Annotated in this window: 43 protein-coding genes (1 of these 43 running past the window's edge); 29 read left to right on the top strand and 14 right to left on the bottom strand. The window is 64.9% G+C overall.

Annotation, left to right across the window (positions count from 1 at the left end; genetic code table 11):
* The 12 genes from VFW04_00825 to VFW04_00770 form a co-directional block, all read left to right on the top strand.
* Window positions 1–754, top strand: the 3' portion of a protein-coding gene (locus VFW04_00825) for an alpha/beta fold hydrolase (protein ID HEX5177845.1). Its footprint begins 323 nt before the window's first position; 754 of the gene's 1,077 nt are visible here — the last part of the coding sequence; its start codon lies beyond the left edge, outside the window; it ends in the stop codon at window positions 752–754.
* 11 nt (window positions 755–765) lie between these two features.
* Window positions 766–1,137 (top strand): hypothetical protein, encoded by a 372-nt coding sequence (locus tag VFW04_00820; protein ID HEX5177844.1) that lies wholly within the window; start codon window positions 766–768, stop codon window positions 1,135–1,137.
* Between the two features lie 87 nt (window positions 1,138–1,224).
* Complete coding sequence (locus VFW04_00815) at window positions 1,225–1,506, top strand: hypothetical protein (GenBank protein HEX5177843.1); 282 nt, start codon at window positions 1,225–1,227, stop codon at window positions 1,504–1,506.
* A complete protein-coding gene (locus VFW04_00810; GenBank protein HEX5177842.1) occupies window positions 1,503–1,832 on the top strand; it encodes a hypothetical protein in 330 nt (109 codons plus the stop codon). Before VFW04_00815 ends, VFW04_00810 begins: the two co-directional genes overlap by 4 nt.
* Before the next feature lie 13 nt (window positions 1,833–1,845).
* Window positions 1,846–2,811 carry a histone deacetylase gene (locus VFW04_00805; protein HEX5177841.1) on the top strand — a complete coding sequence of 322 codons (966 nt, stop codon included), beginning with the start codon at window positions 1,846–1,848 and terminating at the stop codon, window positions 2,809–2,811.
* Between the two features lie 259 nt (window positions 2,812–3,070).
* A complete protein-coding gene (locus VFW04_00800) occupies window positions 3,071–3,706 on the top strand; it encodes a GvpL/GvpF family gas vesicle protein (protein HEX5177840.1) in 636 nt (211 codons plus the stop codon).
* A gap of 45 nt (window positions 3,707–3,751) precedes the next feature.
* A complete protein-coding gene (locus VFW04_00795; protein HEX5177839.1) occupies window positions 3,752–4,717 on the top strand; it encodes a serine/threonine-protein kinase in 966 nt (321 codons plus the stop codon).
* Window positions 4,714–5,739 carry a dipeptide epimerase gene (locus tag VFW04_00790; protein ID HEX5177838.1) on the top strand — a complete coding sequence of 342 codons (1,026 nt, stop codon included), beginning with the start codon at window positions 4,714–4,716 and terminating at the stop codon, window positions 5,737–5,739. Before VFW04_00795 ends, VFW04_00790 begins: the two co-directional genes overlap by 4 nt.
* Window positions 5,740–5,760: 21 nt before the next feature.
* Window positions 5,761–8,055 (top strand): primosomal protein N', encoded by a 2,295-nt coding sequence (gene priA, locus VFW04_00785; protein ID HEX5177837.1) that lies wholly within the window; start codon window positions 5,761–5,763, stop codon window positions 8,053–8,055.
* An 82-nt stretch (window positions 8,056–8,137) separates the two neighbouring features.
* Window positions 8,138–9,265: a hypothetical protein gene (locus VFW04_00780; protein ID HEX5177836.1), complete on the top strand. Its 1,128-nt coding sequence runs from the start codon at window positions 8,138–8,140 to the stop codon at window positions 9,263–9,265.
* Window positions 9,262–9,729: a hypothetical protein gene (locus VFW04_00775; GenBank protein HEX5177835.1), complete on the top strand. Its 468-nt coding sequence runs from the start codon at window positions 9,262–9,264 to the stop codon at window positions 9,727–9,729. Before VFW04_00780 ends, VFW04_00775 begins: the two co-directional genes overlap by 4 nt.
* A 33-nt stretch (window positions 9,730–9,762) precedes the next feature.
* Complete coding sequence (locus VFW04_00770) at window positions 9,763–10,491, top strand: cytochrome c biogenesis protein CcdA (protein ID HEX5177834.1); 729 nt, start codon at window positions 9,763–9,765, stop codon at window positions 10,489–10,491.
* Window positions 10,492–10,600: 109 nt separating this feature from the next.
* Here VFW04_00770 and VFW04_00765 read toward each other — a convergent pair whose 3' ends face one another.
* Both VFW04_00765 and VFW04_00760 read right to left on the bottom strand, forming a co-directional pair.
* Entirely contained in the window at window positions 10,601–10,981 is a 381-nt protein-coding gene (locus tag VFW04_00765) for a response regulator (protein ID HEX5177833.1), read from the bottom strand.
* Window positions 10,982–10,983: 2 nt separating this feature from the next.
* Window positions 10,984–11,799 carry a HAMP domain-containing sensor histidine kinase gene (locus tag VFW04_00760; protein ID HEX5177832.1) on the bottom strand — a complete coding sequence of 272 codons (816 nt, stop codon included), beginning with the start codon at window positions 11,797–11,799 and terminating at the stop codon, window positions 10,984–10,986.
* A gap of 269 nt (window positions 11,800–12,068) precedes the next feature.
* Here VFW04_00760 and VFW04_00755 point away from each other — a divergent pair, with 269 nt between their 5' ends.
* Window positions 12,069–12,971 (top strand): glycine zipper 2TM domain-containing protein, encoded by a 903-nt coding sequence (locus VFW04_00755; protein HEX5177831.1) that lies wholly within the window; start codon window positions 12,069–12,071, stop codon window positions 12,969–12,971.
* A gap of 163 nt (window positions 12,972–13,134) precedes the next feature.
* Here VFW04_00755 and ggt read toward each other — a convergent pair whose 3' ends face one another.
* Window positions 13,135–14,922 (bottom strand): gamma-glutamyltransferase, encoded by a 1,788-nt coding sequence (ggt, locus tag VFW04_00750; protein ID HEX5177830.1) that lies wholly within the window; start codon window positions 14,920–14,922, stop codon window positions 13,135–13,137.
* Between the two features lie 99 nt (window positions 14,923–15,021).
* Here ggt and murQ point away from each other — a divergent pair, with 99 nt between their 5' ends.
* From murQ to VFW04_00735, 3 genes are read left to right on the top strand one after another with little or no spacing between them, the layout of a single operon-like run.
* On the top strand, window positions 15,022–15,942 hold the full coding sequence (gene murQ, locus VFW04_00745; protein HEX5177829.1) for an N-acetylmuramic acid 6-phosphate etherase: 921 nt from the start codon (window positions 15,022–15,024) through the stop codon (window positions 15,940–15,942).
* Window positions 15,939–17,096: an anhydro-N-acetylmuramic acid kinase gene (locus VFW04_00740; protein ID HEX5177828.1), complete on the top strand. Its 1,158-nt coding sequence runs from the start codon at window positions 15,939–15,941 to the stop codon at window positions 17,094–17,096. The genes murQ and VFW04_00740 overlap by 4 nt, the downstream gene beginning before the upstream one ends.
* The gene (locus VFW04_00735; GenBank protein ID HEX5177827.1) at window positions 17,093–18,535 is read left to right on the top strand and encodes a glycoside hydrolase family 3 protein; all 1,443 of its coding nucleotides are present in this window, start codon (window positions 17,093–17,095) and stop codon (window positions 18,533–18,535) included. The genes VFW04_00740 and VFW04_00735 overlap by 4 nt, the downstream gene beginning before the upstream one ends.
* Before the next feature lie 32 nt (window positions 18,536–18,567).
* Here the strand turns inward: VFW04_00735 and VFW04_00730 are convergent, their stop codons facing one another.
* The 4 genes from VFW04_00730 to VFW04_00715 are packed head-to-tail and all read right to left on the bottom strand — an operon-like array spanning window position 18,568 to window position 23,939.
* Complete coding sequence (locus VFW04_00730) at window positions 18,568–19,977, bottom strand: trypsin-like peptidase domain-containing protein (GenBank protein HEX5177826.1); 1,410 nt, start codon at window positions 19,975–19,977, stop codon at window positions 18,568–18,570.
* A complete protein-coding gene (locus VFW04_00725; GenBank protein HEX5177825.1) occupies window positions 19,974–21,146 on the bottom strand; it encodes a Stp1/IreP family PP2C-type Ser/Thr phosphatase in 1,173 nt (390 codons plus the stop codon). Before VFW04_00725 ends, VFW04_00730 begins: the two co-directional genes overlap by 4 nt.
* A gap of 28 nt (window positions 21,147–21,174) precedes the next feature.
* Window positions 21,175–23,139 carry a protein kinase gene (locus tag VFW04_00720; protein ID HEX5177824.1) on the bottom strand — a complete coding sequence of 655 codons (1,965 nt, stop codon included), beginning with the start codon at window positions 23,137–23,139 and terminating at the stop codon, window positions 21,175–21,177.
* Complete coding sequence (locus VFW04_00715) at window positions 23,136–23,939, bottom strand: FHA domain-containing protein (GenBank protein ID HEX5177823.1); 804 nt, start codon at window positions 23,937–23,939, stop codon at window positions 23,136–23,138. The genes VFW04_00720 and VFW04_00715 overlap by 4 nt, the downstream gene beginning before the upstream one ends.
* Before the next feature lie 79 nt (window positions 23,940–24,018).
* On the opposite strand from VFW04_00715, the gene VFW04_00710 reads away from it, so the two are divergent.
* From VFW04_00710 to VFW04_00685, 6 genes are all read left to right on the top strand, one after another.
* Entirely contained in the window at window positions 24,019–24,300 is a 282-nt protein-coding gene (locus tag VFW04_00710) for a hypothetical protein (protein ID HEX5177822.1), read from the top strand.
* 140 nt (window positions 24,301–24,440) lie between these two features.
* Window positions 24,441–26,339 carry an N-acetylmuramoyl-L-alanine amidase gene (locus VFW04_00705; GenBank protein ID HEX5177821.1) on the top strand — a complete coding sequence of 633 codons (1,899 nt, stop codon included), beginning with the start codon at window positions 24,441–24,443 and terminating at the stop codon, window positions 26,337–26,339.
* Window positions 26,336–29,218, top strand: coding sequence for a hypothetical protein (locus tag VFW04_00700; GenBank protein HEX5177820.1), 2,883 nt, complete (start codon window positions 26,336–26,338; stop codon window positions 29,216–29,218). The genes VFW04_00705 and VFW04_00700 overlap by 4 nt, the downstream gene beginning before the upstream one ends.
* A gap of 97 nt (window positions 29,219–29,315) precedes the next feature.
* Window positions 29,316–29,816 (top strand): gamma carbonic anhydrase family protein, encoded by a 501-nt coding sequence (locus tag VFW04_00695; GenBank protein HEX5177819.1) that lies wholly within the window; start codon window positions 29,316–29,318, stop codon window positions 29,814–29,816.
* A gap of 94 nt (window positions 29,817–29,910) precedes the next feature.
* Window positions 29,911–31,269, top strand: a complete 1,359-nt coding sequence (locus tag VFW04_00690; protein ID HEX5177818.1) for an aminotransferase class V-fold PLP-dependent enzyme — start codon at window positions 29,911–29,913, stop codon at window positions 31,267–31,269.
* Between the two features lie 34 nt (window positions 31,270–31,303).
* Window positions 31,304–31,774, top strand: coding sequence for an isoprenylcysteine carboxylmethyltransferase family protein (locus VFW04_00685; GenBank protein HEX5177817.1), 471 nt, complete (start codon window positions 31,304–31,306; stop codon window positions 31,772–31,774).
* Window positions 31,775–31,896: 122 nt separating this feature from the next.
* Here the strand turns inward: VFW04_00685 and VFW04_00680 are convergent, their stop codons facing one another.
* From VFW04_00680 to VFW04_00665, 4 genes are all read right to left on the bottom strand, one after another.
* Window positions 31,897–32,103, bottom strand: a complete 207-nt coding sequence (locus VFW04_00680; GenBank protein HEX5177816.1) for a hypothetical protein — start codon at window positions 32,101–32,103, stop codon at window positions 31,897–31,899.
* 22 nt (window positions 32,104–32,125) lie between these two features.
* The gene (locus VFW04_00675) at window positions 32,126–32,341 is read right to left on the bottom strand and encodes a hypothetical protein (GenBank protein HEX5177815.1); all 216 of its coding nucleotides are present in this window, start codon (window positions 32,339–32,341) and stop codon (window positions 32,126–32,128) included.
* Window positions 32,325–32,549 carry a helix-turn-helix transcriptional regulator gene (locus VFW04_00670; protein HEX5177814.1) on the bottom strand — a complete coding sequence of 75 codons (225 nt, stop codon included), beginning with the start codon at window positions 32,547–32,549 and terminating at the stop codon, window positions 32,325–32,327. Before VFW04_00670 ends, VFW04_00675 begins: the two co-directional genes overlap by 17 nt.
* Before the next feature lie 343 nt (window positions 32,550–32,892).
* Window positions 32,893–33,396: a hypothetical protein gene (locus VFW04_00665; protein HEX5177813.1), complete on the bottom strand. Its 504-nt coding sequence runs from the start codon at window positions 33,394–33,396 to the stop codon at window positions 32,893–32,895.
* Between the two features lie 606 nt (window positions 33,397–34,002).
* On the opposite strand from VFW04_00665, the gene VFW04_00660 reads away from it, so the two are divergent.
* Window positions 34,003–39,009 carry an LAGLIDADG family homing endonuclease gene (locus VFW04_00660; GenBank protein ID HEX5177812.1) on the top strand — a complete coding sequence of 1,669 codons (5,007 nt, stop codon included), beginning with the start codon at window positions 34,003–34,005 and terminating at the stop codon, window positions 39,007–39,009.
* A gap of 533 nt (window positions 39,010–39,542) precedes the next feature.
* Here the strand turns inward: VFW04_00660 and VFW04_00655 are convergent.
* A complete protein-coding gene (locus VFW04_00655) occupies window positions 39,543–40,079 on the bottom strand; it encodes an ATP-binding protein (protein ID HEX5177811.1) in 537 nt (178 codons plus the stop codon).
* 177 nt (window positions 40,080–40,256) lie between these two features.
* Between VFW04_00655 and VFW04_00650 the strand changes: the two genes are divergently transcribed.
* From VFW04_00650 to VFW04_00640, 3 genes are all read left to right on the top strand, one after another.
* Window positions 40,257–41,441 carry a 2'-deoxycytidine 5'-triphosphate deaminase gene (locus tag VFW04_00650; protein ID HEX5177810.1) on the top strand — a complete coding sequence of 395 codons (1,185 nt, stop codon included), beginning with the start codon at window positions 40,257–40,259 and terminating at the stop codon, window positions 41,439–41,441.
* Window positions 41,442–43,505: 2,064 nt separating this feature from the next.
* Complete coding sequence (locus VFW04_00645; GenBank protein HEX5177809.1) at window positions 43,506–45,752, top strand: DUF3578 domain-containing protein; 2,247 nt, start codon at window positions 43,506–43,508, stop codon at window positions 45,750–45,752.
* On the top strand, window positions 45,749–48,085 hold the full coding sequence (locus VFW04_00640) for a DUF2357 domain-containing protein (GenBank protein ID HEX5177808.1): 2,337 nt from the start codon (window positions 45,749–45,751) through the stop codon (window positions 48,083–48,085). The genes VFW04_00645 and VFW04_00640 overlap by 4 nt, the downstream gene beginning before the upstream one ends.
* Here the strand turns inward: VFW04_00640 and VFW04_00635 are convergent.
* Together VFW04_00635 and VFW04_00630 are read right to left on the bottom strand one after the other, a co-directional pair.
* Complete coding sequence (locus tag VFW04_00635; protein ID HEX5177807.1) at window positions 48,066–53,120, bottom strand: hypothetical protein; 5,055 nt, start codon at window positions 53,118–53,120, stop codon at window positions 48,066–48,068. The two genes, VFW04_00640 and VFW04_00635, sit on opposite strands and share 20 nt — an antisense overlap.
* A gap of 105 nt (window positions 53,121–53,225) precedes the next feature.
* Window positions 53,226–53,951, bottom strand: coding sequence for a hypothetical protein (locus VFW04_00630; GenBank protein ID HEX5177806.1), 726 nt, complete (start codon window positions 53,949–53,951; stop codon window positions 53,226–53,228).
* 1,034 nt (window positions 53,952–54,985) lie between these two features.
* On the opposite strand from VFW04_00630, the gene VFW04_00625 reads away from it, so the two are divergent.
* From VFW04_00625 to VFW04_00615, 3 genes are all read left to right on the top strand, one after another.
* On the top strand, window positions 54,986–55,927 hold the full coding sequence (locus VFW04_00625) for a DUF488 family protein (GenBank protein ID HEX5177805.1): 942 nt from the start codon (window positions 54,986–54,988) through the stop codon (window positions 55,925–55,927).
* Between the two features lie 6 nt (window positions 55,928–55,933).
* On the top strand, window positions 55,934–56,755 hold the full coding sequence (locus VFW04_00620) for a hypothetical protein (GenBank protein HEX5177804.1): 822 nt from the start codon (window positions 55,934–55,936) through the stop codon (window positions 56,753–56,755).
* 226 nt (window positions 56,756–56,981) lie between these two features.
* Window positions 56,982–57,671: TM0106 family RecB-like putative nuclease (locus VFW04_00615; protein HEX5177803.1), on the top strand; the 690-nt coding region annotated here is incomplete at its 3' end.

Raw genomic sequence — 57,671 nt, 5'->3', positions numbered from 1 at the left:
CATCGGCCACGGCAAATCGAGCAAGCCGAGCGATGGGATGCACGCGCACTTTCCGAAATACGACTATGCCGACATGATCCGCGCCCAATACGAGATGCTCACCAAGGGACTCAAGGTGAACCATCTGCTCATCGTCATGGGCACGTCCATGGGCGGTATGCACACCTGGATGTGGGGCGAGATGTATCCGGATTTCATGGACGGGCTCATGCCGCTGGCGAGTCTGCCGACCGCGATGTCGGGCCGCAACCGGATGATGCGGCACATGATGGTCGAGGACATCACTGACGATCCCGGCTACCACGGCGGCGATTACACGACGCAGCCGCGCGGCCTGCGCGCGGCGCTGCAGCTGCTGTTCATGATGACGAGCTCGCCGCGCCAACTACAGAAGGACTACCCGACCACCGCATCGGCCGACGCGTACATCGACTCGTGGATGGAGCGCGTGATGGCGCACGAAGACGCCAACGACTACATCTACGCGTTCGAGGCGTCGCGCGATTATAACCCGGAGCCCGAGCTGGGCGACATCAAGGCGCCGCTCATTGCCGTCAACTCCGAGGACGACCAGGTGAATCCGCCCAAGTTAGGCGTCATGGAACGAGACATGCCCAAGGTACCGCACGGACAGTACGTGCTCATCCCGACCAGCGACAAGACGCGCGGCCACGGCACGCACACCCTGGCGGCCATCTGGCAGAGCCACCTGGCGGACCTGCTCGGCGAGATCAAGCACAACACCGGCCGGTAGCCCGTCGACCCATGCGCCCGGTTCTGTTAGTCATTTCCGATCTGTTGTTTCGCTCGCGCATCGACGATGCCGCGCGCCACGCGTCCGTCCCGCTGCGCGTCGCAAAATCGATGGATCAGCTCGAGCGGCACTTGGGCAAGGAGACGCCATCGATGGCGATCGTGGACCTCGAAACCGACACGATCGATGCGTCGGCCGCCATCCGCCGGCTGCGCGCCACACCGCATGGCGAATCGCTGCCCATTCTTGCCTACGCCGGCCACACCAATATCGACGCGATCAAGGCCGGCCGCGAGGCCGGCGCGGGCGTCGTGCTCGCGCGATCGGCGTTCGCCGCGCAATTGCCGGCGATTCTTGCGCGCGCTGCCGCCTCCCCTGAATAGCCGCGTCCCTGCCGATGGCCGACGCGGCACAATAGATTCATTTTGTAGTCGAGACAGCCGTCCAGCGACCACCCAGGATCCGGCCACATGATTCAGGACGTCACGACCGCCCTTGCCCCCGACGTGGTGCTCGCCGAGGCCAAGCGGTATTTCCCGTCACGCAATCCGTTGTACGCCGCGTTCATCGAGAAGGAAGGCGCGGGGTACGTCACCTTCCGCGGGCAAGGCGGGGAAGAGCTCGTGATCGGCGTCATGCCGATCGAGGGCGGCACGCGGGTGCGCGGGTCGACGTATCTCTTCGACGCGCAGATCTCCCGCTTCTTCGCGTCGCTCGACCCGCATCCGATGGTCGAGGAGATCACCGGATGACGGCGCCGCCGCCCTTTGCCACGACGCTGCGCGCCCGCCGCGAGACGATCCGGTTGGGCACGCCTAACGGTGCGGCATTCACGCTGCGCGTCGAGCTGCCCGAGCAGTGGGACGTCGTCCGCATCGTCGCCCCGCCCAACGAACGCGTGCTCGCCGTGAAGGTCGCCGCCCTGGCCGTGCTCGACCCGCGCGCCGACGTCCGCGAGTTCGTCGTCAAGATCAACGGGCGTGAAGTGCTGGACGAACAGCGCAGCGTGTCCGACGTCGGCGCGCGCGACGCGTCGATCTTCCTCATCACCCGCCGCCGCCGCCGACCCGTCCGGTGACCCGCCGGGCCTCATGCCTAACGACGCCGCCCGGCGCCAGCGGGCCGTGAGCGTCGCCTTCATTTCGCACGCCGACTGCGGCCGCCACGACACCGGCTGGGGCCACCCCGAACACGTCGGCCGCCTCCGCGCCGTCACCCGCGCGCTCCGCGAACGGCCCGACCTCTTCGGAACCATCGAGCACGTCGAAGGCCGCCACGCCACCGCGCAGGAGCTCGCACTCGCGCACGACCCCATCTACATCCGCGAAGTCGAAGAGATCGCGAGCGCCGGCGGCGGAGCGCTCGATGCCGATACGGTGGCAAGCGAAGGGTCCTGGGCGGCAGCCACCGCGGCCGCGGGCTGCGTCCTCGATGGTGTCGACATGGCCCTCGATGGACGCGCCGTCCGCAGCTTCTGCGCGGTGCGCCCGCCCGGCCACCACGCGCTCCGCGATCGCGCGATGGGATTCTGCCTCTTCGGCAACGTCGCAGTCGCGGCGCACTATGCGCGTCGCACGCGCGGGCTCGACCGCGTGCTCATTGTCGACTGGGACGTGCACCATGGCAACGGCACGCAAGCGCTCGTCGAGAGCGATCAGGGCATCCATTTCGTGTCCATGCACCAGTGGCCCTGGTATCCCGGCAGCGGCGCCGCCGACGATCATGGCAACGGCAACGTGTGGAACGTCCCGCTGCCGGCTGGACTCCCGGCACAGCAGTACGTCGACGCCCTCGAGCAGGCCATCGATCGCGCCACCGACGGATTCACCCCGGATCTGGTGCTCGTCTCAGCCGGCTTCGACTCGCTGCGCGGCGACCCACTCGGCGGCTTCACACTGGAGCTCGAGGACATCACGACGCTCACCCGCTACCTCACCGATCGCGCCGCACAGTGGTGTGGCGGGCGAGTCGTCGGCGCGCTCGAAGGCGGCTATGCGCCCGACCGCGTGGGCGAGGCGTGCGTCACGATGCTCGCCGAGTTGGCGCGGATGCGCTGAGGTGCGCGGCGGGGATGCCGTTCCCTCATGTCTTGTATCTACGCTCATGAAGACGCGGACACGGCACGAACACAGCAGACACGACCCGAGCAACACAACGGCTTTGATTTTTTCTCGGTGCTTTGTCCGTTGTGCGCGTCGGGCGCCCAGGCTGAAGCGGTACCCGCTGCGACGTGCACTCCCACCGCATTCACGTTGCGCATAACTTCAAATGTTATGGCGTTGACTCAGTCGGCACACCCGGTCGGAGCGTGACGCCGTGGCTCGCCACGTAGCCGCAAGCGGCGTGCGATTGTTCGGCGTCATGTCGGTTGCGCGCGACAGCGATGGCGGGCATCCGGGGGAAGCAAGCCTCGTTCGCACGCGCGATCTGGCGGCGCTCGTCAAGCAAGTCCCCGATTCTCGCCGCGATCTGGACGAAGCGGACATCGATCTCCATCAACGCGTCGTCGAGTCGGCGTTCGAGCGCGGCGGCGTGCTGCCGGCGCCCTGCGGCACCGTGTTTCGTAATGCGGAGCAACTGCGACGTTGGATGGAACAGAACTATCTCGCGCTGTCTGAAGGCTTACAGTTCGTCGCCGGTCGTTCGGAGGCGCGCGTCCATATCGCGCGTCGCCCAACCACGGAAGCCGAGCCGTCCACACCCGCCACACCGTCCGTGGTAACAGACTGCTTCAGGACGCTCAGGCGTGTCTCGTCAGCGGCCATGACGCTGCCGCCGGTGCACGATCCCGAGCCGGCCTTGTTCAGCGCCGCATTTCTCCTCGACCGCGAACGCTGGGCAGAGTTCGAGACTACCGTGCGGTCGCTGGCGCACCGCCACGCGGGTCTCATCCTCCGGCAGACGGGCCCGTGGCCGCCGTACGACTTCGTGCGTCTGGATTTCGAGCCATGAGTCATGTTCTGTCCTGAGTGCGGGACCTGGAATCGCGGCACGGCCGTGACCTGCAGCCGGTGTACGTCCGAGCTGCCGGAAGTGCCGGACGCGCCCAACGAACCGCCCGACGAAGAGCTCGACCTGCTGCGCCGGATCACCGGCGGGCGCTATCGCATCTACCGCCGTCTGGCCACGGGCGGCATGGCGAGCGTGTACGCGGCCAAGCACGTTCAGTTAGGCAGACCGGTGGTGATCAAAGTGCTGCTCGCACACCTGGCGCGCGACGAGGAGATGCGCGAGCGGTTCCGGCGCGAAGCGGAGGCGGCTGCCCAACTGCTCCATCCCTACATCTGCCAGATCCTCGACTACGGCCAGCTCGAGTCGACGGTGTACCTCGTGATGCCGTACATGGCCGGCGGCTCGCTCGCCGATCGCATCGTGAAGGGCAGCACCGTTGGGCCGCACCAGACGGCGGTGATCGGATCACAGGTCGCCGTCGGGCTCGACTATGCGCACCGCCACGGCGTGGTGCACCGCGACGTGAAGCCCGACAACATCCTGTTCGACGAGGATGACAACGCGCTCATCACCGATTTCGGCATCGCGACGGCGCGTTTTCACAACCGCCTCACGATGACCGGCCGCGCGATGGGGACGCCGCACTACATGTCGCCCGAGCAGGCCATGGGCAAGCTGGTGGACGGCCGGAGCGACATCTACTCGGTGGGCGTGCTGCTCTACGAGATGATGGTCGGCTTCCCGCCGTTCGACGGCGCCGACTCGTATTCCATCGGCTACAAGCACGTGCACGAGACGGCGGCATCGCCCGAAGTGGTCGACTCGCGTACGCCGCCGGCGCTGGCCACGATCACGATGAAGTGTCTCGCCAAGAATCCCGCCGAGCGGTTTCAGCGCGGCAACGAAGTGGCCGATGCGCTGATCGGCTATCTCGCACAAGCGCCCGGCCCGGACGGTCTGCGCACCGCATGGCTCGCGCGGCGACTCGGCATCACTCCGACATCCCGATGAAACTCGACCACGACGTCCTGCGCGTGCACACGAAGCACGCGTTCACGATCTCGCGCGGCACCGAGCACGAAGTGCGCGTGGTCACCGTGCGCCTCACCGACGCCGACGGCGCCCAGGGCTGGGGCGAGGCGGCGCCGAGCAAATTCTACGGCGAGACCGCCGACACGATCCCGGCGGCGCTGGCGATGTTCGCGCCGGTGCTCGAGCACGCGGACGCCTGGGCGCTGGAGGACATCGAGGCCGAGCTCAATCGCGTGGTGCGCTGGAACGCCGCTGCCAAGTCGGCGGTGAGTGCGGCGCTGCACGATCTGGCGGGCAAGCGGTTAGGCATCCCGGTGTACCGGCTGCTGGGCCTCAATCCGGCGCGGGCGCCGCTCTCGAGCTTCACGATCGCCATCGCCGGCGCCGACGAAATGCGCCGCAAGGTGCGCGAGGCCGCCTCGTATCCGATCCTCAAGATCAAGCTCGGCTCGGACCACGACGAGGAGATCCTGCGGATCATCCGCGAGGAAGCGCCTCACGCGACCGTACGCGTGGATGCCAATGCCGCGTGGACGCCCAAGCACACGTTGCACATGATGGAGTGCCTGGTCGCCCACCGGGTGGAGTTCGTCGAACAACCGTTGCCGCCGCACGATCTGGACGGACTCCGGTTCGTGCGCGAGCGGTCGCCGCTCCCGATCATCGCCGACGAGTCGTGCCTCGTTGCCGCCGACGTCGCGCGGTTGGCCGGCGTCGTGGACGGGATCAACATCAAGCTCGCGAAGTGCGGCGGAGTGCGCGAGGCCATGAAGATGGCCGCGACGGCACGCGCGCACGGCATGCTCGTGATGATGGGCTGCATGATCGAGTCGAGCCTTGCGATCACCGCCGCCGCGCACCTGGCGCCGCTGCTCGACTACGCCGATCTGGATGGCGCCGCGCTCCTGTCCGACGATCCCTATGTTGGCGCGACGATCGACGCCGGGGTCATCAAATTGCCCGACGGGCCCGGGTTAGGCGTGACGCGGGCGGCGCGGTAGCCGGTCCGCCGTGTCCGCTCCATGACGCCCGCCACGCGCCTCATCGAGGTCGCGCTGCCGCTGCCGCTGTTCCAGACGTTCACATACGCGCTTCCTGGGACCAGCGTCGACACACCGGCGCCGGGGTCGCGCGTCGTCGTGCCCGTGCGCGGCTCGCGCGCCGTCGGCATCTGTCTCGGCCCCACCGATGGCGCCGGCGTCAAGTCGCTGCGCGAGGTGCTCGACGTGCCCGATGCGGAGCCGGCGCTCTCGCCGTCGCTGCTCGCGCTGTGCCGGTGGATCGCCGGCTACTACATCGTTCCGTTAGGCGTCGTGGTGCGGGCCGCGCTGCCGGCGCTGCTCACCGGCGCCGCCGCGCCGCGCCCCGCACAGCGGACCGAGCGGATCCTCGTGCTGCGGCGCGACCTGCCGACGCTCCAGGAGCGACACGAGATGTTCGCACGCGCCAAACGACAGCGCGAGCTCTTCGAGGTGCTCGAAAGCCTGGGCGGCCACGCCGCCGTGGCGCACATCACCGGGCAGCTCGGCTTCTCGGCCGCCGTGGTCAAGGCGCTCGTGTCGCGCGAGCTCGCATCCATCGAGTCGACCGTCGTGGCGCGGGATCCGTTCGCGGCGCGCCGCGTGCCCGCGCCGACGCGGCACGCACCCAGCGAGGCGCAGCGCACCGCCATCGACGCCATCGTCGCCGCCCAGCCGGGCGAGACCGTGCTGCTCCACGGCGTCACCGGCAGCGGCAAAACGCTCGTGTACATCGAGCTCCTCCGCGAGGTCGTCGATCGCCGCGGCAAATCGGCCATCGTGCTCGTGCCCGAGATCGCGCTCACGCCGCAAACCGTCGATCGCTTTCGCGCCGTGTTCGGCGACCGCGTGGCCGTCCTGCACTCTGCGTTAGGCGACGGCGAGCGCTACGACGCGTGGCTGGCGCTCAAACGCGGCGAGAAGCGCATCGCCGTCGGCGCGCGCTCGGCCGTGTTCGCGCCGCTCGACGACCTCGGCGCCATCATCGTGGACGAGGAGCACGAAGGCAGCTACAAGAATGGGGAAACGCCGCGCTACCATGCCCGCGAAGTGGCCGTGGTGCGCGCGCGGCTGGCCGGCGCCATCGCCGTGTTAGGCAGCGCGACGCCGAGCCTCGAGAGCTGGCAGAACGCCGCGTCGGGAAAGTACCGGCTGCTCTCGCTCCCCGAACGCGTCGGCGCCGGGCGCCTGCCCGCGGTCGAAGTGGTCGACCTGAGACGCCCCCGCGACGCACGGACCATTGCCGGCGGCGATGCCGCGACTGGCGCGGCCGCGGCGCATGCCGCGTTTCGCCGCGTGTTCAGCGAGCCGCTCGAGGCGGCCATCGGCGAACGATTGCAGCGCGGCGAGCAGAGCATCCTGTTGCTCAACCGGCGCGGCTACGCGTCGTTCCTCCAGTGCGACGCGTGCGGCGACGTGCACGGCTGCCCGAATTGCAGCATCAGCCTCACGTACCACAAGAGCCCCGAGCGGCTCGTGTGCCACTATTGCCTGCACGAAGAAGACGCGCCGCGCGTGTGCCGTAATTGCGGCGGCCCAACGGTGCGCCAGCGAGGGTTAGGCACGCAGCAGGTCGAGCGGCTGTTGCTCGAGCGCTACCCGTACGCGCGCGTCGCCCGCATGGACGTCGACACCACCAGCGGCAAATGGGCGCACGCCGACATCCTCGACCGCGTCGGCCGCGGCGAGATCGAGATCCTGCTCGGCACCCAGATGATCGCCAAAGGACTCGACTTTCCGAACGTCACGCTCGTGGGCGTCATCGATGCCGACGTCGGCATCAACATGCCGGACTTTCGTGCATCGGAGCGCAGCTTCCAGCTGCTGAGCCAGGTGGCGGGACGTGCCGGCCGGGGCCCCAAAGGCGGCGACGTCGTCATTCAAACGCGGGTCCCGGCGCACCACGCCGTGCGCTGCGCCGTGACGCACGACTACCACGCGTTCGTGCGCACCGAGCTGCCCACGCGCGTCAAGCCGCCGTATCCGCCAAACGTGCGGCTCGTGAACATCGTGTGCAGCGGACTCGAGGAGACTGCCACGGCCTCGCTGGCGTTGGACGCGGCAAAGTGGCTCACGCGGTTGATCGATGCGCGCGCCAGAGATCAGGTCACGCTGATCGGGCCGGCCCCGTGCGCGATCGACCGGATCAAGCGCCGGTGGCGCTGGCACGTGCTGCTCAAGAGCGACCAGCCCGCGGCGCTCACGTCGGTGGTGCGGTATTTCGTCCGTCGGTTCGAGGCGCCGCACGCGGCGCAGTTGCGGGTCGCGGTCGACAGGGACCCGGTATCCGTCCTCTGATCCCGGTTCTCGCGCGCCGGCCGCGGGTGAGCGGCGGCCTCGTCCATATGCCGGAAATGTCCTCGTCCTAGTATCTTTCTGCGTGCCCGAGTTCAAACATCCCGATTTCAGCGCCGCGCGCTTCGCCGACTTGCCCGAGGCCCGCTTCGTGGCGGCTCCCGCGGATGGCGTCCTGCCCGAAGGGTTTTTCTCGACCACCAACCTTCCCACTTACGTCCACATCGGCCGCGAGTGGCGCATGCCGCGCGAGCCGCGCATGGATGGCGCGCTAGTGCTCGACGCCGGCGGCACGCTCTGGGTGAAGGAGATGCGCCGCATCGCCAAGGGCGAGCTCGTCGCGGTCGGGATGGCGGAGGACGGCTCCGAAGGGATCTTCGTGTACACCGAGGCTTTCCAGGGCGATGCCGCCGAGGGCGGCGAGTTCAAGTTCATGACCAGCGAAGTGTCGCGGGAGAAGCCGATCGACTACGCGCTCATGGCGCGTCTGTTAGTCGAAGAGCGGGAGCGCGGCGGCTACCCGGTCTGGGTCACCGGTCCGGCGCTCGTGCACTCGCGGGCGCGCACCGACATGACCTGGTTCATCCAGCACGGCTTCGTCGGCGCCCTCCTGGCCGGCAACGCCGTCGCGGTGCACGACATCGAAGCATCGATCTTCGGCACCACGTTAGGAATGACCGGCAGCGGTCGCGCGACGACCGGCGGGCACGGCCTCCACATGCGCGCCATCAACCGTGTGCGCGCGGCCGGATCGATCGAAGCGGCCGTTCGGCAGGGGATCATCACCGACGGCATCATGCACGCGTGCGTGACCAGCGGCGTGCCCTTCGTGCTGTGCGGTTCCATCCGCGACGACGGCCCGTTGCCCAGCGTGATCGCCGATTCGATCGACTGCCAGGACGCGATGAAGGTGCACACCATCAAGGCGACGATGGCCATCCTCATCGCCACCGCGCTGCACGCCATCGCCACCGGCAACATGCTGCCGGCGTTCGTCACCGAGCCCGATGGCTCGCTGCGCGAGCTGCCCACCATCTGCGTCGACTCGTCGGAGTTCGTGGTGAGCAAGCTCAAGGATCGCGGCACGCACCAGGCGTTCGGCGTCGTGACGAACGCACAGGACTTCATGCACATCCTCCGGCTGTACGTGGAGCGCGAGCTGGATGCGCGCGGCATGCAGCGCGCGCGTCCGGCGGAAGTCGCGGCGCGATGACCACCGTCGACACGCGCGAGCGATTTCTCCGCGCCATCGCCGAGCGCCTGAGTCCCGAGCGGGTGGAAGAGCTGCACCTCTTTCCGCCGCTGAGACAAGGCGGCATCGAGAGCGCGGTGGCGGTGATCGCGGCGCGGATCGCCCCGGCGGCGCCGCTCGCCGATGCGCCGCCGCCCGACACCGCCGAGCCCGAGCCGGCCGGACCCGAGCACGTCGAGCCCGGGCACGCCGAGCGCCACCGCCTAACGGTGTACCGTGCGCATTACCGGCTGGTGCTCAAGGGTCCCGAGCGCGGCACCTGGGACGTCGGCCTCATCGAGGAGGCCGATGCGCCGCCGCCCACCGTCGGCGTCGTGGTGCGCGGCGTCCACGAACGCGCGGGCGGCGACGACGAGCCCGAGCGTCTGAGCGGCGACGCCTTTCGCATCGCCGTTTCCGACCGTCCGTGGGCGGCCGCCGGTTAGGCGGATCGCCGCGCGGGCGCCGCGCGGCCTGACGTGGAACAGACGGCGACGCTCGGCGTGGGCCTCGCGTTCATCGCCGGCCTGCTGAGCTTCCTGTCGCCGTGCGTCCTGCCCCTCATCCCGAGCTACGTCACGTTCATCACCGGGATGAGCGTCGACGAGGTCCAGCGGTCGCGCCGCACCGCCCTCGTCCACGCGCTGCTCTTCATCCTCGGCTTCACGCTCATCTTTCTTGCGTTAGGCGCCACGGCCAGCGCGCTGGGGCGGGTGCTGCTCGCCGCGCGCGACTGGGTCGCGCGCGCCGGCGGCATCCTCATCATCGCGTTCGGGCTCTACCTGCTCGGCGTCTTCGACTCGCGCACCCTCGACCGCGAGCGCCGCATCCATTTCGCCGACAAACCGGTCGGCTACCTCGGCACCGTCCTCGTGGGCGTCGCCTTCGGCGCCGGATGGACGCCGTGCATCGGCCCGATCCTCGGCTCCATCCTGGTCTATACCTCGACCGTCGCCGACCTCCAGCGCGGCCTGGTGCTCCTGTTCGCGTATTCGTTAGGCCTCGCCATCCCGTTCCTGCTCGCCGCACTGGCCATCGATCGCTTCCTCGCCACCTTCAAGCGGTTCCAGCGCGCCATGGTCTGGATGAGCCGCGCCGGCGGCGCCCTCCTCGTTGCGATCGGCCTGCTCCTCGTGACGCACTACTTCACGTGGCTGGCGAGCTACCTCCAAGCGCTGACACCGCCCGCGCTGCGCTCGCACATTTGAGTTTAAGATCGGTCGCCTCGTGCAGCGCCGAAACGGCTCGGCGTGTCCATCGCTTCGTGGCGCGTGCTGATCAACGTGAAGCGCAGGGCGTCGTGCCGGCGCGCCGTGCCTAACCAGCGACGTCCGACTCCGACAGCCAGAGCCTGATCATGTCGGGCAGCTTGGTCGCGTTGATCGGCTTCACCAGCACTGCCCGGCACCCGGCGTTCAGGCACCGCTCGCGCACCGACGGCTCGTCGTGGCCGGTCACCGCCACGGCGACGCGCGGCAGCTCGCCCGACATCGCGAGTGCATGCAGCACGCCTAACCCGTCCTCGCGGTCGAGGGTGATGTCGAGCAGAATCACATCCGGTGTGTCCGCCCGGGCCGACGCGACCGCCTCGGCGACCGACGTCGCCGCGCTCACCCGGTGGCCCGTTTCCTCGAGCAGCACGCGCAGCGCGCCGATCACCAGCGCGCTGTCCTCGACGACGAGCACGTGGGGCGTCACGGTCAGGTCGGGCTGCGGACGGGAAGCGTGAAGTGGAACCGGCTCCCCTCGCCTAACTTGCTGTCGATCCAGATCGTCCCGTCGTGCAGCTCGACGAACTTTCGCGCGATCGCCAACCCGAGTCCCGTGCCGTGGTGCGACCGCGACGGCGACGCATCCACCTGCGCGAATTCGCGGAACACGAGCTCGTGGTGCTCGGGCGCGATGCCGATGCCCGTATCGCCCACCTCGATTTCGACCGAGGCGCCCTGCTGCGTCTCGGGGCCCGAGCGCGCCGCGATCCACACCCGTCCGCCCGGCGGCGTGAAATCGATCGCGTTGCCGAGCAGGTTGCCGAGGATGTGCGCGACCTTGTCGCGGTCGGCGTGCAGCGGCGGCAGGCCGGGTTCGATGTCCACCGTCAGCGCGTGGCCTTTCTTCGCCACGAGCGGCTCGCTCCACGCGCACACCTGCTCGATCACGCCTTCGACCGTGAACTCGGAACCCGAGATCGTGAGTTGGTTCGCGTCACCCCGCGCGTAGGTGAGAATCTCGTCCACCATCTCGAGCAGCTTGCGGCTGCCCGTGATGATGCCCGCCACGCTCTCCGCCTGCTTCTCGCTTAACGGGCCGAGAATGCCGTCGCGCAGCATCTCGGCGTGGGTGACGACGGCGGTGAGCGGGGTGCGGAGATCGTGCGAGATGTTGGAGAGGAACTGCGTCTTGAGGGCGTCCTGATTGCGCAGCTCCGCGATGGTGCGGGCCAGCCGTGTGTTCTGCTCTCGCAGGCTCGCGAGTCGTCGCTCGAGCGACGTGGCATCGGTGAACGTGCGCGCCATATCGTTAAGTCTACGATAGCAGGCAAAGCCGTGCCAATGGCCGGCGCGAGCGGGCGCTTCAGCACGGTGACGTGGATCACGCTGAACACGCGCGTATTTCCTGGTGCTCGCCGTGACTGTCAGTATTAGGTTTCCGCTACGCTGCGTGACGGCACTGCTCGGTTCGGGCATGTGGATTGCCACGAGCAATGGTCGCATCGACCGAGCGCCGCGTACGAAATCTTCCTTCTTCACAGCGTCGCATAGCCGACGGTTTTCGGAGGCAGGTCATGACTCGATCCGTTCGACTTCTCGCTCCATTGACGCTCGCGGCCGCCGTGGCCCTGAGCGCGGGAGCATGCAACAAGGACAAGGCCAACTCGGGAGCGCTCGGGCAGGATTCGACGCTCAATCGGGATCTGGCGCTGGCGAACAAGGACAGCGCCGCACAGCCACAGCTCACGGATACCGCTGCGCCCCGGACCACACCCGCGGCAACGCCGGCGCCGGCACAATCGAAGACGCCGGAGCGCGCGCGCACGCGGCATCGTGCGCCATCCTCGTCGTCCGCGCCTGCGGCATCGTCGGCCGGAACTCCGGAGAGCACCACCACGGCCTCCGGCAACAGCGTCGCGGTGACGCCGGCCGGCAGCGAGGTCGCGTTAGGCACGATCCCGTCCGGCACGTCGATCAACTTGACGTCGGATGACAAGGTGTGCACGAACACCAACAAGACGGGCGACAAGTTCAGCGGCACGGTGACCGACGCCGTCGTCGGTTCCAACGGCGCGACCATTCCGGCCGGCTCGAAGGTGGCGATGCAGGTTGCCGACCTGCAGCGCAGCGGCAACGCGACGAAGTCGATTCAGATGACGTTCAGCGTGCTCAATGTGACGGTGGGCAGCACGACGTATCCGTTGAGCGCGCAGATCGACCACGTCGACGTACAGAAACAGCGGAACGCGTCGGTGGGCAGCGACGCCGCGAAGGTTGCCGGCGGAGCGGTGATCGGCGCCATCATCGGCCAGGTGATCGGTCACAACACCAAGGGCACGGTGATCGGTGCCGCGACCGGTGCGGCCGCCGGTACGGCTGTCGCGATGGGTACGGCTGCGTACGAGGGCTGCGTCCCGCAGGGCGGCAAGATCACGATTCACCTGACGGATCCGGCGCAGGTCGCGGCAACGCACTGATTGAAAACAGTACGGGCATATCTGACGTCGCGCGCGCCACTCGATCGCAGCGGCCGTGCCGTGTCCGATGTGCCCGTGCTGTGTCCGCGTCTTCATGAGCGTAGAGACCAGCCACTCGTGCTGGCCTAACTCGTACGCGGTCCAGTGCTGTGACGCGCTTCTCTCAGTAGCCGACCGCTGCTCCGGTCGACCGCGGCTCCGACATCCCCTGCCACGCGTCGCCCACACGCATCACCGCGTTCGCATTCGCCAGCCCGCCCACGGCGCGCAGCCGGTAGCCCATCGCGGTGAGCGAGTCGAGCACGGCCTGCGTCAGGCCGCCACGCTCGTATTCGATGCCGTCCGGCCACGCCTGTTCGTGCATGCGCGGCGCCTTCATCGCGTCCGACAGCGACATCTGTCCGTCGATCACGTTCAGGATGATCTGGGTCGTCGCCGTAATGATCGTTGGGCCGCCGGCGGCGCCGACCACGAGCAGCACGTGGCCGTTCCTGTCCAACACGATCGTCGGCGACATCGCGCTCAGCATGCGCTTGCCCGGCGCGATCGCGTTCGCCTCGCCCTGGACGAGGCCGAACTGGTTAGGCGTGCCGGGCTGCGACGTGAAGTCATCCATCTCGTTGTTCAGGAACATGCCGGCGCCGGCCACGTACACACCCGAGCCATAGAGCGAATTGAGCGTCGTCGTCGTGGACACCGCATCGCCCCGCGAATCGACCACCGAGTAATGCGTGGTGTGCATCCCTTCGCCGCGCGCGGCGGTGAAGGTCGGCGACGGTGTGGCACGGTCGGGGAAAATGGAGTCGCGCATTTCGCGCGCGTACGCCTTGCTCGTCAATTTGTCGATGGGCGCGTGCACGAACGCCGGGTCGCCTAACAGCGTGTTGCGGTCGATGAACGCGCGGCGGAACGCCTCGGCCACATCGTGCACGTACATGGCGCTGCCCGACGGCGGCAAGGTCGGCCACGTCTCGAGGATGTTGAGCGATTCCATCGTGCTCACACCGCCGCTCGACGACGGCGGCATGGCGATGATCGTATCGCCGCGATACGAACCGATGACCGGATCCCGCCACTCGGGCACGTAGCGCGCCAGGTCTTCCTTCGTGATGAGGCCGTGCACGCGCGCCATCTGGGCGGCGATCGTGTCCGCGATCTCGCCCTTGTAGAACGCGTCCGGCCCGTGCTCGGCGATCAGACGCAGCGTGCGCGCGAGCGCGGGCTGCACGAGATGCGCGCCTGCCGCCAGCGGCTCTGCGTTAGGATAGAACGGCGCCGCGCCGCCCTGGCCCAAAATGAGCGCCTTGCCCGCCACCAGCGAGCGCGCGAGCGCGCTGTCCACCGTGAATCCTTCGGAGGCCAATCGAATCGCCGGCTGCATCACGTCGTGCAACGACATCGTGCCGTAGCGGCGCAGCGCCTCCGCCATCCCGGCCACCGATCCCGGTACGCCGATGGCTAACGGACCAACGGTGCTCTGGTCGGTCACGTGCCCGTTCGCATCCACGTACATCGTCCGCGTCGCCGCCAACGGCGCCACTTCCCGGTAGTCGAGCGCCGCCGAGCGACCGTCGGCCATGTGAATCACCATGAACCCGCCGCCGCCGATGTTCCCCGCCGCCGGGAACGTCACCTCGAGCGCAAAGCCCGTCGCCACCGCGGCATCGACGGCGTTGCCGCCCTTCTGGAGAATCTCGACGCCGGCTTCACTCGCCAGACGACTGTTGCTCGCGATCATCGCGTGCTGCGCTTCCGTCGCCCGGCCGCCGGCTTCGAATCGCCATCCGCTCGGGAATGATGCCGCGCGCGTTGGCCGCGGCGCCGCCGGCGGCGCAGCGGTCGGTGCGGGCGCGGGCGCATTCGCCGGCGCCGGATTCGTGTGCGTGCACGACGCGGCGAACGCGCCCAGCACGACGACGACCAATGATCTACGATTCGCGGAGCGACGCATGCTGACCTCGTGTTCGAAATGGCTTGCCAGTGCCTCGCGGCGATGGATAAGTTAGCGGCCGTGACGGCCGTGCGCCGCTCCTTCCTCCTCGTGTCGTCAATGCCAGACCTCGATCCGCGTCTCACCGAGCGCCGCAATCCGCGCACAGCATCGATCGACCTCGCGTCGCCGCTCGAGATCGTGGACCTCATCCAGGCGGAAGACAGAACCGTTCCCGAAGCCGTTGCGAGCCAGCGGGAGGCCATCGCGCGCGCGATTTCCCTCGTCGAGCAGGCGTTCAGAGCAGGGGGACGCCTGTTCTACGTCGGCGCGGGCACGTCCGGACGGTTGGGGGTGCTCGACGCGAGCGAATGTCCGCCCACCTTTGGCACGGACCCCGAGATGGTGCAGGGCATCATCGCCGGCGGCCTCGACGCGCTCGTGCGCTCGCAGGAAGGCGCCGAAGATGTCGCAGCCGATGGTGCAGCGGCCATGGACGCGCGCGGCGTTGGGCGGCACGATGTGGTCATCGGGATCGCCGCGTCCGGCACGACGCCGTACGTGCGCGGCGCATTGGAACGCGCTAAGGAACGAGACGCGTGCACGGTGATCGTATCGTGCTCGCCGCCGCCCGCCGATGTCGTGACGCGCGCGGACGTCGCGATTCTGCCGATCACCGGGCCGGAAGTCGTGACCGGCTCGACCCGCCTCAAGGCCGGCACGGCAACCAAGCTCGTGCTCAACACGATCACCACGGGCGCGATGATCCGGATCGGGAAGACCTACGGCAATCTCATGGTGGACCTGCGCGCGATGAGTCAGAAGCTGGTCGACCGCGGAGAGCGCATCCTGATCGAGGTGACGGGGGTGCCGCGCGAGGAGGCGCGCGCGCTCATCGCCGCCGCCGGAGGCAGCGTCAAGACCGCCATCGTGATGCAACGCCTCGGCCTAACGAAAGAGGAGGCGGAGCGGGAGTTAGGCGAAGCCGGCGGTGTGATCAGACGGCTCGTGCGCGGGTCGCCGCCGGCGCCGGTCGAGTGATCGCGCGCGGTACGCTCGTCGACGCCCGCGACGCGTCGATCCTCGTCGGCCTCATGTCGGGCACCTCCGCGGACGGCATCACCGCCGCCGCCGTGCGCTTCGTGCCCGGCGCCAACGACGCCGTGGCCGCCGAGCTCCTGGCGCACGTGACGCGCGGCTACGACGGCGCCCAACGCGAGCGGCTGCTGGCGGCGGTGGAACGGGGCACGCCCGCCGAGTATTGCCGCCTGGCGTTCGACCTCGGCGCCTGGTTAGGCGACGCCGCGCGCGCGGCCATCGACGCCGCGCACCTGGACCCGGCGCGCGTGCGCGCCATCGCGTCGCACGGCCATACCATCTGGCACCAGCCGCCGCACGCCACCTGGCAGTTAGGCGAAGCCGCCGTCATCGCCGAACGGACGGGCATCGATGTGGTGAGCGACTTCCGCGTGCGCGACGTCGCCGCCGGCGGCCAGGGCGCGCCCCTGGTCTCGATCGCCGACCGCATACTGTTCTCGGCGCCGGACGCCTGGCGCGCCCTCCAGAATCTCGGCGGCATCGGCAACATCTCCATCGTGCCGCCCCTCGGCGCGCAGGGCACGCTGCGCGGCTTCGACACCGGACCGGGCTGCGCCGTGATCGACGGCGTGGCGCGCGCCCTCGAGCCCGGCCTGCCGTACGACGTGGACGGCGCGCTCGCGCGCGCGGGCCGGCCGCTGGCCGCGCTCGTCGATGAGTTGTTAGGCGAACCGTTCTTCGAGCTGCCGCCGCCCAAGGCCACCGGCCGCGAGCTGTTCAGCCGCGCCTACATCGCGCGTGTCATCGATCGCGCGCGCGCCGCGGGCGCATCCACCGCCGACACCGTGGCGACCGCGGTCTCGCTCACCGCGCGCAGCATCGGGCTCGCGCTCCGGCGCTTCGTGCGCGAGCCGGTCGCCGACCTGGTGCTGTCCGGCGGCGGCGCGCGCAACCCCGCGCTCGTCGACGCGATCGCCGCCGAAGTCGCGCCGCTCGCCGTCCGCCGCTTCGATGACGTGTTCTTCCCGGGCGACGCCAAGGAAGCCGTCGCCTTCGCGCTGCTCGGTTGGCTGCACCTCGTGCGGCGCCCCGGCAACGTCGTGTCCGTCACCGGCGCGCGCGGCCCGCGCGTGTTAGGCACGCTCACCCCGGCATGAGCGTCGCCAACCTGCTGGTGCCCGCCATCCGGTGGGACACGGAGCACGGGTGGGACGCCGCGCGGCCGGCCATCGACCAGGCGCTTGCGTTAGGTGTGGGCGGCTTCATCCTCTTCGGCGGCGAGCAGGACGCGGTGCGGCAGCTCACCAAGGAGATGCGCCTCCGGTCGACGGTGCCGCTGCTCATCGCCGCCGACATGGAGCGCGGCGCCGGCCAGCAGTTCGCCGGCGCCACCGGCCTCCCGCCGCTCGCCGCCATCGCCTCCCTCAACGACCCGGACCTCGTCCGCCGCGCCGCCCGCCTCACCGCGCGCGAAGCCCGCACGTTAGGCGTCAACTGGGACTTCGCGCCCGTCTGCGACGTCGATCTCGTGGCCGACAACCCCGTGTTGGGCACCCGCACCTTCGGCGGCGATGCGCACCGCGTCGGCGCCCTCGCCGCGGTCTGGATCAAGGCCTGCCAGGGCGAAGGCGTGCTCGCCTGCGCCAAACACTTTCCCGGACACGGCCGCACCCACGGCGACTCGCACCTCGAGCTCCCGGTGGTCGATGCCCAACGCGCCGACCTCATGGAGACCGACGTGCAGCCGTTTCGCGCGGCGATCGAGGCCGGCGTCTCCTCGATCATGACCGCGCACGTCGCCTATCCGGCGCTCGACCCCACCGGCACGCCGGCCACCACCTCGCGCGAAATCCTGCAGTGGCTCCTCCGCCAACAGCTCCACTTCGACGGCCTGATCGTGAGCGATTCGCTGGTCATGAAAGGCGCGCTCGCGGGACGCGACGAAGGCCAGGCCGCCATCGCCGCGCTCAACGCCGGCTGCGACGTCCTGCTCTACCCGAGCGACGTCGCGACGCTGGTCGCTCGGTTGCATCGCGCGCTCGAGACCCACGAGCTCAGCGCCGAGAACGTGCGCAACGCCGTGAGGCGGCGGCTCAAGTGGGCACAGTGGGCGTCGCCGCCTAACGAATATCGCAAGCCCGCCGTCACCGACATCGCCTGGGGCGAGCAGCTCGCCGAGCGCGTCGTGCGGATGGTGCGCGGCGCGCGCCCGACCCTCGCCTCGCCGATGGATGTGGTCGTCATCGATGATGACCTGGGCGGCCCGGCGCCCGCCACCTCTCGCGCCCCGTTCCTCGACGCGCTCGAGCGCGCCGGCTTCCGCGCCCAACGCGTCCCCGAGCCGTCGAACGATCCCGCGCGCACCACGGTCATCGCGCTCTTCGGCGAAACCCAACCGTGGAAGGGCCGCGCCGGCTACAGCGACGCCGCGCGTTCGGCCGTGGAGCGGACGTGTGCCGTTGCTCCGACCGCGTTGCTCGTGCAGTTCGGCCACCCGCGTCTCATTCGAGAGCTGCCGTCCGCCCGTTCGATCGTCACGGCGTGGAGCGGCGACCCCGCGATGCAGGTGGCGGCGGCCAGATGGATGCGAGGATGACGCGGGTGCGCCGAGCGCGCGATGACGGCGCCCTACTTCCTGCCGACTAACGCTGCCACGTCGTCCACCGGCACCGCGTACACGATTCTCCCCGCGCTCTCGCGCGCGCCGCCGTACACGACGCCGATCACGTCGCCGCTCGTGTTGAACACCGGGCTGCCGCTCGAGCCCTGGCCCGCGTAGGCATCGATCTGCAGCACGTCGGACAGATTCTTGCTCACCGTTCCGGCGACGAGCGTCGATCGCGCGGTGATCTGCGTGCCGCTGCCCTCCATCGGCGTGTCGGTGCCTAACGGATAGCCGATGATCGCCACCGCCTTGCCCACCGGGGTGTCGGCGGCCCGCGGCGCGAGCGACGCGATCGTCGGAAAACGTCCCGGCACATCCACCTGCAGCAGTGCGAGATCCGCCGCCGCGCTCACCCGCACCACATGCGCCGGCAGCCACGCTTTCGTGTCGCTGAAAATCACCGCGATTCGCATTGGCGTCGCGCCGCCGTCGCGCTGCACCAGATGCCGGTTGGTCACGATTTCGCCGCGCGAGGACACATTGAACCCCGACCCGCTGAACGCGCTGCTGTCGGGCCATTGCACGGCGATCATCGCGATCGCGGGCCCGCTGCGCGCGGCGATCGATGAGTAGTCGACCTGTGCCGCGGTGAGCATCGCGTGCCGGCGCGATTCGAGCGCGTGCAGTTCCCGCGACAGCGTGTCGGCGTGCGCACCCGGCCCCGTGCCCGACAGCGCCGTCCGCATGCGCTCGCGCTCCCGCTCCGCCGCCGCGAGCGAGGAATCGAGACCGGCGGCGCGACTCGTGACCGACGCCATGCGATCCGCGTACGTCTGCGCCAGGCTGTCGTTGGCTCGCGTTAGGCGAGCGAGCTCCGCATCCGCCGCGCGGGCGGTGCGGTGGCCCAGCCAGTAGGCGCCGCCCGCCGCCAGCACCACGATCGCCGCCGCCGCGGCCAGGACCGCCGTGCGGCGCGCGTCGCCGGCGGCTACCGGCGCGGCCGCCGCGGGCCGCGTGTCGGTGAAAATGTTTCGCGTCGCCGGCGGAGCGTCTCTCGACGGCCGATCACTGCTTCCTGCGGCGGCGCCTGTCGCTGCGTCCGGGAGCACAGCGCTTTCCGCCCGCGGCGCGATCTCCACGTTGACGCGCGGCCCGAACTCGCCGAACCAGATCTCATCCCCTGATGCGAGCCGCTGCTCGCGAGAGATCCGCGCGCCGTTCACGTACGTGCCGTTGGTGCTCCCGATGTCGACGAGCACGTAGCCGTCGCCCACGGCGCGGAGCTCGGCGTGCCGCGTGGAGACGTCGAGGTCGTGATTGGGATCGAATCGGAAATCGCAGAGCGGGTGCCGCCCGATGGCGACCACGGATTGCGTGAACCGCTCGCGCTGTCCGGCGCGCGAGCCGGTCAGGACGCGAAACTCGACGCTCACGGCGCCGCTTTCATCTCGCCGGACGCCGTGTCGCGCGGCGCGGCGCCGCCGCTCCCATTTCCGTGGGATTTGCCTAACATACCGCGCGCCGCCAGCACCACCGCGCCCAACACGATCAGCGCGACGACCGTGAACAGCCACACGCGCGACGCGGGCCGCTCGCGCGTCTCGCCATCCAGGCGCACGCTCGATGCCGGCGTCGCCGAGGGCGCCGCGGGCGCTGCCGCCTCGTAGCGCGGACGCGGCGTCGGCCCGGTAATCTCCTGGCCCGGCAGCAGGAACACCGAGTGCCCAACGTTGTCGTCGGGCTCGGCGTCCGTCAGCCCGCTGCCCTCGAAGCGCGCCGCGATCACGGTGATGTTGTCCGGCCCGCCGTTCTCGTTCGCGCGGTCGATGAGGTCGCGGCACACCTCCACGAGATCCGTCTGGCTCGCCACCACTTCCGCGATCTCGTCCTTCTTCACGAGGCCGGAGAGACCATCGGTGCACAGGATGAGCGTGTCGCCGCGCCGCAGCTTCTGGTACGTCAGGTCGATCTTGACCGTCGGCTCCGGGCCTAACGCCTGCAGAATGATGTTCCGCCGCTCGCTGCGCTCGGCTTCGTCGGGCGTCAACTCGCCCGCTTCGATCAGCCGCTGCATCAGCGACTGGTCCTTCGTGATCTGCCGCGCCACGCCGTCGCGAATGAGATACGCCCGGCTGTCGCCCACCTGCGCCAGAAACAGCGTGTCGCCCAACAGGCCGGCCACCGTCGCCGTCGTGCCCAACCCGCGATTCTCCGGGTGCTCGAGCGCGTAGGCGAAGATGCGGTTGTTCGCCGTCTCCGCCGACGCCTTGATGGCCGTCGCGAACGCCTCGGCGTCGGTGCGCGGGCCATTCACCCAGCGCGCGCGGATCTCCTCGTACACCGTGGTGATCGCCATCTCGCTCGCGATCTCACCGGCCGCCGCACCACCTAACCCATCGGCCACCATGAACAGCGTGCCGCGAGGCCCCACGACGTGCGTGCGCACCTCCGCCTGCAGCGACGCGTTGTCGGCCGACAGGTCGACCACGATGAAGGCGTCCTCGTTGTGCTCGCGCGTGCGGCCGACGTCGGTGCGGCCGAACACGTGGACAACGACGTCGCCGCGGGCGGCGTCTGGCTGGGAAGGGACGGGAATCGTCACGAGGCGCGGTGCGGGTCTCGGAGCAGGGTCACTTGCAGTATTGATTGAACATGAAGGTAATACTTTCGGCGTAGGTCGTGCCGCGCGCGTTGCGCAAGCTGCCCAATATCGCACACGCGCGCTGCCGGGGCTCGGTGGTGTTGGTCATGTCGGCGCGCTCGAGCAGGGCCTCGCTGACGTGGTAGAACGCGGTCACGCTGTCGTTGCCGGTCGGCAGGGCCTTGAGGGCGCGCGACAGGATGACGAGCGCGCGATCGGGCTCCTTGCTCTTGATCAGATCTGCCGCGCGGTTCACGGCGGCCTTGGCGCGGGCGGCGTTGAGCGAGCCGGCGAAATCGCTGTCGGCGGCCGGCGCCGCCGACGGCCCGGAGGACGTTGCGTTAGGCGACGACACCGCCGGCGCACTCGAGCCGGACGACGGCGGGTTGGATCCCGCCGGCGGGGCATTCGCCCCCGGCGACGGCCGCTCAACCGAGGGCGGCTGTACCGGCGGCGGCGTCACCGTCGACGACGCCGCCGTCCTGGTGACGTGACGCTCCTTGGCCGCGTGCGATGTCTTCTGCGCCGGCGGCTCGGCGGCCGGCGCCGAGGCGCCCGGCTTCGCGAACTCCTGCACGGCCGGCGCCTTCGCCGAATCGGCGGCGCTTGCGTTAGGCGCAAGGGCGACGGTGCGGTCGGCCGGCTTGGACGCGCTGTCGCGCGGCGCCGGATTCGTGCCGGCAGCCGGCGTCGAGTCGCGGATCGCCACCGCGGGCGCCTTGTCGGCGGCCTTCGCACGGCCGAAATAGACGTAGGCCCCGCCGGCCAGCGCCACGACGAGCAGCCCGGCTGCCGCGAGCACCATGCCGCGCCGCGACCCGCTCGCCGCCGCCTGCGGCCCCGCCGCCGAAGCGGCCAGCGCCGGCGCCGCCGTCGGCGTCGTGTTAGGCATCGACGGCGCCCGCGCCCCCGTGCCCGCCGCGTTCCGCACGGCCGTCGATGGCATCGCGCCGCCCGCCGTCGCCGCCACGGGCGCCCGGGCGGCCAGCGTCGCCCCGGCCGGCATCGCGCTCACCGCGCGCGTCAGATCCGATGAGAAATCGGTCGCGTGCTGGTACCGGTCATCCGCCTTTCGCTGCAGCGCGCGATCCAGCACCGCCTGGATCGGCGCCGGCCACGACGCATCGGGCCGCATCTCGGCCAGCGTCCGCGGGCGGTCCGTTAGGCGCATGATCATCGACTCTTGCAGCGTCGAGCTCGGGAAGGGCAGCGTCCCCGTCAACATGTGGAAGGTGACGAGCGCCAGCGTGTAGATGTCGCTCCGCGCGTCCAACGGGTCGCCCGAGAGCTGCTCCGGCGACATGTACTCCGGCGTCCCGACCACCAAACCTGTCTTCGTCACCTTCTGCCCGTCGCCGCCGGCCGCTTTCGCGATGCCGAAGTCCACGACCTTCACCAAATCCGAGCCGTCGCGCTGCTTCGCGATCATGATGTTGTCGGGCTTGAGGTCACGGTGCACGATGCCGATCTCGTGCGCCGCATCCAGCCCCTCGGCCACCTGCCGCGTGATGTTCGCCGCGCGGTCCGCCGGCAGCGCGCCCGTCTTCTCCATCACCTTCGTCAGCGACTCGCCCTCGACGTACTCCATGGCGAGATAGATCAACCCGTCCGGCGTCTCGCCGAAGTCGTAGATCGCCGCCACGTTGGTGTTCGTGATGCGGCTCGCGTTCGCCGCCTCGCGATTGAACCGGCCGATCGCATCCGGGTCCTGCGACATGGAAGGATTCATCACCTTGATGGCGCTCTTGCGCCCCATCTTGATGTGCTCCGCCAGATAGACCTGGCCCATGCCGCCTTCGCCTAACTTGCGCAGAACGTGATAGCGGTCCGCGATGACCGACCCCTCGAGACCGCCTCCGGCCGGCACGCGCAGCGTGCTCCCGTCGCGCGGACAGAACATCACGTCCAGCTCGTATTCCGACCCACACTGCGGGCAGAGTTTCTGAGCGCTCACAGGCTCTCCACGCGCAGCACCTGATCGCCGACCAGCAGGCGCTGGCCGGCCTCGAGCCGCCGCTCGCCGCGCACCGCGACCGCGATGCCGTTCCGGCTCCCCAGGTCGCGAATCACCAGCGCACCGTCCTGGTCCTCGAGCTCCGCGTGTCTCCCACTCATGGTCTGGTCGTACGGAAAGGTCCAGTCGCCGGTGTCACGGCCCAGCACCATCTTCCGGCCCGCCGCCAAGTAATGAATGTCGCGGACGCTCCGGTCCCCACGCAGCTGGGCGACCAACGCCACATCGGGTTCGGGCGTGAGCGAGGCCATGTGGCAGGTGCCGTCCGGCTCGCGCGACGCCGCCGCCGGCGGCGACCCCACCCGCCGCACGCGGAAAATCTGAGAGCCGATGAGGAGCGTTTCGTCGTCGCCTAACGTGCACGGCGTCTCGATGAACGCCCAGGTCCGGTTGGTCGAGCCCAGGTCGCGCACGATGAGCGCGCCGTCGCGCACCGTGAACTGCGCATGGAGCGGCGACAGAAACAGATCGTCGGCGAACGTGATGTCGCACGACCCTCGCCCAACGGACACCTCCGTTCGTGTGATCGGCACCGTCTGCTTCACCTCGCCGCGTGCATCCAACACGGACAGCCTCGGCCCCACGACGTCGCGACGCTTGGCCGAGAAGAGCAGGGTCCGCGACTCCGGCTCCTCGCCGGCCGGCGGCGCGACGAGCGGCGTCCCGCACGCGCTGCAGAACGTGTCCGCCTCGAGCACCGCCGCGCCGCACGACGTGCACGACTTCGCCGCCGAGAGCACTGAATCGGAACGCCGGCCGCAGTGAGCGCAATACGGCAGCGACGGATTGACCGGATTCCCACACCATCCGCACGAGGCCGTGCGCGTCGCGCCCGACATGTTCACGCGCGTCGGCGGCACGATGGCGATGGCGGCCTCGGCGCCAGAGCTGCGCGCGCTGCTGGGAGAGGACCGCCGGCGTTTCGTCTTGCCGCTCGGCGATTTCGGTTTGGCGGATGCGGTTGTCGGGGGCACTTGGGCGGCTGCCGTCGGACCGACCGGCTTACCGCAATCGATGCAGAAGCGGGAGTCGTCGGTGTTCGGCCGCCCGCAGAAGGCGCAAGAAATCACGCGTAATATCCTCCGGGCTGTCCCCCCGTAAGACGCCCCACTCGGCCTTAAGGTCAATAGAACATAAGAGTCAACAAGAACTTAGGAAATAGTGGCGAGAGGGAAACCGATCGGTTGGCGAATGGCCTCCTACTCTTTTGTCCCTGGCGCCCGCCGTTACCTTCTACTGCCATGAAACCCTGCCGTCTCGCGGCGCTGCTCGTGCTCTCGGCCTGCGCGCACAAGAGCACCGCGGTCGCCGGCGCTCCAACTCCTTCGACACCCGCAGCAAGCCGACCGTCTGCCGCCGCCGTCAATCTTCCGCCGATCCCGCTCGCGACCGGTCCGTTGCAGATCCGTGTCGTGTATCCGAGCCCGAATCAGCTGATTCAGTCGCGCGACTCGAATTTCATTTTCGGCTCGGTGGGGAACGGACACGCGCTGCTGACCATCAACGGGGCGCCGGTGCAGGTCTATCCCAACGGCAGCTTCATCGCGTTCCTGCCGCTGCCAACACGTGATCATACATCATATGATCTGATGGCTACGCTCGGCGCCGACACGGCGCGCGCAACGCAGCCCATTCGCCTGCTACCGCCCATTCCAGCGCTCGGCGATACGGGTGCCCTGGTGGTCGACTCGAGCAGCGTCGCGCCGTTCGGCCGCCTCGCGCTGCGCGACGACGAGATCGTGCGCGTCGCAGTCCGCGCTCCCGCCAACGCGTCGGTTGCATGGCGCGGCGATTCCTCGGCCGTAGTGCCGCTGCTCAACGGCGCGTCGCTGCCGCTCCGCACCGCGTTCAACGCCACGATCCCACCGGGCGCTGTGACCGCGCGCGATGCCGCCGACTCCACACAGTGGTCGGTGGGTGTGGTCGCGCGCCGGATGCGGGCCCCGAGCACCATCGTGGTGGCGCGGGGCGCCGATACGGTCCGGCTCGACGTGCCCGCCATCGCCCCGGCGCCGCCGGTCCCCACGTGGGGCGTGCTCGGCGCCGACACGAGCAGCGTCGGCGACACCGACCGGGTGATCATCGGCCGCCCGGTGCCTAACGGAACGTACAAGTGGCTGCTCATGGCCGGCACGGCCGTCCCCGTCACCGGCATCGACGGGGACTTCGTGCGCATCCGGCTCGACGGCGCGCTCGAGATCTGGGTGCTGGCCCGCGACATCGCGCTCATGCCTAACGGATGGCAGCCGCCGGCCCGCGTCGCCGGAAACGCGCAGCTCCGCCCAGCGGCGGAGTGGGTCGACCTCGAGATCCCCATGAGCAGCCGCCCACCGTTTCTGGTGGAAGAAGGCGACCACGAGCTCAAGCTCACGTTGTACGGCGTCACCGGCAACACCGACATCATCACCTACACGGGTGACGATTCGCTCGTCCGCGTAGTCCGATGGAAACCGGTGGGCACCGAGCGCGTGCGGTACACGCTGCGTCTCGCCGCGCAGCCGTTCGGCTATCTCGCGTTCTGGGACAACGGCCGATTCGTGCTCCGCGTCCGCCGTCCGCCGCGCATCAATCCGGACCATCCGCTGGCCGGCCTCACGATCGCCGTCGACCCGGGCCACCCGCCCATCGGCGCGACGGGCCCCACCGGATTGTACGAGCCGGTGCCGACGCTGGCGGTGGGGGAAAAGCTGCGCGACATGCTCCAGGCGCGCGGCGCGAAAGTGGTCATGACGCGCACGACGGCGGCGCCGGTTGCGTTAGGCGACCGGCCGATCATGGCGCGCCGTGCCGATGCGCAGGCGCTGGTCTCGATTCACCTCAACGCTTTGCCCGATGGAGTCGACCCGTTCATCTCGCACGGCACCGGGACGTACTTCTTCCATCCGCAATCCGAGCCCATGGCGCGCGCGCTCGAGACGTCGCTCGTGAGGCGCCTCGGCCTGCCGGAGCTCGGCATCCACTACGACAACCTCGCGCTGGCGCGGCCCACCTGGATGCCGGCGGTGCTCTGCGAGGGCGCGTTCATCATGATGCCGGAGCAGGAAGCCGCGCTCCGCACCCCGCAGTTTCAGCAGGCCTACGCGCGCGGCATTGCCGACGGCCTGGAGTCGTACTTCCGATCACTCGCCTCGAGCAAGTGACGGGCCGCCGTCTTGCGTTAGGCTTGCTCGCCGGCGCGGCGCTCGCCGCGTGGGCGCCCGCGGCCCGCGCGCAGCTCGCGCCCAACGCACACTGGCGCACGCTCGAGACCACGCACTTCCACGTCCACTTCACGCCCGCCGAAGAAACGGCGGCGCGCCGCGCCGCCGTGGACGCCGAGCAGGCCTATGCCGCGCTCGCCCAACGCCTGCACCCGCCGCGCGGACCGATCGACCTCATCGTCGCCGACAACGTCGACTTCTCCAACGGCTCGACCACGCCGTATCCGACCAACCGCATCCTCGTGTACGCGCGCCCCGGCCTCGATGTCGTGTCGCTGCGCTACTATGATGATTGGCTACAGTTGGTTATCACGCACGAGCTGACGCACGTGTTCCACCTGGACCGCACGCGGGGCTGGTGGAGCCTCGCTCAACATGTGTTTGGACGCGCGCCATTCCTGTTTCCGAATCAATACGAGCCCGCCTGGATCACCGAGGGGCTCGCCGTGTTTTACGAGAGCGACATCACCGGATCCGGCCGCGTCGACGGCACCTACGAGCGAATGCTCTTGACGGCCGGCGCGATGGATGGCGGCCCCGCGATGTTCGACCGATGGAATCTCGCCACCACGCGGTTCCCCGGCGGCGATCTTCCGTACGGCTACGGCGCGCTCCTGTTCGAGGACCTCTCGCACGCGCGCGGACCGGCCGGCATGCGCGCCTACGTCGAGTCGGCGAGCGGCAAGTGGTTTCCGTGGCAGTGGAACAGCGCCGCGCACGACGCCTTCGGCATTTCGTTTTCCGACGCCTGGCGCCTCTGGCACGACTCCCTCGCCGCGCGCGCGCCCGCGCCATCGAACCCGATGCCTAACTGGCGCGACCTCACCCACGCCGGCGCCGAGGCGCTCTATCCGCGCTGGGTGGGCGATACGGCGGTGGTGTATTCGCGCGCCGACTGGCGCTCATCGCCCGCTGCCGGCCTCGCCGACACCGCCGGCGCCAACCGCCGGTTAGGCAGACGCAACGGCAACGACGCCAACAGCCCGGCGCCAGATGGATCGATCGTCTTCTCGCAGCTCGAATACACCGATCCCTACCACATCCGGAGCGATCTGTACCGCCAGATCGGCGGCCGCCAGATCCGCCTCACCCACGACGCGCGGCTCGCCCAACCCGACGTGCGCCACGACGGGCTCATCGTCGCCGTCCGGTTTCTGCCCGCCACCACGCAACTCGTGCAGGTGAGTCCCGACGGCTGCACCGTCGTCCCGATCACCCGTGCCTCGCTCGACACCGAGTGGGCCGAGCCCCGCTGGTCCCCCGACGGCGCGCACATTGCCGCCACGCGCTGGACGCGCGGCGGCTACGCCGACGTGGTCGTCTTGGACACGTTAGGCAGCGTGGTCCGCGCCTTCACGCACGACCGTGCCATCGACGGCACGCCGTCATGGACGCCCGACGGCCGCGCGGTGGTGTTCACGTCGGACCGCACCGGCGTCACCCAGCTCTATGTGGCCGACCTGGACGGCGACACCATCCCGCGCCGCTTCACGAGCTCGCCCGTCGGCGTCTACTATCCGTCCGTATCGCCCGATGGAAAGGAAATCGCCGCCGCTCGCTACGCGGACAGAGGCTGGTATATCGGCATCGCGCCGTTCGATACCACCGGTGCCAAACCGGCGCCGCTCTCCTCGGCGTTCGCTCCCGAGTCGCTGACGCCGCCGGCGCTCGATACCGCGCGCGCGCACCCATACTCCGCCTGGCGCTCGGTGCTGCCCCGCTTCTGGCTGCCGCTGGCCGGCCAGACCGCGCACGGCAACTATTCGTTAGGCGCATTCACGGCCGGCAACGACGTCGTCGGCCGCCACTCGTATTTCGCCCAGGTGCTCCTCGATCCGCGCGGCGAGGAGAACACCTGGGACGTCCGCTACTCGTACGCCGGACTCGGCCAACCCGTCATGAACGCCGAGGGATTCCAGGACTACGACGAACAGTTCGTGCTCGACACGAACGGCACCGTCGCCGGCCGCGTGATCCGGCGGACGCAGACGTACACGTTAGGCATGACGCTCGAGCGCCCGCGCATCCGGAGCAACGCGTTCTTCACGATCGAGGGCGAGCTCGAGCAGCGCCACTACACCACCGACCCGGCGCCGCTCCTCGGTCGTCTCGATCCGTTCTTCGCCTCCAATCCGCGCTACTGGTCCATCGTCTCGTCGGTTGGTTGGGCCAACACACAATATCCGGTGCGCGCCATCTCGTTCGAGGACGGCATTTCGTTTGCCGCCACCGGCCAGCTCAAATGGCTCGAGGGAACGGGGCCCATTCAGTCGCGCAGCGTGAGCGCCGTGTTCGACGCCTACAAGTCCGTCGATTTCGGCGGCTTCGCGCACAGCGTGATCGCCGCGCGGGTGGCGGGCGGCGTCGCCTCGGGCGCCGATCCCGGCGTGTACGACATCGGCGGGTCGAACGGCACGCCTGTGTCGGTGTTCCCCGGTTTCACGTTAGGCTCGCGCCACACCTTCGCCGTGCGCGGATTCCCGTCCGGCGTTCGCTCCGGCGACCGCGTCCTTGCCGGATCGGTCGAGTATCGCGTCCCGTTCATCGCGCCGCACCGCGGGCTCGGCTTCTGGCCCGCGTTTCTGGATCGCACGTCGATCAACTTTTTCAGCGACGCCGGCACGTCGTGGGTCGAAGGCGGCCGGTTCTTCAACGGCAACCCCATCGCGTCGGCCGGCGCCGAAGTGGTCGCGAACCTGGGGCTGCAGTACGACGCGCCGTACGTGGCGCGCGCCGGTATCGCGTTCCCGTACATCAACAACTCGCCGGTCAAGGTGTCGCCGGCGAGCGTGTACTTCGAGATCGGTTTCGCGTTCTGAGCTCTGCTCCACATTGCCCCGAGATGGCGCACAATTCGCATGTGACGCGCCATACCTCACGACATCATTGATTCGATCTCGCCACGACCCCGCAACAATGCCCACCATACACCCAACCGCATTCGTCCACCCCCTGGCCATCGTGCTCGGCGACGTTACGTTAGGCGCCCGTGCGTCGGTGTGGCCCACCGCCGTGCTCCGCGGCGACAGCGACCGCATCGTCGTCGGCGCCGAGACCAACGTGCAGGACGGCTCGGTGCTCCACGCTGATCACGGTCTCCCCGCGCTCGTCGGCGCGCGCGTCGCGATCGGCCACCGCGCGATCGTGCACGGCGCCGTGGTCGAGGATGGATGTCTCATCGGGATGGGATCGGTGGTGCTCAACGGCGCGCGCGTCGGCGCCGGGTCGATCATCGGCGCCGGCGCCGTGGTCACCGAAGGCATGCAGATCCCGCCGGGATCGCTTGTGTTAGGCGTGCCCGCGCGCGTCGTCAAACAGGTCACGCCGCAGATGCAAGCGCGGATCGCCGCCACCGTGGACGCCTATCTCGAGCTCCAGGAGCAGCACCGTCGAGGGCAGTGGCCGACCGCACCCTGACGGATTCCGGCCGGCCGTCGGGCACACGCTGCGGCCCGTCGGCGTTATCTTGTTGACTGCTCATCGGCACCCCCGTCCACGTCCGAGACGAGTCATGAACGACGAATCCTGCACCGTGCTTCGCGCGGCGGCGCAATACGGCATCGCGTATCTCGAGGGACTCGACCAACGCAGTGTCGCGCCCTCGTCCGGCGCACTCGCGCGGCTCGCCGAGCTCGATCGACCGCTGAACGATGCGCCGACGCCGCCCGAAGACGTGATCCGGCAGCTCGACGAAATCGGATCGCCCGCCACGATCGCGTCCGCCGGCGGCCGCTTTTTCGGATTCGTGATCGGCGGTTCGCTGCCGGTCGCGCTCGCGGCCAACTGGCTCGCCGGCGCATGGGACCAGAACTCGGGACTCGTGGTCATCGCGCCGATCGTCGCCAAGCTCGAGGACGTCGCCGCGAAATGGATGGCCGAGTTGTTCGGACTGCCCGAGGGATGCGGCACGGGCTTCGTCACCTCGGCGACCGCCGCCAACTTCAGCGCGCTCTGCGCCGCGCGTCGCGCGCTCTGTGCGCGCCGCGGTTGGGACGTCGAGTCGCAAGGCTTGTTCGGCGCGCCGCCCATCGACGTGATCGTGGGCGACGAGGTCCACGCCTCCATGCTCAAAGCGTTAGGCATGAGCGGACTCGGCCGCGACCGAGTGACGCGCGTGCCCACCGATGCGCAGGGCCGCATGCGCGCCGAGCTGCTGCCCGAGCTCACGAGCAACAGCCTCGTGTGTCTGCAGGTGGGCAACGTGAACACCGGTGCGATCGACCCCATCGCCGAGGTGTGCGCGGCCGCGCGCGCCGCCGGCGCCTGGGTGCACGTGGACGCCGCGTTCGGAATGTGGGCCGCCGCGTCGCCGACGCTGCGTCAGTTAGTCGCCGGCATCGGCGACGCCGACTCGTGGGCCACCGACGCGCACAAGTGGCTCAACGTCCCGTACGACAGCGGCGTGGTGTTCTGCCGCGACGCCGCTGCCTTGCGCGGCGCGATGACGTCGAGCGCCGCCTATCTGGTGGAGGGCGCCCACCGCGAGCCGTACCAGTACACCCCGGACTTCTCGCGCCGCGGCCGCGGCGTCGAAGTCTGGGCCGCGCTGCGCGCGTTAGGCAAGAGCGGCGTCGCCGACCTCGTCGACCGGACCTGCCGGCACGCGTGGCGGTTCGCCGCCGCGCTCGAGGAGGCCGGCTTCGAGATTCTCGCCGACGTCGTGCTCAACCAGGTGCTCGTCGGCTTCGGCGACGCCGAGCGCACCGCGCGGGTGATCGCCGCGATCCAGGCGGACGGCACGTGCTGGTGCGGCGGCACCGTCTGGCACGGCCGGCCCGCGATGCGCATCAGTGTATCCTCGTGGGCGACCACGGATGACGATGTCGAGCGCAGCATCGACGCGATCGTCCGCGCCGCCCGCGCCGCCTAACACACCGTCCAACCCGCGCCGTCCGGAGACCTCAATGGCCGATCGAAAGACCGACACCGCCGGCGTCATCGCGTTCCCCCCGCTCCTCGTGGTCGGCGCGCTCGTGTTAGGCCTGGTGTGGCACTGGTTCGTCCCGCGGCAGCCGTTCCCGCCGGTCCCGTCGCGCATCGTGGGGATTGTGTTCGTGCTCGTCGGCGCCGCGATCATCGCCTGGGGCGCCCGCACCATGCGCGCCGCGGGCACGAACATCGACCCGTCGCAGCCCGCGCTCGCGCTGGTGACCACCGGCCCATTCCGCTGGTCGCGCAACCCGCTCTATCTCGCGATCCTGATCATCTACGTCGGCACGACGCTGGTGGTCGACGCGCTGTGGCCGTTCGTTCTGTTAGTCCCGCTCATCGCGCTGCTCGAATGGGGCGTGATCAGGCGCGAAGAACGCTACCTCGCGCGAACATTCGGCGAGCCGTATGAAGCGTATCGCGCCCGCGTCCGCCGCTGGCTTTAAGGCGGACACGTCCGACACAGCCGGACACGACCGGATCGAGCGCGGCTTGGGCAGTGTCCGGTCGTGTCCGTAGTGTCCGGCGTTGTCCGCCTTCAGTCCGGCGCTGTCCGAGTTGTCCGCCTTCACCGGACCCGCAGCATCACGGCCATGGCACCGAGGGCGCCGGACATGCCGAGGCACAGGCCGACGACGGCGTGCAGTGCGTCGAGGCCGTGCTGCGACGCCGGATGCAAGAAGAGGAAGAAGCACAGGCCTAACGCCAGCAGCGCCGCGCTCCACGCCGTGCATCGCCGCGCCTTGGCCGCCTTCGGGATGGATCCCATCAACATTGCAGTCGCTCCTGCCTAACGGTTAGTCGGTGAACAGGTACCACGCCATGAGTCCCATCTTGATGCCGACGAAGGTCAGTGCCACGGCGAGCAGGTCCCAGCTCCACACGCCGTCCGCGTAGTCGCGGTACATGAAGAGCCCGATGGCCACGAGCGTCGCGACGATGCCGGCGGAGCTGCTGGATTTGAGGCGATGGGTGAGAAACCGCTCGTCGATCGCTCTACCGAGAATGCGCATGGGGTTTCACGAGAGTGAAAATGTCGTCCGTCGCGCAGCGAAAGACCTTCGCGAACGTAAGCGCCAGCTCCAGGCTCGGCACATAACGCCCGCGCTCGATGGAATTGATGCTCTGCCGGGAGACGCCGACCGCCTTGGCCAGATCCTCCTGGGTCCACCCGCGCTCGCCGCGCAGCTCTTTGACTCGATTTCTGATCTCTGAGTCCATGTCAAGCTTGCTTGTCTCTCCCAGGATACGCGATTCGGCGGCGCATGTCAAGTATGCTTGACTAAAGGCGGACAAGTCCGGACACTGACGGATCCGTCAGTGTCTAGATTTGTCCGCCTCGTGCATTGAGTCTGTTAGATCCGGCCGTGTCCGATGTGTCCGCCTTTAGAGGCGGCCGTGTCCGGTGTGTCCGCCTTAGACAGTCCGTTAGATCCCGTCCTGTCCGGTGTGTCCGCCTTAGACAGTCCGTTAGATCCCGTCCTGTCCGGTGTGTCCGCCTTTAGATCCGGCCGTGTCCCGGTGTGTCCGCCTTTAGATCCGGCGCTGTCCCGGTGTGCCCGCCTTACGGCATTTTTGTCCCTTCGTCGTGCAGCACGAGCACGGAATCCGCGCCCTTCGAATAGTGCGCGGTGGTCGTCCCGACCAGCTTCCCGTCTTGCAGCCGGTAGGACCCTTCGGTCATCACCTTGACGCCTTTCCGCCGCTGGCTCGAGAACGTGCCTGTGCGCTCGATCAGGCTGTCGCCCGACACGCTGACCATCAGCGGCACTTTGAGTCCCGACGGGAAGGTCATGAACCACCCGGTCGTGTCGGCGGTGGCGGTGAGGACATACTTGGTGGGTGTCGTGTCCTTGCCTGCGTTAGGCGTCGCCGTCATCTGCCATTTTCCGGCGACGTCGGCGAGCGAGAACGCTGGAGCCGGCGCAGGCGCCGGCGCCGCAGCCGCGGCTGTGGAGTCAGCGGGCGCCGCGGTGCTGTCTCCGTTCGCCGCCCCTCCGCCTTTCTTGCAACCCACGACCAACAAGCCAGCGCAACCAACGACCGCGAGCTGCGAGATGATGCGCATGAGATCCTCGGCGTTCGGGAAGGGAGCGATTGTCAGACAGCCACGCCACACGCTACCGGGATCCGGGATACTGTCAAGCCAACGACTCTCTCTCTGCCGACACGGCCCGCCACTTCGTCTCGCACTCGCTTCGAGCAGCCGAGCCGTCCGTCAAATCCGGCGTTGTCCGGGTTGTCCGCTTGTTAGTGTCGTGTATCCGAACAAACCCACTCCTCGGCGCTGACGTCCCGCAATGTCGAGCTCGTTTCGCTCGCCTGGCGCCGAGCGGCTCCGGCAGTCCGGCTTCCTTCGAGCTAAGAAGCGGCTACATTTCATGTTATCCCACGCTTCGACGCCCACGAGGCGTGGGCTTTGCATCACGATTCCGGACCTTTGCACATTCCGAGGCGCCTCCGCGTGGATAGTCGGTGGAAAACGCGGCCAAACCCGGAATTGTGATGTGCATTGTTGGAACTCGTTGCTACGGTTGAAGTTGTGAAGAGACTTGCGCGGAATCACATGTCAGAATATCGTCACCTCCCGCGTCTGGCTCATCCCACCTCGCGGAACCCGTAGGTCAAGTCCACCACAACTTCGGTTTGGCCCTCAGTTAGGAGACGCATCCCCATGGCCCTGCCATCCAAGGCCTCGCCGCCAGCGACCCCGGTGTCGCTCAGCAAGAACGCCCGGATCGTGCTCGAGAAGCGCTACCTCGTGAAGGACGAGACGGGGAAGCCCACGGAGCGACCCGAGGATTTGTTCTGGCGCGTGGCCACGGTGGTGGCGGAGGCCGATCGGCGGTACGGCGCCAGCGACGGCGCGGTGGACACGGTGGCCGAGGAGTTCTACCGGCTCATGACCGAGCGTCGGTTCGTGCCTAACTCGCCGACGCTCATGAACGCCGGCCGTCCGTTAGGCCAACTGTCGGCGTGCTTCGTGCTGCCCATCGAGGACGCGCTGTCTAACGGACACGACGGGATCTACGACACGCTGCGGTCCATGGCCCTCATTCATCAGTCGGGCGGCGGATGCATCGCCGGCGACGCGCGCGTGTGGACCACGTTCTGCGGCGTCGAGCCGATCGAGGTGCTGTTCAATCGCGCCACCGTGGACGGGCGCGCCGGCGAGCGGCAGGGCAGTGGCGTTGCGTATGACGTGCGCGACCTCGGAATCCGGACGCTGTCCATGGATCCGGGCACGGGCAAGACCGGCCTTCGTCCCGTGACGCACGTGTGGAAGTTCGACGTGCCCGCCGAGAGTCAGATTGTCGTTAGGACGCGCGAGGGCGCCGAGGTGCAGACCAGCGACTGGCACCCGTTCATGGTGCTGCGCGGCACGCAGCTCGTGGAAGTCCGCGCCGACGCGCTCGAGGCCGGCGACGTGATCCTGGGTCCCGAGCGGCCCGAGACGTTCTGGCCGTGGCAGGAGGAGCGCACCGTCGGCGGCCTCACGATCGATCCGGACATCGCGTGGCTCACCGGCTTCACGTTAGGCGATGGGTCGTTCGGCTACGTGCCCGCGCTCAGGCAGCACCGCCTGCGCTGGTTCTCCGGCACCACCGACGTGCTCGAGCGCGTGCAGTCTATTGTGGCGAAGCACGGCATCCGGATCTCCATCCAGCGCGACCCGCGCGGAAACGGCCTCGTGCTGGCGACGCTGACGCAAGACTTCGTGCACGCCATGCAGCAGGCCTGTGCGCTCACGCGTCGCGGACCCAAGGACGCGATCATCCGCGTGCCCGAGCACATTGGAAAGGCGCCGCTGCCGGTGGTGCGCGCGTTCGTCGCCGGTTTGTTGGACAGCGACGGCTGTGTGGACCCCGACGGCAGTCCGTCGTACACCACGGCCAGCGAAGAAATGGCCCAGGACCTCGCGGCTCTGATGAGCCTCCTCGGCTACCAGCCCACGGTTAGGCGGAAGGAGCCGCACGGCCGTGGCAAGCTGCCCACCTACACCGTGCTCCTGTGCCCGTTGCCGCAGGTGGACGAGCTGGCCGCGGATCTCGCGCCATACTTGGCGAACGTGCAGCGGAAAGAGCGGCTGCACTCTGACGCCACTAAGCAGACCTCGCTCGCGCTCGACATCGATTCATGGCGCGACGCATTGCGCTCGTATGGACTCGTGAATGAGCGCGGTCACAAGGGCGCCGGACCCTGTGCCGACCAATTCAATCGGTGGAGCTGCAACGTAGGCGGCCGCGTGAATCGACGGGATCTCGCGCACATCGCGCAGGTCCTCCAGTCGCACGACGCGCCCCTCGCCGCGATGCTCAAGCGCGCCGCGCGCGGCGGACAGGAAGTGACCGAGGTGACCCGGGCCGACACGCCCAAGCCGTACTATGACCTGAGCGTCGACGAGTGGAACACCTATGCCGCCGGCCGCGACGGCATGGTGATGATCCACAACACCGGATTCGGCTTCTCGCGCCTCCGTCCCAAGGGCTCCATGGTGCGCTCCACCACCGGCGTCGCGTCCGGCCCCGTGAGCTTCATGAAGCTCTACGACGCCAGCACCGACGCCGTGAAGCAGGGCGGCACCCGCCGCGGCGCCAACATGGGCATTCTGCGCGTCGACCATCCCGACATCATGGAGTTCATCACCTGCAAGGAAGACCTCACGCAGGTGGTCAACTTCAACATTTCGGTGGCCGTCACCACGCAGTTCATGCGCGCCGTGCAGACCGGGTCCAAGTACGATCTCATCGACCCCGGCACCGGCAAGTCCGTGGAGCGGCTCGACGCGCGCATGGTGTGGAACAAGATGATCGAGGGCGCCTGGCGCACCGGCGAGCCCGGCGTGTTCTTCATCGACGAGGCCAACCGCTACAACCCCGTCCCGTCGTTAGGCCAGTACGAGGCGACCAATCCGTGCGTGGTCGGATCGACCCGCCTCGCCACCGACCGCGGCCTCCTCACCATGGAGGAGCTCGAGCGCGAGCTCACCGAGATCCGCGTGGTCACCGACGACCGTGTGCCGGCCATCCGCTCGGCGCTCGAGGGCGGCGTCGCCGTGCAAACCCGCCGCGGCACCACGCTCCGCCACGCGGTGCCCGTTTTCCGCACGCGCCAGAACGCGCCCGTATTCGCGCTCGTCACCGCGCACGGCTACACCGTAACCGCGACCGACAACCACAAGTTCTTCACGCCTAACGGACTGGCGGAGCTCAAGGATCTGAAGCCGGGCGACGACATCCTCTTGCAGTCCGGCGAGGGCGCCTGGAGCACCAACTACGCGCTGCCCGCGTTCGAGCCCACGGACAAGTTCCGCGCCCGCGTCGAACGCGGCGAAGCCCACCTGCCGTCCACCTGGTCCCGCGAGCTCGGCCAGATGATCGGCTTCGCGATGACCGACGGCTGGCCCTGCGACGAGCTGCCGTACACCCGCAGCTCGCTCGGCCTGGCCGTGCCGGGCCAAGTGAAGCGCGTGCCCGAAACAATCTGGCGCGCTCCGCGCGAAGCCGTGATCGGTTTCCTGCAGGGCCTGTTCACCGCCGACGGCACCGTGAACATCTCGGTGGCCCGGAAAACGTGCTCCGTTCGCCTCGCCGCCAGCAACAAGCCGCTCTTGGAAGACGTGCAGCGCCTGCTGCTCAACTTCGGGATCGTCTCCAAGCTGTACCTGCGCCGCGAAGCCCAGGACAAGCTCATGCCCAACGGCAAAGGCGGCCAGACCCGCTACGCCTGCGCGCCGCAGTACGACCTCGTGCTCGACAAGGAGAACCGCGACCGGTTCGTCCGCACCATCGGCTTCCTGTCCGTGGCCAAGCAGCAGAAAGCCGAGCGATGGCTCGCGGGCAAGGAGCGCCGGTCCAATCGGGAGCGGTTCGTCACGCGCATTGTGTCCATCGAGCCTGCCGGCACCGCCGACGTGTACTGCACCACCGAGCACCAGACCCATTCGATTGTGGTGAACGGCCTCGTCACGGCGAACTGCGGCGAGCAGCCCCTGCTCGCGTACGACGTGTGCAACCTCGGCAGCATCAACGTCGGCTACTATGTGAAGGGGAGCGGCGTCGATTGGGACGCGTTCCGCCGCGACATCCAGCTCGCCACGCACTTCCTCGACAACATCATCGACGTCAACAAGTATCCGCTGCCCGAGATCGACGCCCTGTCCAAGCGCATCCGCCGGATCGGCCTTGGCATCATGGGCTTCGCCGACATGCTCGTTAGGTTAGGCATTCCGTACGACTCGCCCGACGGCGTGGAGATGGGCCGCAAGGTGATGCGGTTCCTGGACGTGGAGGCCAAGCGCGAGAGCGAGCGGCTGGCCAACGAGCGCGGCGCGTTCCCCGAGTGGGCCAAGAGCATCTGGGGTCCCGAGGAGACGTGCGCGCGCGACGCGAGCGGCAAGCGCATTAGGCCCATGCAGCTTTTGCGCAATTGCAACGTCACCACCATCGCGCCCACCGGCACCATCTCGATCATCGCCGGCTGCTCGAGCGGGCTCGAGCCGCTCTTCGCCGTGGCGTTCATGCGCAATCAGGCCGGCGTCATGATGCCCGACGTGAACGACGACTTCGTCGCGATCGCCAAGCGCGAGGGCTGGTACAGCGACGCGCTCATGGAGCGGATCGCCAAGGAAGGCCACATCAAGTTCCCCGAGGTGCCGGAGAAGTGGCAGCGCGTGTTCGTGACCGCCAACCAGATCGCGGCCGACATGCACATCCGCATGCAGGCCGCCTTCCAGGAGCACTGCGACTCGGCAATCTCGAAGACAACAAATTTCGCGCACACCGCTACGCAGGACGACGTGAGGACGATTTACGAGCTCGCGTACGAGCTCAAGTGCAAGGGTGTGACCGTGTATCGCGACGGGTCGCGCGACAACCAGGTGCTGAGCACCGGCGCCACCGATGGGGCCAAGGCCGCGCGGGAGAGCGGGGCAGTCGCGTCGGTGCCGGGCGTCACCGCCCAACCGGACACCAAGCGCGAGGTGGCCGAGCTCGCCGGTCGGCTCGCCGAGTCGGAGGCGGAGATCGGGCGGCTCAAGAAGATGCTCTACGAGAGCGAAGCCGAGAATGCCCAACGGCGGGCCAAGCGCGCTCGGCCCGATACGTTGAGGGGGACGACGCGGCGGATGGAGACTCCGTTGGGCACGATGTACGTGACGATCACGGAGGACGATCGCGGGCAGCCGTTCGAGGTGTTCATCACGTTGGGCAAGGCCGGCGGCGCGGCGATGGCGGACGTAGAGGCGATGGGGCGGTTGCTGAGTTTGGCCTTACGGAGCGGGATTCCGCTCATGGAAGTGCACAAGCAGCTCCGGGGCATCGCATCGGACCGGCCGATCGGGCTCGGGCCTAACAAGGTGCTCTCTGTTCCCGACGCGATTGGTATTGCGATCGAGCAGTGGTGGCGGGAGAAGCAGGGGGTTCAGCAGGAGCTGTTGGGCGAGGGCGGGGCGAAGCAGGGCGGGGTGCCGGCGAGGGAGCAGATCACAGGCTCGTCGGTACGAGTGGCGCCGGCGGCGAGCGGGGATGCGACGTTAGGCGGGGCGCAGGGGCAGCTGGGCTTCGACGCGGTGACGGACAATGGCGGGTTTATGGGAACGTGTCCGGACTGCGGGTCGCAGTTGGAGTATGCGGAGGGGTGTGTGAAGTGTCATGTGTGCGGGTTTAGTGAGTGCGGGTAACTGTGTATTCTGGAATAAGTCCAAAATGAAGGGGCATGTTCGCGTAGCTTTGTCGTGCCAACAAGAAATGGAGGCGACTAATGTCGCGCAAACGTGGAGCAGGTGGCGAGTTTCCGCTCGGGCCTTTACTCGCGCTTATCGTTGGAATAGCCGTTGCTCAGTATCGAGTTCGCAATCCTCGTTGCAAAGGATGCGGCGCGATTCTGGAGGCGATTAGGTTGTACGAGAAGGTTGAATGCCCGACATGCGGAGCTGTTTTAATCGGTATGCAGGCGGCACTCTCGTAATTCGAGCCTTGTCGTACGGCGCGCCTAAGAACGACGCCGGACCAAACGCATGGCCTCACTTGCTAGGCGCGGGTGTGCCAGCTAGCGCTCGTTGGCTCAGTGCGGGAGTGCGATCGAGAGTCTCCGTTGCTTGCTAACAGGCAGCGGAAATTTGGCAGTATTAGCGAAGCGCAAGAATCAACGTGACGCTGCGCTCAAGGAGCCAGTTTGAACTCGCGCCAAAGGCTAGTGGACGTCGAGCGAGCGTCACGCATTTACCAATAGACGTCGAGCGAACGTCAGGACGCTGCTTTTTCGCATTCCATGTCGCCAAATCTTGAGCGGCACATTTAGAGACGAGCTTACGAATTCAGCCTGCTGTCGCTCCACCTGGGTAAGACGTGTGAGAAACTCAATTTGGTATTCAGAGCTACCTTCTCGCCGCTCGAGACGTTGCTTAACTAGGAAGGTTGGCGCCTCCACCAACACTAGTCCCAATGGCCGTATACTTGTGAACACGTCCAGTGGTACATTGACGATGCTCGCATCTCTGCGAACTAGACAATAGTGGCCGTCAAGCAAAATCGTCAGCGAGGAAGTCAAGTACGGCGTCAGCGCAGACAGCGCTAGTTCTTGGTTCGCGCCGACATCCACGACGGCTTTACGCATGAGGTCACCTGGCTCCGCGACATAGCCTATCAGGTCGCTTGCCCTCAGATGAACGGCGTCTAGCGGACCCTTTAGCGCTTCGCAAAGGGTGGATTTTCCCGCGCCATGAATCCCGCCAAAAAAGAACAAGCTCATCAGTGAATTCGATGAATTTCTGTTCTCGGAATCACGTTCGATTCGAACTACAAAACATGAGCACGCTCATGGGAGTTGAAAACAGCAGCACTTCGGCTTATGTTCGGGCAAGGCGTAAACCTCGCACCTGCCCGAATTTCTCTAGGTCCTTTAGCGACCGAAACAGAGGAGGGTTGAGTGCCTGAGGTTTGGGATTCCTGGGTACCTGGCGTTCTCTCAAAACGGCAACTTAAGGCAGTCCATAAAGCCGGATTCATCAAACATGCTAGTAGCGGCGGATTTGATCATTCGGCACTGGATTTACACTTGTCGAGCGATGCCTTTGAGCTGAAGGGCGGCTCCGTCAAGCCCTTCGGAAGTGACTATTTCGGGCAGATTACTAGCGATCGACTACTGAACCCACTAGTCGCTGACCAAAACGGCCATTTCTTATTGCGTCCGCGGAGAACCTATCTGTTTCGACTCAAAGAATCCATCGAAGCGAAATGCACAAAGTCTATTTGGGGTCGGGCGACGGCTAAGAGCTCAATCGGAAGGCTTGATGTTTTGGTTCGCCTCATAGTTGATGGAACTAGGCGATACGAAGGCTTTGATCCAGAGGAACTTGGGGAAGGGTCTACGAGCATGTTTGTGGAGGTAACGCCCATTACCTTCCCGGTCGTAGTTAAGGCCGGCATAGCATTAAATCAGTTGAGGCTTTTTTATGGAGATCCTGCCGATTGTGAGTTAAAAGGTCACGAGATTTCTCGAACGTGTTTGACACAGTTAGCCAAGGACCACCATCTGAGTGTTAACTTGGCCCCAGTCGACATAGTCGGCGTTCCCGGCTGCGGCTTTCGAGCGACGTCTCCGAATAGGTTTGGTGCGCCAATCCGATTGTGGTCGGGAGGGAACGGTGAGCTCAACCCGGGTAAGTGGTGGGAACTTGTCGGCGCTAACCAACAACGAAGACTGAAAATTCAGAAGGGCAGTTTTTATATACTTCGATCAAAAGAGAGGCTTCGTCTCCCGGCTGGAATTGCTGTATACGCGAGGGCGATCGATGAAGAGATCGGCGAAATGAGAATTCATTACGCTGGATTCGCTCATCCATTCTTTGGGCAAGACAGAGAGGACGGTCAGCTTGGAACTCCGCTGGTGTTTGAAGTGCGTGGTCATGATGTAGATGTGAATTTGAGAGACGGGGAAATCTTAGCGCGCCTTCAGTTCTTTCGAATGTCTGAGGAAGCGAAGAAAGAGAGGAAAAATCCCGCGCGGTCCGTATCAAAGAAGAAGGATCCATACAACGATCAAGATCTGCAGTTGTCCAAGTTCTTTGCGAAATGGAAGTCCAGACCAAAACTTGTCCAACAGGGCAAGTAATTAGGCGAACGCATTCGGGAAGAGAATATGCTGGATCTATTTCCGACATCGTCCGTGCACATCAAGCGCATTGGTTCAAGCGATGCTCATCGCGGTAGCGATGCGTTGATGACGCTCTCAAATTGGCTCGATAATCATGAGTCATACTATCCATCCATAAGACGCTGGTTCAATGACAAGGTAGTGCCTGATCTTAAAACAGGCCGGCGCATTGGATACCTCGGATTTCAGGGAGAGGCTCCTGTACTTGCTGCTGTGCTGAAACAAGGAGAGAAATCAAAGTTCTGCCATTTGAGCATTAGTGAAGGATTCCAAGGAAACAAGCTTGGCCAGCTAATGTTCTGCCTGATGGCCGCGGAGGTTCGACATCTTTCAAAGGAAGTTCATTTCACACTTCCAGAGAGTCTTTGGGAGCGAGAAAAGGGTTTCTTCCGCTCATTTGGGTTTGAGTCGGTAGAGATATCATCTATTCAGTATCGACTGTTCGACCAAGAACTTCGTTGTTCCGTGAGCTTTCCCAAAATGTGGAGTCGAATAGTCGATCGGCTCCCAATGCTCTTAACAGGCGCCGCTATTGCTGGCTTTCAGATCAACGACGGCATAGTACTCTCCGTGCATCGAAATCATGCCGAGTCGATAATGAAAGGGCACAAGACAGTTGAAGTGCGCCGACGATTCACAAGCCGATGGATTGGGCGAAGCGCGAGCGTCTACGCAGCTGGTGGCTCCGGATGCTTACTTGGAACCGTGAAGATTGCTGACGTAGTGCAAGGATCACCAGACAAGATTTGGCGCGCGTTTGAGAGCGAGTTGTGTTGCTCCCGGCAAGACTTTGACCGTTATGCTGGTAACCGATCCCATGTCTTCGCCCTGAGATTACGGGACCCTGTACCGTATGAAGCTCCAGTTTCACTGTCGCAACTCTCTCATCTGTTAGGCCAAGACTTAAGACCGCCACAGTCCTATAGCGCACATTCACTGACCGATGTTTGGGGACGAGCATTGTCAGTTGCGGCACTCCTCCACTCCAATTTTTCTGCCTTTCCTCGCAGCACTATTAGGCACTCGCTCGAATCGAACTAGAGATTGGATGTTGAGGACGCCTCCTCAGTCTCAACAACGTTAGGCCCGACGTTTAGGGCCGTCGAGCACTGGGACAGGCCGAGCGATCGAACCGGCTAGAGTTCGCGTGCCGGAGGGCGGCGTGGTGACATTAATCAACGATCGCTCTTCGAGCGGCGCTGATTCCTACTTGATTCCTACTGCGGGCGCTGATCACCAGTGCTAAGTTTTAGGCGCCTTATTACTTCCGCCGCGCCGCGGCGATAAACCGTTAGGCAGACGACCTCTCCGGCCGGATCTCGCACCTCCCAGTGGCGACCGTATCGGCGTACTTCGAAGGGCGCGAAATCGTCGGGCGAGCTGCGCCGAATGCGTACCTGAGTGTATGTGAAAGCCACGGAGCCTCCTTGTAAAATCGTTACGCGCTGATTGTTAAACTGAGCACCATTCGTCTCGGCAGGCCGTGTATATATTATAATAGACATCCGATGATGTCAATGCAGGCATATACAATACATTGCGATGACGTTCAAGCAAGCGACTGACCGCCTAGCCGGTTGCGCAAACCACGCAGAGATTGCGCGCGCGGCTCGTGTATCCGTTCAGCTGGTGCGTCAGGCGCGCCTCGATCCAACCAATCCCAGTTATCGATCGCCGCCGCTCGGCTGGCAGGCTGTATTGGCGAAGCTGGCGAGGGAGAAGAGCGCGTACCTCAAGACCCTTGCCGCCGAAATCGAGAGAAGCTAAGAGATTACCCTCCGACACACCGCCTGTACGTACAACTCGCCGTGCGGATTCCTGGCAAGTTCGCGAAGAAACTCGGCGCGGCCCTTTTCGCACGGAAGTCCTAACGACATATTGGCGATGCGATCTGAGTTTGAGGCGACGCTTTATGTTCCAACAACGGCGAACTCATAGTTGGCTGCTCTCTCGTGCCGCCTCAGAGCATGTCGTTTGGAGACCTTACTCTTCGTTCTCCCTTGTACTGGCCTAACGGATCATATGACTTCAGACTTCGGAGTCACCACGGGACTGCAAACCTCTTTCGAAGCGATTCTGGCAGGGTATCGTAGTGCTCGGACCGCAGATGCGTTTTCGGGCAGCCATCCGATCACAGAGCTATTCCGCCGTATTCAGGATGACTTGAAGGCGACAGGTTCGATTAAACGTCGCCCAACACTGACCGTCAAATGGTCCGTCGGCCAAGGGAATTGGACTAACGTTCCCTGGATAGCCCTATTGGATCGGAGAGAGACTGATACAACGCAGCATGGAGTTTACCCGGTGTACCTGTTTCGCCAGGACATGTCCGGATTCTACCTCACCTTCAACCAGGGGGTAACGCGTCCGTTTAAGCGCCTTGGAAAAACAGAAGGGCGAAAGTTGCTGAAGGCGACCATCGCTGACATAAGAAGCAGGTGCGAATCGCTCGGCAACTCGGGCTTTCGCCTTGACGACAGAATCGATCTGGCCGCTGCGAGCGGTGTCGGCGCGGACTACGAAGTATCAACGATCGCATACAAGTACTACGAAGCCGCGCATGTGCCGAGTGATGACACGCTCGTCGCCGACCTTGAGGCGGTCCTCGTCGCCTATGATGACTATCTCGAACGACCCGAGCGCGGCCGTACTCCTTCACCAACAATCCGTAGTTGGATCTTTCAAAGCAATCCGGACAAGTGGGATGTGCAGAGTGCCCTGGCTGAACTTTCCTCTTTCGGCTTCACGGTTCGACAACACGCTGATGAAATCGCCGAAGGCGACAAGGTTTACCTTTGGCAGTCTGGGCCGGAAGCCGGAATTGTCGGCGTCGCGGCGGTCGAGGGCAGGCCTGCGATTGGAACACTTGATGGGCCCACCGCGAGATTCGTGAAAGAAGGGCTTGGCCTAACAGAGCCACAGCTACTGGCGCCGCTCCGGGTCGTGAGCCGACTCTCACATCCATTGCTGAAACGAGAACTGGCGAATGTACCGTCGCTTCTTGAGCTGACGATCCTTCGCGCACCGCAGGGCACGAACTTCCTACTCACACAATTACAGGCAGAAGCGATCGATGACCTGATTGCCGACCAAGAGCGAACAGGCGCCAGCTCTTCACCTGTCGCGGATCTTTCCGCTGTCGTCAGCGCGTTCGCTGCGTGCCTAACCAGGAGCCACGTCGATTTCAGCCCGCAGCATGTTCAATTCACGCGCGCATTTGTCGTGAGCTTGGCCGCCAAGCGGCTCCTCATTCTGACGGGCCTTTCGGGGTCCGGAAAGACGCAGATCGCACTTCACTTTGGGCAATGGTGCGGTGACGATCGGTATCGCGTAGTCCCAGTGCGCCCAGATTGGACAGGCCCAGAGGCCCTTCTCGGCTATGAAGACGCTCTTCTCCCAGTTGTGGAGGGACGGCGCGCATGGTGCGTTCCGGAAGCGCTCGAGTTCATGCTGACGGCTGCTGGCGATCCGACGAACCCGTACGTTTTGATTCTGGATGAGATGAACCTTGCACACGTCGAGCGATACTTCGCGGATGTGCTATCTGGAATGGAATCAGGCGAACCGTGCTTACCAAATCTTGAGCTGGAAAGCGGCCTGTGGCGCCTGATTGAGGATGAGCCCAACAGGATTCGGTTTCCGGACAACCTTTTCGTTGTCGGCACTGTGAACGTCGATGAGACGACGTACATGTTCTCGCCAAAGGTCCTCGACCGTGCGAATACAATCGAATTCAGAGTGCCGACGTCAGCGCTTCGTTTCGATGCGCATAGACCACTGGCAGGAGAAGCCGGTGACGACGCACTCGTCAGAGGCTTTCTACAAGTAGCTCGTGACAGCGACTGGCAGTCAGAGCACCAATCGCCCAATCGCGAAGAGTTCGTCCGCTGTTTACGCTCCCTGCACGAACTGCTTGTCGAAGGTGGCTTCGAGTTCGGCCATCGCGTTGTTCAGGAAATAGTGCGCTTCGCAGCCATGTTGGCGAGCGCCGGTGAACCGAATTGGAGAACTGCGCTTGACTTGGTGGTGATGCAAAAGATTATGCCTAAACTCCATGGTTCTAGGAGACGGCTGGAACCTACTCTCACGGCCCTAGCTCGGTATTGTGTGGCACCAGAAGACTTCTTGCCTAACACGCAGTCTGCGAGTGATACTTTTGACCCGCTTGGCTCGCTTCCTCTATCCGTCGCTTTGCCCGTGTCGTTCGACAAGGTCCGGCGTATGATCCGAAACCTGCGAGCCAATCAATTCGCGAGTTTTTCGGAATGATCGACGGGGCAGTCGCTGAGGCAACTCTGTCCCTTGTCGAAGACGGGAGGGAAACCGGCATTAGCCTGACGATTGAACTTCTACCCAACACACCGAACGAGGCGTTCGCGCTGCTCGATTTGCGGCGGCAGGTTGATAGAGATACTACCCTGGCGCCGATTCAGCTCCTCGAGAGCACAGAATACCGGTTCTCGATCACACCCAGCGATTCTGGACACTACACTACCGATCGCCCCGAGATCTTCCTGCCAGATGACCGATCCGGAAGAACCGGCCGAATACGGAGCGGTTTGGCCACCGGACTACTTCCAATAACTGTTTTTCGCGAGGCGCGAGTCGCTGGGCACCTTAGCCTCGAAGTTCGCTCGAGGAAGCTTGACTACCTGCGGCAATACCAATGGATGATGCGCGATATCGCAGCGCAGATGTCCGAAGTTGTTATGGAGCGATTCGCGCCGTCAGAGCATCACTTCCAGGTGGAGGAGGAAGCGGATGCGCGCACGCTCTACCAGAAGTTCTGCTTTCTCAAAAGCCTACTCGCTGACGAAGCATTTCGTGCTGCCGTTCGTCTCGTGCTAACTCGCCCGTATACGCAATGGGATGAGCAAGAGGAATGGCGTAATCCTGCGAGAGGAATCAAAGGAAGCTCTAAGCTCGTTCGTCGGTTAGTCGCTGCAGGTTGGAGAGGCACAGATGCAAATGGGCTTGGCGTAGTAAGGGATGCAACGCGGTCTTCGCCCACGCGGATCCCAGTTTCAGTCGCGCATGAATCGCTCGACAATCAGCCGAATCGCTTCGTCAAGTTTGCGCTTGAGAACTGGCGTGCGCAGGTTGTCCGAGTCGAAAGCGCATTGCACCGTTTGCCGCCGAGCAATCCGGTCTCGCGGGGCGACGTTCAAGTAACCGCAATGCTATCCGAGCTCGACGAGCTTTTGGCGCACGACGTGTTTCGCGAGATCGGAGAGTTAGATCAATTTCCCGCCGCTAGCACAATTCTTCAGCAGCGACAAGGATATCGCGACATTTATTGTGCGTACTTGTCTTCGGAGTTCGCGGCAAAACTGAGCTGGCCAGGCGGGGAAGCGGTTTTCGGCGCGGGTCAGAGAAACGTCGCCACTCTTTTTGAATATTGGACCTTCCTTCAGCTTGCGACTGCGCTAGCACGTATCTGCGGCCAGTCCTTTGACTTCACTGACTTGCTCCGCAAAGACGAATCGGGCTTGAGCATCGGCCTCATGCGAGGAATGCAGTGCGTGTTAAAGGGCAAGGTTGATCGCCTCGGCCGACTTGTTGAGGTCGAACTGTGGTTCAATCGCACATTTTCTACTGGTCGCCATCCTGGTACCTCATGGGCGCGGCCGATGCGCCCAGACTGTTCTGTGCGCCTAACGCCGACCAGTGGTGTCTACGTCGATATGCCCGAGGTTTGGTTGCATTTCGACGCGAAGTATCGCGTTGAAAGCCTGTTCGAAATACTTGGGCCTGAAGCAACGAACGCCGACGATGAGCTTCGTGACGCATCGCGTGCCGCACTTGAGGTGGGCGCGAAGCGCGACGATCTGATGAAGATGCATGCATACCGCGATGCGATCCGTCGATCAGCGGGCGCGTACGTTCTCTATCCGGGGAGCGACAGCGAGAAGTGCTTGGAGTACCACGAATTGTTGCCAGGGCTCGGCGCCTTCGGGCTGGAGCCAACTGAAGAAGGACCTGCCGCGGGAATCAGCGCCATCGAAGCATTTCTGAACAACACTATAGCTCACGTGGCTTCTCAAACCACGCAATACGAACGTTCGCGTTTTTGGAATGAGAAGTCCTTCGGAATAGATTCTTTGGCAGCGGCATCGGTTCCAGCTGCCACCTTTCTTAAGCAACCGCCCGCTGACGCCCTGGTGTTGCTGGGGTACGTGAAGAGCCGAGCTCACTTGCGGTGGATTGAGGAACACCGTCTGTACAACCTGCGCGCGGATTCGCGACGCGGTGCGGTTGGTCTCACGTCGCGAGAGCTTTCCGCCGAGTTGCTGATACTCTACGGACAATCGGTCGGTGAAGCGACGCTCTGTCAGATAAAGGGCATCCCGCGATTATTTTCTGCAGAACAATTGCAGGCGTTGTCCTACCCAAGCACTGGCGGATCGCTCTACTACTGCTTGGAGCTTGAAGAGAAGCCAGCGCGTCTCGACTATCCTCTCTTTCGGCGCTTTTCTTCGAGTGATGCGGAACGAATACTGGGCACGGATGCGTTTTTCGGGGCTCCGGGTGTCGTCACTTGGCAGGAACTTGTCGACTACCTAGCTACTACGTCCCTTGCAGTCAAGCGGACATCGGTGTGACAAAATCGTCACGCATGCGAAACGCGGCCGACGATCCGGATTCGACAAGACAGTCGAGGATAAACAGAACGGAGTCACGGAGGCGTTCGTTGCGCTTGAGTTCGAGCGGCCGCCCGTAGACGTAGCGTTGCAGCAACACCTCCAGAAGAAAGACAGTGTTAGGCTTAGCGAGCATCTCTGCAGTGCTTCCGAGCCGTAGGGCATCGGCGACGTGAATTAAAGCGTCGGGCAGCGACCGGTCTCCGATGTGATAGAGAAATCGCGCATAGACATCGAGAACGGCGGACGATGGCGACAGGCACGAGAAAAGCGCGTGCACAAGGTGCGCGTAGCCGTCGAGAAAACGCCAATGACGGACGTTGTCTTTCCAATCCAGGTTTAGAAAAACGGCCGACAGCAACTCGGTCTCGTGTGGGTTCCTATCCGTCCGCAAACGAGAAACCCAACTAGAGCGCTTGACTGCGTCCGCAATCGTCTCCCACACGAACCAATACTGTGCCGTGTTCGGGTTGGTGTCTTGGATTGCGGTCAATCCCTGCAGCAGGGACTGCAGCTCGTGCGAATGGCGCTCGACGGTCGTAAGCAGAGGCGCGAGTACTTTCCTTGCTGCTTCCGGTGATGTGCGCAGCAAGAATTCCTGAACGCGTCGAGACACGTTCCCCTCTATACGGAAATTCCTGTTGCCTTGGCTATGACGAGTATCGTCGGCTGTCCACCAGCTTGCAAGCGTATTGCTCGCGCGCGCAAACGCTTCAATCGCGAGCGGATCTAGCGGCACGCGCCCAAGGATCATCAGCATACGATTCAGCGCATACGCACCGAACCCGTCGTAGATGTTGAGCGTGACATGTGCATCATTAGCAATACCAGTGCCCTTCCAAAACCGCGCGCGGATTTCCGCCGTTGCTTCCGCCATGATTTCGTCCCGATTGCGTCGCTCGTCATACGGATGCTCTTGTTCTGCCTCTTGAGCCTTGACGACGATGTTGGCTTCGGCCGCAAGCGCATTGACACACCGCAGTGCGAGGCCGCGGTCGGACGACCAAACGGTGTCATCGATGCTGTGTGTCGCCGACAGCTGCACTTGCTCCACGGGATGCGTTAGTGCAACGACAAATGCTGTTCTTACCTGTTCAGTGCGTATTGGATCGAGCACCTTGTGAAGCAACGCTGCCAGCACGTTAGCGCAGGCCCGGTTGGCCGCGAAAAGGTCGCTCTGGATGCGCGTCATGCGAGCAGTGCCGTCGGCGTCATACATGATTTCCGCACACGCGGTATCGACGCACCAGTCTCGCTGTGGAGTCGTCATCTCGTCCCATCGATCTCGAATGCAGACTGCTGCAACAAAGCCCGGAGCGTCACGGCTACCGTCTTCCTCACCGCCTTCGCGGTCCATCGTCTGTGCTGCGGCAAGCTTCGACGACCACGATGCTGGATCGTATTCTCCTGCCTCGCGGTCAAATGCTTTAATACCCCACATTAGCACGCCAAGCCGCGCGTTCATGTTCGCCGACTGCTCGGCCCTTTCATCGATTATTGCTTGGAGGTCTCGTTCGGGCGGCTTTGGATCGAGGCTAACGTAGCGTCGTGGCTGAGCGACAGGTTTGAAATCGCCTTGAGGAAGTACAGGCGTGTCCAAAAGTGTGTATTGTCGCAAATCCATGCGATGGAGTGCCAGGCGCCACACACGATCGTGTTCGTCCTGCTCTTCCTTCGGCGGCAACGCCGCAAGATGCTCGTCGAGCAGGGCTTGGACACGCGGAGCGAAAGATCCCAACTGAAGGCTAACTATAGCGACTTCTAGGTCGTGCTGGCGGTGGGGCAAGTCGTTCGCCTGCTTCCGCTCTATGTCGTAGGCTAGATGGTCTGTCTGCAGAGTTGGCAAATACGACAGGGCTGACGTGTGACGTTCTCTCGCCATGCGATTGCGATCGAGATCGATGTAGTCGCGGACGCTGAGTAGAACTAGCAACGTCTCGCCGGCGGCGTGCGGGTACGCTATTGCCACGCTTGAAACCACGGCGGTCAGCGCGGCGTTGTCGCTGTGGCGAAGGATGCCAATTAGAATCCCGTCTAACCTCGCGGGCTGTTGCTTTCCAATCTCGAGCAGCCACGTCTCGAGCGCCATCAGCATCGACTGGAGTACATAGGGTCCGACTGTCATTCCGCGATAAAGGCCCCAGAGTCGAGCATTGGTCCACTGCATTTGCGTGGCGCCATCGGCGAAGGCGAGTTCGACTTCCCATGCCATTTCGAGCCTGTCGTGCAGGCGTGGGTGCGCGTACCAATCGGCACTATGGCTGAAAACTTGAATGTAGAACTGGAGTGCCTTCTCGCTGTGAAACCGCAACAAGGGGAGCCATGGTCCGCGGATTCCACTAGGTGGGAATGAGTCGTGTCTTTCCTCTTTGATCCCAAAATACAAGTCCACATCCGGAGACATGCCCGCGTACCGTCGCACATCGTCGATATCTTCCTTCGATGCGAGAAGGTATTCTCTGCCGATGGAGACGATGACGTCGGGCAGATCACGTGCTGCAGGCATGCCGTCGGTGCCGCCATATATCAGGTCTTGGAAGTCTCTAGCGACCATATCGACGCGTCCTCTTGCTTCGGGATGCCCCCGCAACTCGGCCTCGAAGCGCGCGCCGTCTGCGTAGGGGATTTTTGCAATGACGCTAAGGACGCGCTCGCGCGGTTCCTGGCCGCCGTAGTCGCGTAGAGCGTCGAGGAGCCAGTGCGCGATTCCAGCGACATCTTCGGCGCCCTCGAGGTCTGGCGCCCACCAACTCACGCCGCGTACTGCGTCCTCCTCAAGCCCGAGCAGCAGTGCTCGTTCGTTATCCGTAAAGGCCGCGAGATTCCGATGAACGATCCGCAGTACCGCTGGCCATGCGGAGCCGTCTGGCACATTGACAATCGATCCCCCTTCGATCAGGCCCGTTAGCCACTCGCGGCTCTTCATGCACGCGACGCGCAAGAGCTGAACAACTCGCTTCAACAGCACTCGGTCGTTCGCGAGCAGTTGGCCCTCGTGCCGCGCAAGGAAATCGGGAGATGAGGGCGCCTTGAGCAACGATACTAGCGTGTCGTCACGGAATTGCGCGCTGATTTCGGATTCCGAGAGGCCAGCCCGAAACAGCCGATCCGCAGCCGCCGAATCGCGCTCCACAAGTTCGGCCACCCACTTGCGATACGATCGCCTCACGGCCGGATGCATTCCGATAGCGTCGGACAACGTCTTGAATGCCGCTTGGGAAAGATGCTTTTCGTCTAGCCACTGCAGGATCGCCCAGTCTTCGAGTACATCGTGGGCCGTCGCCACGACCAAGGGGTTGTCGTCTGGTGAAACGATGAGCGAGTCTCCGCGCAGCGACTCAACTACGACGGCATCGAGGTCGCTCACGGGAATGTGAGCGGAGAGCGCTCGTGCGCGCCGCACCGCAATGATCTCGAGCGCCCCCTCGCGTTGCCGTCCCAGGGCAGGCGCAACACGCTGGCCGCCACGCACAATCTCACGCCAGAAGAGCGCTCGGAATTCACGCTCATTTTGCGGAAGGGATTGTTCGGAGGACCAGGGTATTCCGAGTGCCTTGTCGAGGACAAAAGGGTTGCGCAGAATGTCCCGAAGTGCCGGGTGCGTAAGAGGAGTGGCGAGCACCGGATACGCTTCCTGCACCTCGCTGAGTTCGTCGTCCTGCAGCGGCGGCACCTGAATAGCCATGTGCTTGATGCGATGCGGCTGCAGGAAGCTCGCGCGCACTTGCTCGACCGAGTAGTCACGGCACGTTAGCACGATGCGCAATGCATCGTCGTCCGCAGCAAGTGTCAGAAGATCGGTGAACGCATCTCGTGTTGTCTTCTCGAGAAGGCGCTCGACGCTTTCGACTAGAACAACTTTGCGAGTCTGCGCACCGAGAATAGCACGAAGTTTTTCCCAGTTCGCGGGCACCTGCGCGGCGGCGAGGGTCGCGTCCACGTGCGGTTGCGCGAATTCCTCGACGCGGAATCCAAACACGAAATGATTCAAGGCGAGCACGCCAACGGCATCCTTACCGACGGCGGATTTGCCGCTGCCCGCGGGCCCCGCTACAAGTACGACTTGAGCATTCTCGAGCGCGTCGAGTACCTTCTGCACAAGGGCTGCGCGCGCCAGATGCAAATCGGGACCAAGCGTGGAGCGAATAGCGCGCAGGACGGGTGCGGTGTGGTCAGAGAGCGCGCGGAGCACGCGTCGTTCGCCAGCATTGATAACGCTATGCCGCTCACGGATCGCCGCCGGCAGATCATCGCGGCGCAAGCTGCTGCCGGTGGCCATAGCCACGCTCGCCTCTCCGACCAGCTCATTCCAAGAGACGGCCGCGCTCGCGAGGGGGTCGCCATCATTCGCTGCGAGTGCGAGCATGCTCTTGATGTGCGCTTCTGTCTGTCGCGTTGAGCTGTGAAGGTCGAGGCTCAGCACGTGCAAGACGCGCAGGAAGGGCCATATGTCGGCCGCCGAGAAGGATTTTCTTTCGATGGCGCCGACAATCTGTTGCAGCTCGCCGCTGTAGCGTACAGCTGTGGCGGAGATGAATCCTGCTGTGTTGAGTCGTTGCTCGAACTCCGCTCCATCACGCGCGGCGCGCGCGCAATCGAGCAGGCCCGCGAAGTGTTCGAGCAGCGTGTTCGTTCCGCGAAGTACGACGAGCGTTAGGCGGTCGCATTCCTTCGAGAAACGCGGGCCCTTAAAGTCATTCCAAAAGTTGACCACCACCTGGCTGCAGCTCTCGTCTGATGCGCTGACTGTTAGTGCGCGCTTCACCTGTCCGACGAGATTTCGCACTGCGCCACCGGTCGTACAGACAACCAGAAAGTCGTCAGTGTGCCAGCCCAGCCGGGCCGTCTGAAAACACACCTCGGCGACTGTTGCATCGATCAAGATCGGTGGGATAGCGCCGACCAAAAGCTGTGCTAGCCAGTAGGCGCCGACGTGTTGCTCGAAGGTCGTGCCGGCCCCACCGGTCGACGCGGGCGACGACACGCGCGCATTCATGCCATCAACCGTTGACGCCGGGCGGACCGGTCCCTGGCCCTCATCGCTATGAGTATTCAATGAAGTCTCAATGCTGGCATTCTCGGCTATATCGTTTTCGCTGCGTTAGCTCGCCGTCTCTGGATCCCATTCGTCAGGCAAGCCGAAAAACGGTGAACGATTGTCGTCTTTTCGGCACCAGGCCAGCTGCATGTCGAAGTTGGGCCGTACGAGGAATCCAAATCCCCTTCGTCGGAAGCTGTCGACAATGTGCCTAGAGTTCCCGGAAAAGTGGCCGAGTGAAATTAGTGTGGGTGGAAGGTGTTTGCCGGCGCCAAAGTTTGCCGGGGTTGGCGGCACGAGAAACTCCGGTCGAATCTCGTGCACGATTCCGACAAACTGCGCAAGCAGCATTGGAAAAACAACGAGCTTCTTCACCTCCGCGAAGGATCGGAGATCGCTATTGGCTAAAGAAACCCATTTCTCCTTGCCTTTGCGATCGGGAACACGCCCGGGAGCTGCGATGCCGACATCGACGCAATAGATACCGTCATCATGCGCTCCTTGCACCATCAAGTTGGTATGCAGTTCGATCGCATCGCCGCCCTTTGAGCATGCGATGCGCGAGTAATCTGCTGGGTGGCCTCGAGTTGCTGACTTAACAATGAAGCTCGAGCTGCCTTTTGGATTGACGACCTGCACGCCAAAACCCGTTGCGACGTAGTGCTGGCTCACCCCGATGATTGCCGCCAATTCTAGAATCTGGCTTTGTCGCGTTCCGATTCTCGCAAATGTGGTTCGATGGCGCGCGACGAAAGACGCCAGCGTTGCCTCGATCGCATCAACGTTCATGCGCAAGTAGAATGAGGAGGTCAGAAAAGGACCCGTCTACAGCTACTTGCATATCGTACTGACTTACTATTGCCTCGAAGTCTCTATAGAGAGCACGTAGTCCGGCGTGTATTTCGCCACCGCGCGAGTAGTCGGTCCGCCCAACGCGAACTGAACTGATGTCCTGCCTCCCAAGGAAGGCGGTGGCGTTGTCGACGGCCCAGTAAGTCGAAGCGCAAATGGCGTAGAATTTCCTAACGCCCGCGAGGAACACGAGGCGATCACGAAGGTCGCGTGACAGCTCTATGTCGGCTTCGCGTGCAATGTCCGGCGCCGCAGCATCGACCGACCGAGCGTAGCCGATCACCTGGTCCCGGAGGTTGTAGGGCAAACCGCGCACAACGTTCTGAAGGCGATCGAGACTCATAAGTTGCTCTGGACAGTGAATTGTTAGCGTTGGTGGCTGTGGCTACGGAAGCGAAGGCCCCCAGCAAGAGAACCACTGGCAGCACAATCAAGTACACCGCAGCGAAAACTGGTCGCCATGTCATTATCGGTATGAGCCTAGCGTAGCTCAAGGCCGAGGCGAGAAGGGCACCGGCCGCAGTGGCCGCGACCAATTTTGTCGTGGCGTCGATTCGAACGAACGTGTAAGGCACGCCGAACCAACCGATGAACCCCGCTTCATACGCGAAAGTGAGCGCCGCGCCTACCAACGGCGCTGCCGCCAACAGCAGGATTCTTGTGAGTCGAATACTTCGCCTAACGTGCGCGGAGCCGCTGGCAGGGACGGACATAGTTGCGTTTCCTCCCGGCGCCCTGGTCAGAGCCTCTCACCGGGATCTCCTGGGCGAAAGCCTTTGCTTAGGAGCACCTTACTGGCACCGCCTAACGTAGCCGCTTAGCCCTGACGATCGCAACATCGACGCTTCCATTCTTGGCGCCACGTTTTAAACTTCTTCGGGTCAGAGGGGGTTGCTGATAACCTGGTCAGCCGTCATTTCCACCAGGGCGAGTAGGGTTGATTGACGACCGCGCAGCAGGGGAGCCGACTCATGAGCGTCTCGTACCCGAAGTCTGCTCGAATGGCCACGCCGGACCTGCTCGATCGGCAACGCCGCCTGCTCGAGCTTCTTGACGCGCTTGGTGGCTCCGCCGGCCGCCTCGATTTTCAGAAGCTCCTCTTTCTCTACTGTCAGGAACCCTACGGTGCGGGGACGTATCAATTCGTCCCCTACCGGTTCGGTGCGTTCTCGTTCACATCGTACGCCGATCGTCGCAAGCTGATCGAACGTGGTTTGCTCGCAGCCGATGACGAGCAGTGGCAGCTCACGCCCCAGGGTAGGCGCACAATCGGCGGGACACAAGATATGATGATGGCGACGTTTGCAGATCGGCATCGCCATCTGCGTGGCGATGCGCTTGTGGCCGAGACTTATCGGCGCTTCCCATACTACGCCATTCGCAGCGAGATCGCGGATCGCGTGCTCCACGGGGAAAGGAAGGCACTCGCACGGATAGCGGCGGCCCGTCCCGCTTTGCCGAAGTCCGGCACTCTCTCGACTATCGGCTATGAAGGCCTAACCATCGAGAGTTACCTGAACGCGCTTATCGGCGCAGGCGTGACACTCCTGTGCGACGTTCGTCGCAATCCGATCAGTCGAAAGTATGGCTTCGCGAAGCGCACGCTCGCGAATGCCTGCGAAGGCGTAGCCGTTCGTTACGAGCATCTTCCCGAGCTCGGTATCGCATCCGAGCAGCGACGAAACCTCGCAACGCAGGCTGACTACGACGCGCTGTTTACTGAGTACGAGCGAGACTATCTGCCGAGCCAGCTCGCTGCGGTCAAACGAATCGCATCGTGGATTTCGGAAGGCCAACGAGTGGCGCTTACATGCTACGAGCGCCTACCGGAGCAATGCCATCGCCACTGCGTCGGTGAGGCTGTCGAGAAGGAAATTGGAGCTGGTATGGCTGCCAGTCACCTCAGTGCGTGAGGCTGCGTGGAGAAGCAGCGAATCCTCATAACCGTCAAGACGTATCCGACGCTCTCACGGAAGTACGGCGAGACCGTTTGCACAGCGGGCGTACGCCAGGACGGTACTTGGGTTCGCATCTACCCTGTGCCGTTTAGACGCCTAAACGAAGAAGAACAGTACCGCAAGTTCGATTGGGTCGAGTGTCGGCTCAAGCGAAATCCGTCGGACCCGCGTCCCGAGACGTTCCGACCGGTCGATCAAACCGAGTTGCAGCCCGTTGGTCACATCGATACGGCTGACAACTGGCGCGAGCGACGCCGCATCTTGCTCGAGACCGCGCGTGTGTACACCCGCCTTGAAGATTTGATCGCCGGTGCGAAAGCCAACGAGATCTCGCTGGCCGTATTCAAACCCACGCGCATACTGGATTTCATCTGGGAAGCCGAAGATCGCGAGTGGAACGAGGCGAAGCTGCGGGAGATGCGCGAAGCAACGCGGCAGGTTGACCTCTTCGATGAAAGCACGTGGCGAGAGACGTTCAAGGTGATCGCCAAGCTGCCGTACAGCTTTTCCTACAGGTTTGAGGACGCCGATGGAAGGCGAAGTGAGTTGCAAATCTTGGATTGGGAAGCTGGAGCGCTCTACTGGAACTGCCTGCGATCCGTCGATGGCGATGAGCCGCGGGCTCTCGCCAAGGTGCGGCAGAAGTACTTCGAAGAGTTCTTAACGAAGGATCTCCACTTCTTTCTCGGAACGACACAGCAGTTTCACTTTGTCGCACCGAATCCATGGGTCATCATCGGCGTGTTTCCCGTGCCGCACGAGGGACAGCTCGCGCTGCTTTGACTCGCACGTTACAATCGGCCGCCGCTGCGCGCTTGAGATCGCCAGACACGCTGACGGAGTAGTGCGACACCACGGATATGCCTAACGCTCGCGCAGCACAGTCGCGCAATCCGCTGGCGTGCCGCTTCGGCCGGTCGCATTCGCGAGCCAAGCCCCCGAAGCGCGTGCTCGCTTATTGTCATATCCCCATGCGACTTTCGTAGGCGGATAGCCTTCGGTTCGCGCCGTGCAAATCTACCAATCGTCGCCCCTCTATTCAGCGAAAGACCTCCTCAATTTCCTCGGCTGCCAGCACTCCACCGCCTTGGACCTTCTCGTGCTACAGGGCGACGTGGCACCACCTCCCGATGAGGCCGATGCCTACCTCGACCTCCTCAAGAACAAAGGCATCGATCACGAACGCTCGTTTCTCGAGCAGCGTCGCGCCGAGGGCCGATCACTGTGCGAAGTCCCGCGACTCGATTCGATCGATGCGATGGCGGCCGCTACGGCGGAAGCCATGCGACAGGGTGTCGACGTCATCTATCAGGGCGCCCTCGTTAGTCACCCGTGGCACGGCTACTCCGACTTTCTATTCCGCGTCGATACGCCCTCGGCGCTCGGCAACTACTCCTACGAAGTCGCGGACACAAAACTCGCACGAAGGGCCAAACCAAAGCACGTCGTTCAGCTCTGCCTGTACTCCCGACTCGTCGCGCTCACCCAGGAGCTGATGCCGTCCCGAGCGCATGTGATACTCGGCGACGGCAGCACCTTCAGCTTTCGCCTAAACGATTATGTCCACTACTGCGATGTGGCGTGCGAGCGATTCCTAACGTTCGTTGGCGCGAGCGGCCGCAGCACGGCGCCGGAACCATGCGCCCATTGCGAAACCTGCCGCTGGTCTAAGCGCTGTACCAAGCAGTGGGAAGAGACC

Source organism: Gemmatimonadaceae bacterium (genome assembly GCA_036273715.1).
GTDB lineage: Bacteria > Gemmatimonadota > Gemmatimonadetes > Gemmatimonadales > Gemmatimonadaceae > JADGGM01.
The sequence above is the reverse complement of the archived record's forward strand: the minus strand, read 5'-3'. Positions and strand labels throughout refer to the sequence as shown.

Coding starts and splice junctions, on each gene's coding strand:
- VFW04_00820 (HEX5177844.1), top strand. CDS start 766: ATGCGCCCGGTTCTGTTAGTCATTTCCGATCTGTTGTTTCGCTCGCGC.
- VFW04_00815 (HEX5177843.1), top strand. CDS start 1,225: ATGATTCAGGACGTCACGACCGCCCTTGCCCCCGACGTGGTGCTCGCC.
- VFW04_00810 (HEX5177842.1), top strand. CDS start 1,503: ATGACGGCGCCGCCGCCCTTTGCCACGACGCTGCGCGCCCGCCGCGAG.
- VFW04_00805 (HEX5177841.1), top strand. CDS start 1,846: ATGCCTAACGACGCCGCCCGGCGCCAGCGGGCCGTGAGCGTCGCCTTC.
- VFW04_00790 (HEX5177838.1), top strand. CDS start 4,714: ATGAAACTCGACCACGACGTCCTGCGCGTGCACACGAAGCACGCGTTC.
- priA (HEX5177837.1), top strand. CDS start 5,761: ATGACGCCCGCCACGCGCCTCATCGAGGTCGCGCTGCCGCTGCCGCTG.
- VFW04_00775 (HEX5177835.1), top strand. CDS start 9,262: ATGACCACCGTCGACACGCGCGAGCGATTTCTCCGCGCCATCGCCGAG.
- VFW04_00760 (HEX5177832.1), bottom strand. CDS start 11,799: ATGGCGCGCACGTTCACCGATGCCACGTCGCTCGAGCGACGACTCGCG.
- VFW04_00755 (HEX5177831.1), top strand. CDS start 12,069: ATGACTCGATCCGTTCGACTTCTCGCTCCATTGACGCTCGCGGCCGCC.
- ggt (HEX5177830.1), bottom strand. CDS start 14,922: ATGCGTCGCTCCGCGAATCGTAGATCATTGGTCGTCGTCGTGCTGGGC.
- murQ (HEX5177829.1), top strand. CDS start 15,022: ATGCCAGACCTCGATCCGCGTCTCACCGAGCGCCGCAATCCGCGCACA.
- VFW04_00735 (HEX5177827.1), top strand. CDS start 17,093: ATGAGCGTCGCCAACCTGCTGGTGCCCGCCATCCGGTGGGACACGGAG.
- VFW04_00705 (HEX5177821.1), top strand. CDS start 24,441: ATGAAACCCTGCCGTCTCGCGGCGCTGCTCGTGCTCTCGGCCTGCGCG.
- VFW04_00695 (HEX5177819.1), top strand. CDS start 29,316: ATGCCCACCATACACCCAACCGCATTCGTCCACCCCCTGGCCATCGTG.
- VFW04_00690 (HEX5177818.1), top strand. CDS start 29,911: ATGAACGACGAATCCTGCACCGTGCTTCGCGCGGCGGCGCAATACGGC.
- VFW04_00685 (HEX5177817.1), top strand. CDS start 31,304: ATGGCCGATCGAAAGACCGACACCGCCGGCGTCATCGCGTTCCCCCCG.
- VFW04_00680 (HEX5177816.1), bottom strand. CDS start 32,103: ATGTTGATGGGATCCATCCCGAAGGCGGCCAAGGCGCGGCGATGCACG.
- VFW04_00675 (HEX5177815.1), bottom strand. CDS start 32,341: ATGCGCATTCTCGGTAGAGCGATCGACGAGCGGTTTCTCACCCATCGC.
- VFW04_00670 (HEX5177814.1), bottom strand. CDS start 32,549: ATGGACTCAGAGATCAGAAATCGAGTCAAAGAGCTGCGCGGCGAGCGC.
- VFW04_00665 (HEX5177813.1), bottom strand. CDS start 33,396: ATGCGCATCATCTCGCAGCTCGCGGTCGTTGGTTGCGCTGGCTTGTTG.
- VFW04_00660 (HEX5177812.1), top strand. CDS start 34,003: ATGGCCCTGCCATCCAAGGCCTCGCCGCCAGCGACCCCGGTGTCGCTC.
- VFW04_00655 (HEX5177811.1), bottom strand. CDS start 40,079: ATGAGCTTGTTCTTTTTTGGCGGGATTCATGGCGCGGGAAAATCCACC.
- VFW04_00645 (HEX5177809.1), top strand. CDS start 43,506: ATGACTTCAGACTTCGGAGTCACCACGGGACTGCAAACCTCTTTCGAA.
- VFW04_00640 (HEX5177808.1), top strand. CDS start 45,749: ATGATCGACGGGGCAGTCGCTGAGGCAACTCTGTCCCTTGTCGAAGAC.
- VFW04_00635 (HEX5177807.1), bottom strand. CDS start 53,120: ATGAATGCGCGCGTGTCGTCGCCCGCGTCGACCGGTGGGGCCGGCACG.
- VFW04_00630 (HEX5177806.1), bottom strand. CDS start 53,951: ATGAACGTTGATGCGATCGAGGCAACGCTGGCGTCTTTCGTCGCGCGC.
- VFW04_00625 (HEX5177805.1), top strand. CDS start 54,986: ATGAGCGTCTCGTACCCGAAGTCTGCTCGAATGGCCACGCCGGACCTG.